The sequence below is a fragment of the Acinetobacter sp. YH12152 genome (assembly GCF_013418285.1).
In the GTDB taxonomy this organism is placed as follows: Bacteria; Pseudomonadota; Gammaproteobacteria; order Pseudomonadales; family Moraxellaceae; genus Acinetobacter; species Acinetobacter amyesii.
Map to the genome: position 1 here is coordinate 1 of NZ_VPCH01000023.1, position 55,037 is coordinate 55,037.

Below are 55,037 nucleotides of genomic sequence, written 5' to 3' on the forward strand. Positions count from 1 at the left end.
CCAACGCTGAGCATATAACTTTGCCAAGGCTATAAGTGGGTATGTCTTTGAATCTAATAATGAAGTAATGTAACGTCTGATTTTTCCTGCCTGCTCAACTTCAATCAAACGTGCCTCCCAATAATCCCCTAACGTTGGGTTAAGCTTCTTGGCTCTAGGTGATATTGGCATCCTGATATGAAAATCATGTGGGGAATTCCGTTTAATAATTTCATAACGTAAATTATCTTTTGCTCGCATCAGCCAATGACTTGATTCTGCACGTGTTTGCCACCCTATTAGAAAATCAGCAGAGAAATAAGCTCGATCAAATAATGTAATACTTTGTGCTGGTGGAGATAATTGATTTGCTAATGTGAGTTCACCCTGATCCATACTGCCTATTTGGGCATCTATGATTTCATGGGTATTGGTATTGACTAGGCACGTGGCTCTCACTTGTGGGTAAGGTGCTACAGCAGTTTTACCTTTAGATGAGCCAAAATGATTAAAGTTCTCTTCGGTCAGCGGCATAGACCAAACCACCCCATCAACAGCACATATGCTAAGTCCTTGAAAGTTTGAATATTGTTGCTGTGTTTCATCAAACCATGCTTGGCTGAGCAGAGAGAATAAGGTACTTAAAGGCTCTTGTCCTAAACGTTGTCGTGCTTGGACTGCTGCACTAGGAACACAATATTCTGTTGTACCAAACACGAGGTTTAATTGCTCTACAACATAGCTGATGGGTTGATTTCGAAACAAGGCAAGCCCAATAACAAGCCAAACCACATGCTCAGCAGGTAATTTTCTCCTTCTGATTGATGCCTTACCTGTTTGATGCAGGCTTGTTTCAATCCAATTTAAATCAATAAGTTCACAAAAATGGTTGAGTGATGGGAGAGAATGTTCAAGAGTGGATTCTAAATGTTCAGATAAAGACATAAAAAAATGAGCGTATTCACATACACTCATTTTTACTACATTTTACTAAAATTTGCTTAACTGACTGGCATTACTCAATGTTGAGGGCTTTTTATTAGGCATTCATGTTTGAATGACCCGTTGAGCGAGGTCTTAGTTAAAGCGCATTTCTAAAACCAATTGATTGATCAAGTCGGGTGCTTCCAATTCACGTATTTGAGAGACATTAGTTCCTGCCCAAAATGCACCATATTCATGTACGCCATGCTTGCTGGCTGCTGCATGTAATTGTTTGCCTAAATCATAGCTATATGGGTAAGCCGGAACGGTTGGGCGAGTCGGCGTATCAATATCTGTGTGCCAGTTATTGATAATGCCACGTGCAGGCCGGCCTGAAATACTTGATGTAATCTGCGTGATGGGCGCATCAAATAGTGCTTTGCGATAAGCCTCATTTGCATTTGATGTTTTGCATTGCACAAAAGCAGTGCCCAGTTGAACAGCATCTGCACCCAACTCCATAATTTGATAGGCCTGATGTCCATTCATAATGCCACCAGCTGCAACAACGGGGCATTGAATATGGCGTTTCAAGAGCTGAACTAAGTCACGAGTTTTAACGCTGCTATCGAAGTTTTCATTGAAAATGCCACGGTGACCACCAGCTTCAATACCTTGAGCAATCACGATATCAATACCCGCAGCTTCAATCAGTTTAGCTTCTGCTAAATTGGTTGCAGAAACTAGAGTCAAAATACCCGCTTGTTTTAAGGCCTGAATTTGATGTGGGTGCGGAATGCCAAAATGAAAACTCACCGCTTTGGGGCGCGTTTCCAGTAAGAGGTTTAGAAAATGGTCATTATCTTTAAAGCTTGGATAAATACAGTTCAGTGCTTCTGGAGCTTCTGCATTATATTGAGCAAAGCGTGATTTAAATTGCATGATCCATTTGGCAGCAACTTGTTCATCGAGTTCTACTGTGTCATGACAAAAAAAATTGACCTGAAAAGGTTGTTCAGTGAGTTCTTGAGTTTGTAATATTTGTTGACGTGCATTCTCAACACTGCTTGCACCTAAACCCAGTGAACCAAGTCCACCTTGATTTGACACTTCTGCAGCAAGTTCAGGTGTAGAAACACCTGCCATTGGGGCAAGAAATATAGGGTGTTTGATGCCAAGGTTTTCTAATAAAGTCATGTGCATACTCCAATCACTCTAAATACTTTGCCCAAGCGAGTGAAATTAAGCAAATAATATTCGTTATTTCTTATCAAAATGGTCTTATTCTTAAACGAAAGTTGTACTTGAAATTAAGCGACACCTCGTGTCGTAGTAATGATGTATGACCCGACTTTTGAGGTGGATCCTTTTAAAATAATGCTGTGTTCACTTTAAATTTTATAATTCTCCCATGTCTGAACGTATCCGTGAAAAACTGCAAATTTTAGCCGATGCTGCCAAATATGATGTCTCATGTTCTTCGAGTGGTAGTAAGCGCCAAAATAAAGACAAAGGTCTGGGTAATACTGGAAACGGTATTTGCCATAGCTATACTGAAGATGGTCGCTGCGTTTCGTTATTAAAAATTCTATTTTCCAATGTCTGTATTTTTGACTGCGCATATTGTGTGTCCCGTCGAAGTAACGACGTAAAGCGCGCAGCATTTACGGTACAGGAAGTGGTCGATTTGACCATGAATTTTTATCGACGGAACTATATTGAAGGGTTATTTTTAAGTTCGGGGATTTTTAAATCGGCGGATTACACCATGGAACGTATGTTGCAGGTGGTAAAAAAACTGCGTTTAGAAGAAAATTTTAATGGTTATATTCATCTGAAGACCATTCCGGGGGCATCTCAGGAAATCATTACCGAAGCAGGTTTATATGTCGACCGTATGAGCATTAATTTGGAAATGCCGACAGAAGATGGTTTAAAAAAATTTGCACCTGAAAAAAGTCATGTTGAAGTCCAAAAAGACTTAGGTATCGTGCGAGATCGTTTGATTCAATTCAAAGATGAACGAAAAATAATACGCACAGTTCCTAAATTTGTACCCGCAGGACAAACGACGCAAATGGTGGTGGGCGCACATCAAGAGTCTGACCGTGATGTCATACTGATGGCAGACCGTCATTACAAAGAGTTTAAGCTCAAGCGTGTGTATTACTCGGGTTATATTCCAATTAATGAAGAGGAGCGTGCGCTGCCAGCTGTGGGGTCTGCGCCACCTTTATTACGAGAAAATCGGCTGTATCAAAGTGATTGGTTGATGCGTTTTTATGGGTTTGAAGCGACGGAATTGGTCGATGAAGAGCATCCAAATTTAGAATTGGATATTGACCCTAAATTAGCGTGGGCACTGCGTCATCCCGAGCAATTTCCCGTGGATATCAATCGTGCAGAATATCAGATGATCTTGCGAGTGCCGGGTATTGGTGTGCGTTCTGCTCAAAAAATTGTTCAAGCACGACGATTTGGGAAAATCCATATCGACCAATTAAAACGTATGGGTATTTCCTACAATAGAGCACAACATTTTATACGTTGTGAAGATTCTCCCAAATTTATTCGAGATCAACAGCCACATCAAATACGTCAGCAGATCTTGCAAAGTGGTCAGTCGAAATATACGCAGCAAGTTTCTCCACAATTGAACTTAGGATTTTAGGATACAGTCGTGAGTATTTATGTCTTTGATGGCACGATGACAGGATTGCTAAGCTGTATTTTTCGGGCCTTTCAATTTAAGCAATTTGATGTACAGATTTGTACGGATGGGCAAGTACAGGCGGGTCTTTTCGCCGAAGTCATTGATGTGGCTAGTCACGATGAACAAGCACAGCGGGTATGGCAGGGTTTAAAACTCAAAGCATCTGATCGTGCGTTGAAACAGTTTTATTATGCATTTTTATCCGAGCAGCAGCAGGCTTTTCAGCATTGCTTTAATTTTGCAGTGTATGTGTTTCAGCAGCAGCGAGATGTATCAAAGAATTATGGTCATGCAGACGTATTGGGTCTGAGTCAATGGGCGAAGCAAGTGGGACGTGAAAAACATCGTATGGAAGCTTTTGTGCGTTTTAAAAAATGTCAGGATGGTTTGTTTATCAGTTTAGTCTCACCTGACTTTAATGTATTGCCTTTGATCGAGCGGCATTTTAAGGCACGCTATCAAGATCAACGTTGGTTGATTTACGATGAAAAACGCAGCTACGGCATTTACTATGATCTACAGCAGGTGCATCAAGCGGATATGGATGCCACAACCATAGATGGGCAAATACAGTCAGGCCATAGTCAATCTTTCAATATCGAACTGGATGATGAGGAAGTTTTATATGATCAGCTTTGGAAAGATTATTTTAGCAGTGTCAATATTGAAGCCCGACGTAATATGAAATTACATGTGCAGTATGTGCCACGTCGTTATTGGCGTTATCTGAATGAAAAAGCGATTTAGGTGCGAATCATCTGGCAATTTTCGGGCATAATGATTGCGCTTTTGATTGTTTAAGTGAGACTTTGATGAAATTATTTCTTGTTACAACTGTTCTGACGGCAATGACGCTCACGGCGTGTTCTGCAAATGAACAAGAAAAGAAAACATTCAATCCGCAAAGTTATCAAGTTGCCGATACAGCGGGATTACAACAACGCTTTGAACAATTAAATCAGACTCTAGCAGCTGATTTTAGCCAACTAAAAAAAGTAGAAAGTATGGCTTTTTCAGATCAATCCGCTTTAGATGTTCAGAACTTAAAAACTTTAAATCAGCATTTTGTTGCCAATACCGCTTTAAAAAGCTCCAAAATTGCCTATTGCGAAGTAATGAATCATTATTTTTCTGAAATGTATCATCTCGGACATGTGAACTTAGCCTTGGTGAAAGACGTTAAACTGCCAAATGCCGCAAACGAAGATTTGAGTCAGGTATTTGCGAATACAGACCAATTTTATGATTTTATTATCAACCGCTATACCACATACAAGCATGCACAAGAAACCATGCAATATGGTTGTAATCTAAAAGCAGCTCTGACAGATTAAAAAAAGCCCCTCAATGAGGGGCTTTTATTTACTTAAATTAGCAACCTGTTAGTTTTTCAGGTTGTGGACGTTCGCCGGGGAAGAAGATTGGGCGTAATTTGACGCCGATACCGTTCCCAATGAAGGCAAATACTAACCATAACCAACCGTGTAAACTACCTGAAGCAATACCGCTGAAATACGCACCAATGTTACAGCCGTATGCTAAACGTGCGCCGTAACCCAACATCAAACCACCGATAACCGCCGCTAGCAGTGAGCGTTTTGGGATATTAAAGTTCGGTGCAAATTTGCCTGCTAGGCTCGCTGCGAGTAATGCACCGAGCATGATGCCGAAATTCATCATCGACGTGATATCAAACCATAATGATTCGGTGAGTGCTTTGGCATTCGCAGGTTGCTGCCAATATGCCCAAGATGCAACATCGATCCCCATGATACTTGCTGATTTTGCTGCCCAAACGGCTAAGGCAGAGGTCACGCCCCAAGGACGGCCTGCAAGTGCGAGTGTGGCAAAGTTTAGTAAAGTCAGGATAATTCCGCCCCAAACCAATGGCCATGGACCACGTAGAAAGCGTTTCCAGCCGTGTTGGTTAGCTTGCGGCTCAACTTCAAGCTGACCATGGCGTTTCTTTTCAAAGTAAACTGTTGCTGCTGCAATGATTGCAAAAACTACAAAGTTTAATGCCAGTGCAGGAACTACACCAAAGCTTTTGACTAAAGAAATCGGCTCAAAGTGGGGAAGGTCAAACCACCATTGAATATGTGAAGTTGCAATCAGTGAACCTGTACAGAAAAAGATCAACGTTACAATCATACGTGCGCTACCAGCGCCCACAGTGTACAGTGTACCTGATGCACAGCCTCCGCCGACTTGCATACCAATACCAAAAATAAAGGCACCGATCATCACGGACATTGAAACAGGATTAACGTTACCTTTGACTGGGTTGCCAAATAATTCACCCGCACCTAAAGCAGGGAAGAAGAGCAGTACAGCCAAAGCCAACATGATCATTTGTGCACGCAAGCCACGACCACGACGCTCTTTAATAAAGACACGCCAACTTGAGGTAAAACCAAAAGATGCGTGATAAAGGGTCATACCCAAAGCACCGCCAATTAAAAATAGCAATGCTTGGTTAACGCCTACAACCAGATAAGCACCAAGGGTGCCTAAAATTAATAAAACAAAAGCCACCCAAATCGATACATTGGATCGATTGGCTGGCGTAGCAATAACAGACATGGAGAAAAAAGCTTAAAAAATGTATCTCTATTTTACGGTTTTTATATATTGTAAAAATGAATATTGTTTGGAATTCACACAATCATTGCTGTGTATAATTGATTTAATATATATAAAAAACTGATAAATCGAGCGTTAAACTGGATTTACATTAAATAAAGAACCAATCCAGCTAGAAAATAGCATGGCTGCAATGCCCCACAGAGCAACACGTAGACTGCCTTTCAACATAGAAGTGCCTGCTGCATAACTAGCTAAGGCACCGAGGAGTGCTAGGGAAATCACGCCAACGGCCATAACAGTTTTTTCAATATGCATGTCAGCACTGATCAAGATCGCAACCATCGGAAATAGCGCACCAATTGAAAATGCTAAAGCCGATGAGAGTGCTGCTTGAACGGGTTTTGCTGCGGTATTGTCATGGATTCCAATTTCATCTCGTGCATGGGCCTCTAGTGCATCATGGGCAGTTAATTGGACTGCAACTTCATGTGCTAGGTTCGGCTCTAACCCACGATTTACATAAATTTGAGTCAGCTCTTTAAGCTCCATATCTGGGTTACGTTGTAATTCTTTATGCTCCATGTGAAGATCTGCTTTTTCGACGTCTTCTTGAGATTTCACAGAGATATATTCGCCCGCCGCCATAGAGGTTGCACCAGAGATGAGTCCTGCAATGCAGGTAATGAGTAAGGTATGGCTAGAAGCACCACTTGCAGCCATGCCCATAATTAAACTAGTAACGGAGATAATGCCATCATTTGCACCGAGTACAGATGCACGTAGCCAACCCGTACGTTCCATAAAATGTTTTTCGGCATGATGTGAGTAAGACATTATTTTCTCTAAGTTTGTTATTTATATGACCTCATAAGATTGACCTGACATCAGTTAAATTTCAAGTTAAAAATAGATTGAAACAGTAAGTTGAATAAAATACAGATATAAAAAAGCACCCGAAGGTGCTTTTTTATAAAATGCTTATTGCTGCGCTTTTTCTTTCACGTCAGCTGCACCTTGTTCAACAGCACCTGCTGTTGCAGCAGTTGCGTCTTTAGCTGCTTCTTTGGCATTGTGTGCAGCAGCTTCAGCATTTTCTGCAGCATTTTCGGCTGCTGTCGCAGTTGCAGTTGCAGCATTATCAACAGCAGTAGCTGTCGCAGTTGCTGCTTCTGAAGTTGCATCAGCGATGTCATGGCCTGCTTGGTCAGCAGCGTTTTCTAAGTGTTCACCAGTTGTTGCACCTGTTTCTGGCGCTTTGTCTTTATTACAGCCAACAAGTGCAACAGTTGCAGCCAAACCTAAAGCAACAAGTAATTTATTCATTTTGATCTTTCCTTTTTTTGTTATGCCCGTAGCATGGGCTGAATTTATATTAGCTGAAAAAATATTCAAAAATCGATCAAAAATTGTTGATTTAGTGTAATTTTATCCAGCATATTTTGTAGTTTAAAAGCCTTTATATCTACTTATAGCGTTAAGGGTTTTGTCTAAATAATTCTTCAATTGAAGTCACAAGTAGATAGATAAATTCACTGTCTTCATGGCGCCATAAATATATTTCTTCCCCCAATTGTGTATCGTCTACCGTACGCATCAATAAATAATCGCCATCACCGTTATGTGCAATGGCAATGCTGTTTTCAGGGAAGTCTTCAATTTTACTTATAGTTTGATGTTCTGCGGCTAGATGATTCATCGTACGTTTTATTCTTTTCACATCGCTGGTGTCTTGGAAGGGAAAAAGCCACCAAGCTTCGATGTCATCACCATCTTTAAATTCATCCGCACTAGAAAAGCTAATGCCGAATTCGCCACTATTTTCAATTTGCATTTTGGCTTTATATTTTTCTGGAAACTTAAATCCTAATTGTTCTTCAGTTGCAGTAATAAATTTTAAGTCTAATGGAAAGGGCATGATGTTGTTCTTAAATTATTTTGGTGTTTTATGAATAAGCTTGGCGTAAATTTTAGTCAATATTTTTTACACTAGTTATTTTTATCCTAGATGTTTTAGTTATGGACATATGGGGCATAAAAAAGCCTGCAATCAATGCAGGCTTTTTTGAGAAATTAATCTATTAAGATTAAAGACCAGCAGATGCTTTAAGCGCTTCCACTTTGTCAGTTTTTTCCCATGTAAATGCGGTATCAGAACCTTCACGACCAAAGTGACCATACGCAGCAGTTTGTTGGTACATCGGTTGGATCAAGTTCAACATACGAGTAATACCGTATGGACGTAAGTCAAAGTGTTCACGTACAAGTGCAATAATCAAATCTTCAGATACTTTTGCAGTATTGAATGTGTTGATCGAGATAGATGTTGGTTCTGCAACACCAATCGCATAAGACACTTGAATTTCACATTTGTCAGCTAGACCAGCAGCCACAATGTTTTTAGCAACATAACGGCCTGCATAAGCAGCAGAACGGTCCACTTTTGATGGATCTTTACCAGAGAACGCACCACCACCGTGACGAGCCATACCACCGTAAGTATCTACAATGATTTTACGGCCTGTTAAACCACAGTCACCTACAGGGCCGCCAATGACGAACATACCTGTTGGGTTGATGTGGAATTTAGTGTCTGCATGGAACATTTCAGCAGGAATCACTTTTTTCACGATTTCTTCAATTACCGCTTCTTTCAATTGAGCTTGGGTAATTTTTGGATCGTGCTGAGTTGAAAGTACAACTGCGTCTAAGCGAACTGGCATGCCATTTTCATAAGCAAATGTTACTTGGCTTTTTGCATCAGGACGTAACCAAGCAAGTTTGCCTTGTTTACGTAGTTCAGCTTGTTTTTCCATTAAGCGATGCGCATATGAAATCGGTGCTGGCATAAGCACATCAGTTTCACGGCTTGCATAACCAAACATTAAACCTTGGTCGCCCGCACCTTGATCTTCTGGTTTTTGACGGTCTACACCTTGAGCAATTTCAGGTGATTGTTTACCGATCATGTTGATCACGGCACAAGTTGAACCATCAAAGCCAAGATCTGAATGATGGTATCCGATACCATTTACGGTATTACGAACAATCGCTTCAAAGTCAACATTTGCAGTTGTTGTGATTTCACCGGCAAGTACAACCGCACCCGTTTTTACAAGCGTTTCACAAGCAACCCGTGCATATGGGTCTTCTTTTAAGATTGCATCCAAAATAGCATCACTGATTTGGTCAGCCATTTTATCCGGATGGCCTTCGCTTACAGATTCCGAGGTAAATACAGCGTACTCGCGCATAAGTCCTATCACAGTTAAATTTAAAGACGCAATATGTTACATCGAGAAAGCGTTTAGGACTAGCTCAACATGACCAAATTGGATGAAATTAATTCATTTCAATGACTTTTTAATTGATATATGCATCTAAAAAATTGATATGAGCTATGGATTTCTCAATTTAATTTTTTATGATGAGATAAAACAGAGATATTGGGCTTTGGCACAAGCAACAATGTGATTAGGCGTTCAATTGCCTAAATTGTTTTTTTAAGTGAATCAATTATAAGAAAAAATCAAATCAGTATCCTGTGATTTATCAATGATGAATGTCATGAACTGTCAGAATATGACTGTTCATGACAATTAATCGTTTAATTTGAAAATAAAACACAATAAATGCGGGCTTTTGAGACTTGGTATGCAAATTGCCTATTTGTCATTACGTTGAATGGGGGAAACGTAATGAAACAGTCTGGTTTTACACTCATTGAAATTATGATCGTGGTGGTAATCATCGGCATTTTGGCTGCAATTGCTACTGTATCTTACAATGGCTATGTTGCTCGGGCGCAAGTGGCTGAAGTATTAACAATGATTTCACCCTATAAATTAAAACTGATTGAAAATTATTCAGCGGAACAAAGCTGTGTAGATTTGAATACAGCGCTAAATGAAAGTATCAGTACCAAGTATATTGCGAGTAGTGAAATTACTGATGTGGCAGGAACGTGTTCAGTGGTTTTTACGTTTAAATCAACAGATGTCAATTTTGCTCTTCGCTCAAAGCAGATCTATTTTAGTATTCCAGATGGTTTAAATGGTGCTTGGAATTGTCAATCGGATGATATTTCGCAGCGAAATTTACCTGCTACATGTCGTGGGATCTAAAGTATTGAATGTGAAACCGTGAGTATATTGGATAAGTGCTGATTTTACAGGGATGATTACGACGTTTGAGTTACCCAAACCTTAGTGGGTTTAATTATTGAAAGTATTTCATATTTCAAATGGTCATTTATCTGGACAAGCTTTGGCCGCTATTTTTATTCACGATTTCCATTCGATGTATTGGACTTTTATCAATTACGAAGCGTTTGCTTTCGCCACTAAACTCTAAATATGCATTGCGCTGTCATTGATTCGCCATATAAAAGCGTCACTGTATACAAAATAAACGACATGCATAGGCTTGAAATTGAGCAATAAGCGCCCAAAATACAGGTGGTGCAGGAATAATTAGCGAAAATTTGCCCCTGAGGCTTTACCCATTCCGCTTTTTTTAAGACAATATGCGCATCTTTGAATTCTTATTCATCTTACTCTTTTAAACCATTTGTTTGGACTCTGACCTATGACAACCCCGCTTAACGAACGTCGTATTGCAAACGCAATTCGTGTATTGGCAATGGATGCTGTGCAAAAAGCAAATTCAGGACATCCAGGTGCTCCAATGGGGATGGCAGATATTGCTGATGTGGTATGGCGTGAATTCCTCAACCACAACCCTGCAAACCCACAATGGGCAAACCGTGACCGTTTCGTATTGTCAAACGGCCATGGTTCTATGTTGCAATATGCGTTATTGCACTTAACAGGTTATGACCTGTCTATTGAAGATTTGAAATCTTTCCGTCAATTGCATTCTAAAACTCCAGGTCACCCAGAATTGGGCTATGCACCGGGTATCGAAACAACCACGGGTCCATTGGGTCAAGGTATTGCAAACGCTGTAGGTTTTGCACTTGCTGAAAAAACTTTAGCGGCTCAATTCAATAAAGAAGACATCACAGTTGTAGATCACAACACTTACTGTTTCTTAGGTGATGGCTGTTTAATGGAAGGTGTTTCTCACGAAGCATGTTCATTGGCTGGTACTTTGGGTCTAGGTAAATTAGTTGTTTACTACGATGACAACGGCATCTCGATTGACGGTGAAGTAGAAGGCTGGTTCTCTGACGACACAGAACAGCGTTTCCTTGCATACGGCTGGCAAGTACTGAAAGTTGACGGCCATGATGCAGACGCAATCCGTGCGGCAACTGTTGAAGCAAAAGCTGAAACTGCGAAACCAACCTTAATTATCTGTAAAACCATTATTGGTTTAGGTTCACCAAACAAACAAGGTAAAGAAGATTGCCACGGTGCGCCGCTTGGTAATGATGAAATCGCTTTAACTCGTGAAGCTTTGGGCTGGGCAGAAGGTCCATTTGAAATTCCTGCTGATGTTTATGCAGCTTGGGATGCAAAAGCCAAAGGTACTGCTTCTGAATCTGCTTGGAACGACACATTTGCTGCGTATGCTGCTAAATATCCAGCAGAAGCAGCTGAACTAAAACGTCGTCTTTCTGGTGACCTTCCTGCTGACTTCGCAGCAAAAGCGGATGCTTATATTGCTGAAGTAAATGCTAAAGCTGAAACAATCGCTACTCGTAAAGCGAGCCAAAATGCCATTCAAGCATTTGCACCACAGCTTCCAGAAATTCTAGGTGGTTCTGCTGACCTTGCAGGCTCTAACCTGACTTTATGGAAAGGCGCAGAAGGCGTTGAATCTAACCCAGCGGGTAACTACGTTCATTACGGCGTACGTGAATTCGGTATGACTGCAATTGCGAACGGTGTAGCGCTGCATGGCGGTTTCGTTCCTTATGTAGCAACATTCCTGATGTTCATGGAATATGCACGTAATGCAGTACGCATGTCTGCATTGATGAAACAGCGTGTGATTCATGTGTATACACATGACTCAATTGGTCTAGGTGAAGATGGTCCTACACACCAACCTGTAGAGCAAATTGCATCTTTACGTGGTACACCAAATCTAAACACTTGGCGTCCATGTGACACTGTTGAAGCGTCTATTTCTTGGAAATCTGCATTGTTACGTAGCGAAGGCCCTACAGCGTTAATCTTCTCTCGTCAAAACTTGCCATTCCAAACTCGTACAGCAGATCAAATTGCTGACGTAGCGAAAGGCGGTTATGTACTTGCAAAAGAAAAAGGTGAGTTGAAAGCAATCATCATTGCAACAGGTTCAGAAGTTTCATTGGCAATGGATGCTTACGCACAGTTAGAAGGCGTACGTGTGGTTTCTATGCCATGTGCTGAAGAATTCGTAAAACAAGACGCTGCTTACCGTGAAGCGGTTCTTCCAGCTGCGATCCGCGCTCGTGTTGCGGTTGAAGCTGCGCATGTGGATTACTGGTGGAAATTTGTAGGTCTTGACGGCCGTGTAATCGGTATGACGACTTACGGTGAATCTGCTCCAGCAAAAGACTTGTACAAACACTTCGGTATCACAGCTGATGCTGTTGTTGCTGCAGTGAAAGAAATTACCGCTTAATCTGTAAAGATTAACCGTAAAAAAGACGCCCCAGAGAAGGGGCGTTTTTTATTGCAGAGATTAAATTTATTTTTAATTGTGAAATAACGATTTGTAACGAATGAATTAAAGCATTGGTTTAAAATTAATTCATTCATGCAGTATTCAGCCACGGGTGCAATGTTGCCCCAAGTGAGGAAACGATGAGCCTTTACGATCAGATAAATGATGAAATTGTACTGATGGATGCTGGTGAACAGAAATGGATAGGCACGGACTTAGAGCTTGAAGCCATGGTTGCAGTAGAATTGATGCTGCAAGATTTGCAAGAAGACAAAGTGATTAAGATTCGCCGTAAGAACCATGAAAAGCATACAGGCTTGAAGCAGGTTGACCGCATTTTGGTTGAGAAGCTATAAGCTAAATGGTTAAAAAGTCCGATTGTTCGGGCTTTTTATTTGCCTATCGTATTTATAAAACGGATAAGAAAAAGTCCATCCAAGACTTATCAAGACTAAAAAAGAGCGCATTAAATAAAGTGTTTTCAACACATGAAGCTTTATTTCAGTTATAAAAATCCAGTGATCATTTAAAAAAGACATTGAACGTGCAAATACAAATTAAAAATTTAACAGAAATATCAAAAAACCAATGGCAGCCGCTCTGGGAGCTGTATTTAGAATTTTATAAAAGTCAGGTGGCAGATGAGGTGACTGAGCGTACATGGCACAGGTTACATGCTGCTGACTGCGAACATATGTATGGCTTTGCAGCTGTGATTGATCATCAAGTGGTTGGGATCGTGCATGTCATTGAACATGAGAGCTGCTGGACATTACAGCCTTATGCCTATTTGCAGGATTTATATACCCATGAAGATTATCGCGGGCAGGGCATCGGCAAGGCGCTGATCGCGAAAGTGAAAGAGTATTGTGATCAGCGGCAGTGTGACCGTGTGTATTGGCTTACGCATCAGGACAATGAAACTGCGCAAAAGCTGTATGATCAAATCGCGAGAAAAACCGGATTTATCCAATACCGCTGTCATTAACTCAATGTAAAAGGCCATTCCAAATCAACAGTAGCTTTTGCGTGAAGAGCTGCTGGGTCTGAGCATTTAAGCTGAAACTTTAAAGTTTTTAGCTGAGTCTGCTTCTTGCTGAATGATCCATTCGCCACCTACGCGGAACGATGATGCTGAGGCATAGGTATCTTCCATAAATTGGAAAAAGCTGATTAAACCGTTTTGAACTTTGGCTTTAATTGAAAAAGGCGAGGTGAAAGTATTTTTTGCATAGACTGAGGTGTAGGTGAATTGACCAAATACAGCTACAGTTTCATCTTCAGCGATCATATCGGTGATTTGAAAGTCGTCGATGTTCCAGTAGGTGCCGACGTTGGCAAAGGTATAAATATAGATGGCTCTGCCTGTGCCAGACCCAGCCCACGGCTCAATTTGTTTAAGTTCTGGGTTGCTGAAGTTTAAGGAAACATACGCCGCGTCTTCTGCAACCAGCAGCTGAGTTGCATTTTCGACGAGTTCTTTTGAAGTATTCGTAAGAAATGCCAAAACGACATCTTTGGGAGTTTTAGTGTTTAAGGCTTTTTCAATAGCCAGCGATTGTTCTGTCATTTTTGGGTACTCAGATTTTTATGATGTCTAAAAATCTTAAGTGGATTTGTTTAGAAAACCTACGACTCAGATAGGTTGATGTTTCCTAAATTTAGGATAAATCGTCGGGGAGTAGCTTGAAAAGAATAATTATTTGAAATATATGGAAAATTTAATAATTGAGAGTGGTTGTAGATGCTGCTACAGATTTTACAAAACTATCGTTCTAAACATGCAACAAAACGTTTTATCTTTAAAGCTGTAATACGGCTAAAAATCTATAGACTTAATGGTATTCGAAAGTGAGATAAAAACATGAACTTTAAAGCATTAACAATCGGTTTGGCGGTAGCATCAGTTACAACAATTTCTATGGCAAAACCTGTTGCCTATCAAATTGATCCTACTCATACCGCAACAGTATTTACTTGGAATCATTTTGGTTTCTCAACGCCTTCTGCAAACTTTAGTGACATTCAAGGGACAATCAATGTCGATAATGCAAAACCTGCAAATTCGTCTGTGAATGTGACGATTCCATTATCGAGCTTAAATACCAATGTCAAAGCATTAGATGATCATTTAAAAACAGCTGATTTCTTTGATGCTGAAAAATATCCAAATATCACGTTTAAAAGTACAAAAGTTCAAGCGATCAGCAAAACTAAATACAAAATCACGGGTGATTTAACAGTTAAAAATGTGACTAAACCAGTGGTATTGGATGCTGTATTGAACAAGCAAGCCGTTCACCCAATGACTAAGGCGGAAACGATTGGTTTTAATGCAACGACTTCTTTTGATCGTTCAGCATTTGGTGTCGGTGCATATGTACCAAATGTAGGCGACAAAATTACGGTAAATATTACGACTGAAGCGGCTGTGTCTACAGCAAAGGCAGCAGCGAAATAAGATTTAGCTTCCTCAGCTAAGTTAGGAAAGCACCCATTTGGGTGCTTTTTTATGTCTCGTAGATGAGTATTTGATGAGTGGTCAATCGCGATTGAGCAGCAATAGGCAGCCAAAACTGATGAAAATTCCACCGGTAATGGCGTCAATTTTTTTACTAAATTTTTGATAGTAATGGGTCATTTTAGGTGCTGAGAATAAGACCGCAACCAATGCAAACCAAATCAAACTTTCAATAAAGACTAAAGCCAATAAAGAGCTTTGATCAAAAATGCTGACCTTTGCACTGATCCCAATGGAAAATACACTAGTGAAATAAACCAATGCTTTAGGATTAGCCATATTGGTCAAGAAACCTTGGAATAACAGCGTCAAAGGCGATTTTTTCTGTACAGCTTGCTCGGTTGGTTTCGTTATTGTGCCGAGGTCTTTACTCCATGCAGATTTTAATAACTGAGAGCCTAAATATAAAAGATATAAGCCACCCAAAATCATGAGGCATTGTTGTAACCAAGCCATTTTTTGAAATAGAAAATGTAAGCCAATTATTGCACAAATTGACCAAACTAAAATACTAAGTGAAATACCTAATGCGGCAAATAATGCATGTGATCTGGATTGTCGAATAGCACTTTGAGTGACAAAAAAGAAGTCTGGGCCTGGGCTGATGAGAGCAAAAAAGTGGATGAGCGCAATGCTGAGTAAGGGAGTCATTCTAATGGCTTATACGTTTTGAAGTGCAACCGTTATAAGCCATTTAGCTTTAAATTAATAGCTGTTTTAAAGCTCAAGCTGTTGTAAGAATTGTTGCAAAATAAGGGGAGCAACACGTTCTAAATGAGGTGCATGTTGTTGGCTTTCCATGCGTAAATTTGGGATGTTAATTTGTGCTTTATGCAGTTCACATGTATGCCCAATTAGCCATTTTTCCATGGCCTGTGTTTCTGCTTCAATATGAAACTGTAGGGCTAAAATATTGGGCCCATAGCTAAACGCTTGATTTGGGTAAATTGCTGAGCTGGCGAGTAACTGTGCATTTGTAGGTAAATCAAAGGTATCACCATGCCAATGCAGTACAGGCACTTGATCTAATGGCGCTAAAATATTGTTAGTAATGGCATCAAGCTCCAAGGCACTCCAACCGATTTCTTTGCTATGACCTGCATAGACTTTCGCTCCCAATGCATGCGCAATGAGCTGAGCACCTAAGCAAATGCCTAAAGTCGGTAAATTACTCTCTAAACGTACTTTAAGTAAGTCTAGTTCTTTTTGTAGGAAAGGGTAGTCATTAGTTTCATAAACTCCGATCGGGCCGCCCAAAATGATGGTAAGCCCTGTATGTTGCATAGCTTTACTCAGGTCATCGACACCAGCTTCGAAGTATCTCACCCGATAACCCAATTGGTAAAATACATCTTCCAATGAACCCAAATCTTCAAATGCAAGGTGTTGAATGACGTAAATGGTTTCGTTTAATGCAGTACTCATAGGGATTTTTCAGGATTAAAATTTCAAAATAGAATGTAGCTTGAATTGTCGGAGATTAAAAAGGAAAACTGTAAATTTTTCACAATTGCGAAAAGAGATAAATATAGAAGTTGGCTGAAGCATATTGTTTTTTCTTTGAATGATTAGGTTCGTTCGTTGAACTTAGCATTTAAAACCTTTGTACTGTGAAGTAGGGGATTCCCGAAAGGCTTTATTGGCAAAATTTATGAGAAAAAGTGCATGATATTTTGATAAAGCTTTGGTTTAGTATAAAAAAAAGATGAAAAACCAATGGAAAAGCGTTTAGAGATGCGTATGATGAAATCTTCGACAAACAACAGTTCATTTTTCTTTTAATATCATCACATAATTAGATAACTGATTTTAAAAGTAAAAATATATAAGCCAGGGAACTTGTATGCAGTCAAAACATAATCGAGATGCCAATCTCTTGCATGCGATACATAAAATTTTATTAAAGGAATGGGACCCGTTAGGGATTCGCCGTATTCCTGCTTTACGTGATGAATATGATGATTATTTGCCCAATATTTTTAAATTAATTCAAGAGGATTCAAGTGAATCAGAAATTTTTGAATATTTATGGTGGGTTGAGCAAAAGGTCTTAGAGAAAAAAGGGCGGAAGGAACATACCCTAAAAATTGCGAAAATGTTGAAGGCAATTGAGCGCTAGTTTGCGGTCGTGTACGCATAAAAAAACCGATTCGTTGTCCGTATCGGTTTTTTATTTTAAATCTCTTAGAAGTCTCTTAGGAACGGTTTAGAATTTCTTTTCTAAGGTAAACATAAAGCTTGGAATTGATTCATTGATACGAGATTGGTATAGCGCGCCAGAACTTTGTTCTTTTAACACTTCTTTATAATCTGAGCTGAGAATATTACGTGCATTGACCGATGCAGACCAATTTTGATCAAAACGTTTAGTAAAACTCACATCCATGTTGACACGTTCATTGCTGGTGCGATTGTACGGTTCGTTGCTCAGTGCACGTGTATATTCAGGGGTGTAATTGAGGTTCACACTTGTTGCAATACGCCACGGTTGATAGTTATAAGATAAGCCAGCACTTGCGGTATAAGGTGCAACATCGCTTGCCAAACGATCAGAGCCGTCAGTTTCTTCAATTTTTGCACGTATAGTTGAAAGCTGAGCATTCAACATAAATGAATGACCATTCTCCGTTTGCTTCAGTGCATAACGTCCAGCAATTTCCACACCATAAGTAGTTGCACTGTCTTGGTTATATGGACGTTCGACAAAACGGCAATCGGTATTTCCTGCTTCACAACGACCACCTGTAGTATTTTCTGACAGGATCGATTTTTCGATATAGTCATTAATTTCTCGATAATAGGCAGTGATATTTATACCGCCAGCAGGAGTGTTATAGCCTAAGGTTGTTTCGTAAGCATTAATGGTTTCAGGCCGTAAGTCTGGATTACCACCACGATCAGGGTTGTTTAGTGTCCCAGCATCACTATCTGTAGAAACTGAAACCGTCGGCATCAATTGATTGCTACGTGGATTTTTAAAAGCCTGACTCAAGTTGGTTTGGAGTGACCATTGGTCATTAAAGTCAAAACGGTGTGCTAATACAGGACTTAAATGCTGATCTTGATAATCCACTAAACCTGAACGATCAATCCACTCTTGGCGTACACCTAAAGTTAAGGTTTGGCGCGGCGTATATTTCCAACTTCCTTCAACATAGGCAGCATACAATTGTTCATCTAAGGTCTTTGCAATATTGCTTTCAAGTTCATTGCTACGTAGATCAGTACCAAATTTTATTTGGCGTTTTGAGTCGAACTTGCGGACACCGTCATAGCCTAAGCCATATTCATTAATTTGTTCATCAATATACGATTGAGAATCTCTATACTCTGTTAATTCTGTTTCATTTTGCTGCTCGATTGATAAGCGAATTTTGTCGGAATTGCCTTGGTCTTTACGCTCATATCGTGTGTTGAGTCGAATGCTGTCATTTTTATCTTTTTGGACTTGGGAGCCACTTGTGCCTTCGCTTTCATTGTTGCGATAAAACATTTCAGCGACCAATTTTTGTTGATCATCAAGTTGATATTCAACACGTGGGGTGAGCATTTGCGACGTACGATTGGTGATGCGTTTTTGAGTTTTCGTCCCTGTTGCATCTTGTGTGCGGGTGAGCGTATCTGAATCATTCCACATTTGGCTCCCAGATAAACTATAGATCCAAGGGTCTGAACGACCATCCATTTGAAAGTTTAAATTGGTGCGTTCTTCTTCACGTGTATTTGATTTGGTTAGACCATAACCAGCACGTACAGAACCACTTAAACGTGTGCCATTCAATGGTTCTTTTAAAATAATATTGATGACTGCAGATGAAGCAACCGAGCCTTGAGCGACGCTCGGTTGTTTGGTGATTTCAAGGCGTTCGATCATTTCAGGCGTAATACTATCAACAACTGACATGCCACCACGAGGACCACCTTGTACAGGTTCACCATTGATTAAGAACACGGGTGCACCACCACCACGGAAACGCATGCCGCCAGCACCTGCACCACCACGTGGACCACCGCCGGCACCGGGGAGTTGAAACCCTGCAGCACGACGCAGTGCATCATTGATGGACTGATCGCCAAATTTCAACATTTCATCACGGCTTATGATGGTTTTTGCGACAGCACTGATATCTGGGTCTTTGGGCTTAGTGCTTGCTGTTGGAACTTCAAATGTTAAAGCTTCCATTTGCTGAACTGCTGCAGATTCTTGGGGATTTTGAACAGTATCTGCGGCCCAAATTGATGTTGAGATCGTAAGTAATGCGTAACTTAAGCTGGTCAGTTTGAGTGTGGTGTGCGCGCCGTGCATTATTTGGTTGTCCAAATGTAATTTTGGCAAAGAATAACGGAAAATTATGGAGAAAAATTGAGGAGAATAACCAAGATGAGCATTTCATCTGATTATTTTTTAACAGGTAGGCGAAAGGTCATATTGCAATAAGGAAAGCCTTATTCGTTGGGGGGAAAATTAAGGCCTATTAACGTCGCTACAATATAATAAATAACTGAGGTGACGCAGTAGCATCAGAAGCGTACTTTGCTTCAAATAATAAAGATACGCGGTAATGTCATGCGCAATTGTTTGAGACAGGACGACTTCTAATCAAAAATGTTTTTGCGATACGTTGAATAATTTGACGGTAGTGAACGAGTTTTGTCTGTGAGGTGCATTGCACCGCAAGATGGTTTCCTTGCGAAGCTTCGCATCTCATTTTGCCGAATGAGAAACAACGTTTCGTAAGAGTACTTCCAGCCGAAAGCTAATCCCTGTATTTAATCCCTAAATGTAAGACTTCGTCAGATTTAAATATTATTTTAAAAATGTGAAATGGCTTTCATGTGCATAACATGAGTAAATACATATAAAAATAAGCCTTTGAAGAAAGATTTAGACATAAAAAAACCCTCATCTTTCGATGAGGGTTTTTCGTATTCTGGAGCGGGAAAGGAGACTCGAACTCCCGACCCCAACCTTGGCAAGGTTATGCTCTACCAACTGAGCTATTCCCGCAATGAGGTGAATTATAGAGAATTTCACGCAACTGTCAACTCTCTATGCTTCTGTTTGCTTAATTAATCAGCGCGACGCCAAATAGTACCTTGACGTGTATCTTCCAGAACTACGCCCTGATCCAGTAAAGATTGACGAATGTCATCTGCTTTGGCAAATTCTTTGGCTTTTTTCGCATCTTTACGTTGTTGAATTAAATCTTCAATCTGTTCTTCTGATAAGCCTAATGCTTCCTGACCGATATCAGATTTCAGGAAATCATCCACATTGTGTTGCACCAAACCTAAAATATTGGTCAAGTGACGCAATGTCGAATAATACACAGCCGCTTGTTCAGCATTTTCATCTTTCACGGCACGGTTCAATTCTTTGTTGACTTCAAACAATACCGCAATTGCTTCTGCGGTGTTGAAATCATCACGCATAGCGGCATTAAAGCGCTCAACTAAAGCATCATCCAAAGTTTCTACGGTTTTTTCACCATAGACTTGCTGATAAGCTTTAAATGAATGATAGAAACGGGAAAGGGTATTTTTCGCTTCTTTTAAAGCAGTGTCAGAGAAGTTTACTGGGCTACGGTAATGTGATGACACAATAAAGAAGCGAATCACTTCAGGGTGGAATTTATCCATCACATCACGAATAGTGAAGAAGTTACCTAAAGACTTCGACATTTTTTCGCCATCGACATTAATAAAGCCGACATGCATCCAGTAATTAACATACTGTTCGCCAGTAGATGCCTCAGATTGCGCAATTTCATTTTCATGATGCGGGAAAGTTAAGTCTGAACCGCCACCATGAATATCAAAATGGTTGCCTAAGCAGCAGGTCGACATCGCTGAACATTCAATATGCCAGCCCGGACGGCCATTACCCCAAGGTGAAGCCCAAGAAGGTTCATTTTCTTTGGCATGTTTCCAAAGCACGAAGTCAAAAGGATGTTTCTTTTCTACTTCTACATCAACGCGTTCAGAAGCACCAGCCTGCATATCGTCAAGTTTACGACCCGAAAGACGACCATATTTGGCAAACTTTTCAACTTCAAAATAAACATCGCCATTTGCAGATGGGTAGGCTGTACCTTTGTTAACCAAGCTACCAATCATATTCTGCATTTGATCGATATAGTCTGTTGCACGTGGTGCTTCATCAGGTGCTGCACAACCTAAATTGGCAGCATCTTCGTTCATGGCCTTGATAAAGCGATCGGTTAAAGCAGTAATGCTTTCGCCATTTTCATAGGCACGGGCAATGATCTTATCGTCAATATCGGTAATATTGCGAACGTATTTAACGTTCCAGCCCTGACTGCGCAGGAAACGGATAATGTAGTCGAATGCAACCATAACTCGAGCATGACCAATATGACAGTAGTCATACACGGTCATTCCACAGACATACATGTCGATATGTCCTTCTTTACGAGGTACGAATTCTACTTTTTTACGTTGCTCTGAGTTATATAGAACAAAAGGTTGCATAGCTCTTCAAATTGTTTCTACCAAAAGATGGCTCATCTTAACCTAAGCATTTTTTTTCATAAAGTTAAAACCCCAAAAAGCAGATATTTTTTAATGATTGATGTCTTTGCGTTGCTAAAAATAGCGTAGAAGGCTCATTGGGTTCGGGCTGAATCTAATTCGAATACTGAATTTGATTTATCTGTCCGTAAGATAAAAATGAAGAAATGCATCTTTTCTGCATAATTCATGAATTCTTATACATTTGGAAACGTGCTATTTGCATAGATATGATAAAATTGTGAAAATTTTTTATTTTGAAAGTGAGAGCGCACCTCTCACGGCTTAAGGTATAACAACTTTGAATCCACCAAATATGCCGAATCAAGTCGATTTTCAGAAAGTCGCATTAGAAACTTTGCGTATTGAAGAGCATGCTTTACAAGTATTAGCGACGCAAATAGATGATCGTTTTAGCCAAGCCTGCGAAATCATTTTACAGTGCAAAGGGCGTTTAGTGATTACTGGTATGGGCAAATCGGGGCATATCGGTCGTAAAATGGCCGCTACGTTTGCCTCGACAGGTACGCCATCTTTCTTCATGCATCCGGGTGAAGCTGGGCATGGTGATTTGGGCATGTTGGTTAAAGGAGATGTGCTCATTGCAATTTCAAACTCAGGTAAGAGTGATGAAATTATGATGCTCATGCCATTAATCAAACATTTGGGCATTCCTCTAATTACCATGAGTGGCGACAATAAAGGCCCAATGCCACAAAATGCCGATGTCGCATTGACCTTGGGTAATATTCAAGAAGCTTGCCCCTTGGGTCTAGCGCCGACATCAAGTACCACTGCAACATTAGCCTTAGGTGATGCCCTTGCAGTTGCATTATTGGATGCACGTGGCTTTACCTCAGATGATTTTGCACGCTCTCATCCTGCTGGAGCGTTGGGTAAGCGTTTGTTATTGCATGTAAAACATCTCATGCATACAGGTGAAGACTTACCCAAAGTGTCGCCAGAGACACCCATGAATAAAGTTCTGTATGAAATTTCAAATAAACGTTTGGGACTCACCACGATTGTCGATGAAAACGATACATTATTGGGTATCTTTACCGACGGTGACTTACGTCGTTTGATTGATAAACAGCAAGGCTTTGATGTGAATATGAAAGTCTCAGAAGTGATGATTAAAAATCCTTTGACCATTTCACAAGAAGAACGCGCGGTACATGCTTTAGAACGTATGAACGAAAAGAAAATTACACAATTTGTAGTTGTTGATGATGCCAATAAAGTGATTGGGATTATCAGCATGCATGACCTAATTCAGGCTGGGGTAAATTAAGAAAATGGCATCGTATGTATTGCTAGAACAAGCGCGTCACATAGAAGCACTGGTACTGGATGTAGATGGAATTTTAAGTGATGGATTTGTAACGTTGACCAATAGTGGCGATGAAATCAAATCTTTTGATATTCGTGATGGCTTAGGCATGAAGTTGGTGCAAAAAGCGGGTATCAAAGTCATCATTATTACTGGCCGTAAAAGTAATATTGTTGAAAAACGCATGTCTGACTTAGGTGTGGACTTGGTTTTTCAAGGTCGTGAAGATAAAGGCGTTGCCTTGACTGAAGCCTGCGCACAGTTTGGTATTGATCCTTCAGATTGCCTATATATGGGCGATGACTGGCCCGATCTTTCAGCCTTCGCTATTGCGGGGATGAAAGTGACCGTACCAAATGGACATTTAGAAGTACGTCGCCGTGCAGATCTTGTTACGCAGGCGATGGGTGGACGTGGTGCTGTTCGTGAAATCTGCGATATGCTTTTAGTTTCTAAAGGTGTATACCAGGAACTACTTGAAAAATATGCAAGTGCACCTTATTAATAAATTGATGCAGTCACTGGATTGAATCTCCGCTTATGGATACTAAAGTTTTATACGTGACAGCTGTGGTCATTGCTGCAGTAAGCGGTGGTTTTTACTATTTCGGTGGAAAGGGTAATAAGCTTCAGGCGGACTCTTCGAAAAGTATGACTTACTCAGCTGAAAACATTAACCTGACGCAGACTGATGAGCAGGGAAAATTGCATATTCGTGCGCAAGTCGATCGACTTGAGCAGGATTTGCAAAAGCAAACTTCTCATTTGGTGAATCTGAAAGCATCGACCTATCAGGATGGTGCTGTCGATGCCACGTTCTTTGCCAAACAAGCCAATGGTATGGATGATAACCAAAAAATCGTACTGAGTGACAATGTGGTTGCAACAAAATTGATGCGTGAAGGGCAAATGGAGTTTCGTACTGAGGAACTAACTGCTTTTCCAAAACAGCGTGAAATAGAAACGGACAAGACTGTAACGGTGATTTCACCACAAGCCGAATTTGTCAGCCAAGGTTTAAAAGCAAATTTAAACGACGGTCAATACGAATTTTTTAATATTCGAGGAAAGTATGAACCATAATTTTAATCGAAAAACTGCAAAAACTTTCCTAAAACGTACAGCGCTACTCGGTTCACTGGCGTTATGTTCAGTTGCAGCTTTTGCTTTGCCTTCAGACCGTAATCAACCAATTTCACTGGTTGCTGATCGTGCAACATTTAATGAAAAGACCGGGATTACGACGTATACCGGTAATGTCATCATTGAACAGGGTTCGATGAAGCTTCAGGCAAACTCAATCGTTGCGAACTTAAACAGCAAAAAAGAGATCAGTACGATTACAGCAACGGGTGGGCCAGCACATTTCCAACAAAAAACTGACCCTGCCAAAGGCTATGCGAAAGGCCAAGCACAGAAAATCGTCTACAATGCTGAAACAGGTATTATCACCATGACGGGTGGTGCTTTGTTGCAACAAGATGGTGCAAGTATTCGTGGTAATAGCTTGAAATACAGTATGAATAAAGGCGATATCGTTGCTGAAGGTACGCCAAATAAATCTGGATCTTCTTCAGGTCGTGTACAAATCGTGATTCCGCCGTCAAGCACTAAGTCCTTCCCAGGAGCACGTGATTAATGGAGCAGACCTCGCAAGTTCAAACTTTATGTATTAAGCATTTAGCCAAAAACTACAGTAAGCGTTGGGTGGTAAAGGATGTGTCCTTTAGCATGCAAAGTGGTCAAATTGTGGGTTTACTTGGTCCAAATGGTGCAGGTAAAACCACAAGCTTCTATATGGTCGTTGGTCTAGTGCGTATGGATAAAGGTGAGATTCATTTAGATGATCTTGATTTGTCTGACTTAGCAATGCATGAGCGCGCACGTAAAGGTATTGGTTATCTACCTCAAGAAGCATCTATTTTTAGAAAATTAACCATTTCTGAAAATATCATGTCGATTTTAGAAACCCGTAAAGATCTAAATAAGCAACAACGTCAGCAACGTTTAACGGAATTGCTTGCCGACTTTAAAATCACACACATCAAAGATTCTCTTGGTATGAGTGTGTCGGGTGGTGAGCGTCGTCGTGCGGAAATCGCGCGTGCGTTAGCGGCAGACCCTAAATTTATGTTGCTAGATGAACCTTTTGCAGGGGTCGACCCTATTTCAGTGGGTGATATTAAAGACATTATCCGAACATTGAAAGATCGTGGTATTGGCGTATTAATTACAGATCATAATGTGCGTGAAACCCTTGCGATTTGTGAGCATGCTTATATCGTGAGCGAAGGTTCAGTGATTGCAGAAGGTACTCCAGAAGAAGTCCTTGCAGATGAAACGGTACGTAAAGTTTATCTTGGTGATGATTTTATCGTTTAATTGAATAATATAAGAAATTTCCCGTTGAATGGCGCTAGTTTCATTCAGCGGGTTTATGTTATTGTCTGAAATGACAAAAACTGAGCGATTAATCTAAAAAATTAACAAGAATTCAGTATACTTTAAACTAAAAATACGACCTGCAAAAATCATGCGATTACGAAAGATGAATGGTCCAGAAGTTGGGCGTCCGCGTAAAAATAAGTGCAATTTCTTTTGTATATTATTATTACCCTTTTCCATTGGTTCAGTGTATGCAGCAGATACTAGCACTGCACAAAGTACCATTCAAAAGACATTAGATAAGATTTTTTTACCTAATAAGCCTAAACCTTCTGCCGAAAAAATTAACATCACCGAACTCAGTAAATATAATTTAGATACCTCACGTGTCCAAGAAATGCCAGCCGTTGCTTATGGTCGAACACAACAAGGCAGCTATAATCCAAACACAGTAGCGAAGAATCTAAGTTTTATTGATGCGATACATATCGCCGTCCAAAGACGTCCAGAAATCACACAAAGTATTGCTACAGTCGCATCGCAAAACGCTAATATTGACCTAGCGAATGCTGCATATTATCCCCAAATTTCAGGTGGATTGAGCACTGCAGATCTGACTAAAGGCGAGCGTGGACGTCAGTTGGTATCTTTAAATGCGACGCAGATGTTATATGACTTTGGTAAAACCAAAAGTGCTGTCGGTATCGAAGAAGCAAAAATGTTACAAGAGCAGGCTAATGTACTTGTAAATTTAGATGAAGTTTCTTTTGATGTTGCAAATGCCATTATCAACATTAAACGATATCAAGAAGTGGCTAAAATTGCGCAGCAGCAAATTGCCGGTGTGAGTCGGATTGCTGAGATTGCTAATTTACGTGCAACCGCAGGGATCAGTAGTCAAGCAGACCCTATTCAAGCCAAGTCAAATTTAGAAGCTGCGGAATCAAATTTAATTGTGCAAGAAACTCAACTTCGACAGTACCAACAGCGACTTCGTACCTTGTTAGGTTTTGATGTAAGTCAGATCAATTGGGTGATACCCGATCGGATCTTAACTGCAGCGGCTTTATATGAGGATCCGGACTTCAAGATGATTCCGAGCATGATGAAAGCACAGGCTGGAGTTCAAGTTGCCAAACTGCAAAAGCAACAGTCAAAATTAAGTGCTTATCCAACCCTCAATGTCAAAGGCAGTCTGAGTCAGGCGGTGAATGGCCGTAATCCAAATAATGATGAAGATGATGGTTTATATAATTCAATCATGTTGGAAGCCACCAGTAATTTTTACCAAGGTGGTGCAATTGCAGCGCAAACACGTGCCGCAAGCTATGCAGAAGAAGCAGCAAAAGCACAAGTAAATACAGTGTATTTGGATGTGATTGATCAAGTCCGAATGATTCGTGAACAAATCGAAAATAAAAAGCGTCAAATGTCGATATTGGTGCAGCGCCGTGAAACAACGGTAAGAACCAAAGAGCTGTATCAAGAACAATATAAATTAGGCACTCGAACGGTTGTCGATCTACTGAATGCAGAGCAAGCCATACATAGTGCCGCACAAGAAATTGTGACATCGCAATATGATATCTACTCAGCACTTGCACAGTACATCCAAGTGACAGGGCGTTCACGAAATATCTATGAACTTAATAATATATCTATTCAGGGGTTTGAAGTTCAGCCATGAGTAATACAATAAATTATCAACCGTGGCTACAAGCGGTTCTGAATATTGCAAAGCATTATCGAATTGAACCCTCTGAAGAACGTATACGGTTGCAGTTGGATTGGGATCAACACAAAAATGCCGATGAACTGGTCGCAGTTATGGCACGCCAAATTGGATTAAGTGTTCGTAAAAACAAATACGACATAAATCTGCTCAATCCATGGCGCTTACCTGTATTGGTTGAGTTTATCAGTGGTGAAGTGGGTGTGGTAGAACGCATCGACGTAGACGGTAATGCCAGTGTCCAATTGAGCGGAGATGAAGGTTTATCTCAAGTCTTCTCTATTGAACGATTGAGCCATGGCGTTCGCAATATATATATTCTACGTCCAGAGTCATCTGTACCCGATGCACGTGTCGATGAATACATCAAGCCGTTTGAAAAAAATTGGTTCTGGTCGATCGTTTTAAAAGACTGGAAACGCTACATCGACATTATGTTTGCTTCATTAATGGCGAATATTTTGGCTCTAGCCACTATTTTGTTCTCAATGAACGTGTACGACCGTGTCATTCCATCTCAATCTGTGCCGACCTTATGGGTACTCGCGGGTGGGGTGTTAATTGCGGCGATATTTGAGTTTGCACTACGTGTTTCACGAATTTATTTGTCGGATATTATTGGTAAACGTGCCGATTTAAAAATATCTGATCGTGTGTTTGGTCATGCATTAAGAATTAAAAATAGCGAACGCTCAAAATCAACGGGTACTTTTATTTCACAGATTCGTGAATTAGAAGGCGTGCGTGAGATGGTCACCTCGACGACTGTTACTGCGATTGCCGACTTACCGTTTTTCTTCTTGTTCCTGTTCATCTTCTGGTTAATTGGCGGCAATCTATTTTGGGTTATGCTGTTGGTGGTTCCTTTGATGATTATTCCAGGGATTTTGGCGCAAAAACCATTGGCTAAACTTGCACAAATGGGTATGCGCGAGTCTTCGATTCGTAATGCCTTATTGGTTGAATCTGTGCAAGGCATGGAAGATATCAAATTACTTCGTGCGGAATCACGCTTCCAAAACCAATGGAACCACATGAATGAAGTGTCTGCTGATGTCAGCATGCGTCAACGTAAAATCGTGGGCTTAATGTCGGCATGGACACAAAAAATTCAGGGTCTAACATTTGCAATCGTTGTACTTGTCGGCTGTTTTGCTGTGATGAAAGGTGAAATGACCACAGGTGCTTTGGTGGCTTGTTCGATTTTGTCTTCACGAATGTTGGCACCGATTTCTGCACTGGCAGGGGTATTAGGTCGTTTACAACAGGCTAAAGTGGCAAAAGCCGGTCTGGATGAGCTCATGAAGAAACCTGTCGATCAACCGGATTATTCTCATCTTATTCATCGACCATCAATTAATGGTCATTATGAACTCAATGGTGTGTCATTTAAGTATGGTGAAGATGACCCACGTCCAAGTCTTTTAATTCCAAAACTGGAAATTAAGGCTGGAGAAAAAATCGCAATTTTGGGCCGTAACGGTGCTGGTAAGTCGACGCTACTCCAATTGTTATCGGGTATGCAAACGCCAGTACAAGGCAAAGTTAAATTAGATGGGATTGAGCTGTCTTTAATTGACCCCGCAGATGTACGCCGTGATATGGGGCTATTGAACCAAAATGCACAGTTATTTTATGGTACGATTCGTGAAAACTTGACCTTGGGTGCTCCGTTGGCTACGGATGAACAATTGATTGAAGTACTGAAAATTACGGGTGCAATTCACTTTGTTCAAGAGAAAAAAGAAGGGCTAGACCATATCATTTTAGAAGGTGGTGTAGGCTTCTCTGGCGGTCAACGCCAAGCTTTGTTGCTTGCACGCTTATTGATTCGTCAACCCAATATTCTATTGCTTGATGAACCTACAGCAGCCATTGATGACGTATCTGAGAAGCAGTTGATCGATCATTTAAAAGGTTATTTACAAAACCGAACTATGGTGGTGGCAACACATCGCCGTGCGGTACTTGAGTTGGTTGACCGCATTATTGTGGTGAATGAAGGTAAAATTGTCATGGATGGGCCTCGTGATCAAATTCTGAATCAGAATGCTCAGAAAAAAGTAGCTGGGGCTTAAATCATGAGTGAAAATAAACAAGAAATACAACGCTCGACCAAAGTCAGCTTTAAAGAGCCACCATTACCGAAATCGAGTTTAATCATTTGGATTATTACGATTGGTCTGGCAATCCTTTTAGTTTGGGCTTGGTTGTTTAAATTAGAAGAAGTCTCTACAGGGACAGGTAAAGTGATTCCATCTTCGAAAGAACAAATTGTTCAGTCGCTTGAGGGAGGGATTTTAACCAAGTTGAATGTGAAGGAAGGTCAAATTGTTGAACAAGGTCAAGTCCTTGCGCAACTTGATCCAACACGCTTCGCATCAAATGTTGGTGAAACCGAGTCTTTACTTGTGGCATCACGTGCGACAGCAGCACGTTTACGTGCAGAAGTGAATGGTACACCATTAACCTTTCCTGAAGATGTTCAAAAGATTCCAACTTTAGTGAAGGAAGAAACCGCTTTATATCATTCACGTCGTGCAAACTTGGAAGAATCTGTTGCCGGCTTAAAACAAGCTTTGGTATTGGTTCAACAAGAATTGGCCATGACTGAACCTTTAGTTGCTAAGGGTGCAGCAAGTGAAGTTGAAGTACTTCGTTTAAAGCGTTCAGCGAATGACTTACAAAATCAGTTAAATGATGTCCGTAACCAATATTTGGTGAAATCACGGGAAGAATTGTCGAAAGCCAATACTGATATTGAATCGCAGCAACAAGTGGTGAAAGGCAAATCGGATACACTCAGCCGTACCGTTTTTAAATCTCCAGTTCGTGGTGTGGTCAAAGAGATTGATGTGATGACATTGGGCGGTGTGATTCCGCAAAATGGTAAATTGATGACCATTGTACCTTTGGATGAACAGCTTTTGGTAGAAGCACGTATTTCACCACGAGATATTGCTTTTATTCGTCCGGGTCAAGAAGCCTTAGTGAAAATTACGGCATATGACTATTCGATCTATGGTGGTCTAAAAGGTAAAGTGACCGTCATTTCACCAGATACGTTACGTGATGAAGTGAAACAAGATCAGTTCTATTATCGTGTTTATATCCGTACAGATAGTGATAAATTAAGCAATAAAGAAGGTAAAAGTTTTAGTATCACTCCGGGTATGGTGGCGACAGTTGATATCCGTACCGGCTCGAAAACTGTACTTGAATATTTAATCAAGCCATTCAATAAAGCCAAAGAAGCACTTCGCGAACGTTAATAACGCAGTGCCAATCAAGCCTCCAGTTTTGGAGGCTTTTTTGTGGATGTAAGTCTTTCAAAAAACGCTATAATATCCGCTGATAGAGGATCTAAAGACGTTATGCCATTTACACTCGCCGCACAGTTTGAATATGAAGAAGACATTAAAAAAAGTTGTTTTCAAGCCATCGCAGTTCCTGTGGAAAATGAACAAGCCGTTAAAGAATTTCTCGAAGCCAATAAGGATATCTCAACAACACATCAGTGTTGGGCATGGAAAATTGGACATACCGTACGTTTTAATGATGATGGTGAGCCTTCAGGCACAGCAGGTCGGCCCATTCTAGCAACCATAGAAGGGAATGACCTAACCAACGTGTTGGTCTTGGTTAATCGTTGGTATGGTGGAATTAAGCTCGGGACTGGGGGCTTGGTACGCGCCTATGGTGGCTGTGCCGGTCAATGTCTGTTGCAGGCTGAAAAAATTGAACTCATTGAGAAGAAAAAAGTGCAATTTAGTTGTCAGTTTAATGAGTGGGCAATTTTCCAATATGAACTCAATCAGCAGCAAATTGAATTTCAGGAAGAATACACAGCGCAAGGTGTAAATGTACTTGCATCATTGCAAATTCATCAAATCCAACCGCTACAGTTAAAGATTCAAGATGTAACTCGCGGACGTGAACAACTGCATATCGTAGAGGCTGCTGAAGATGAATGAAATAGATCCATTATTGAAATATCGAGAGCAACATAAGCATCGTCTAAATTATATGCCTTGGTTGTATTGGTCACTCAAACCGAAAAATCGTGGTTGGGCCGAAGCTTGGCAACAGGAATATCAAGACTATCTCAAATCGATGGAAACCGTTGAAATTGGTGAAAACTGTTTTATATCGCCATTGGCTCATATTTTTGCCGAACCAGGACGTAAGATTGTCATTGGAGATAACAGCTTTATTGCAGCAGATTGTACTTTGCATGGCCCAATTGAAATTGGTAATGAAGTGGCGATCAATCATCACTGTATTATAGATGGTGGGCGAGTGGGCATCAAAATTCACGATCAGGTTCGTATGGCGGCATATTGCCATTTATACGCTTTTGATCATGGAATGGATGTCAATCAACCGATCTATCAACAAGCTGTACGTTCACAAGGGATTGAGATAGAGCGTGATGTTTGGCTAGGTGCGCATGTTGGAATCAAGGATGGCATTCACATTGCTGAGCAGGCTGTGGTCGGCATGAACAGTATGGTGACGAAAAATGTCGAAGCGCGTGCAATCATTGCGGGAAATCCTGCAAAACTCATTCGATATCGTGAATAAATAATCGCCAAATAGGTCATAAATCGTTTTTATGCTTACACAAATGCATGCACAGTGAAACAGAGTTGTGATAAGTTAAAAATAACAAACAACATTTTATAGCCAAGCAATAATAAAACGAGGGCTAATCATGAAACGAGTTATCGCCTGTATCGACTCTTCTCCATGCATTAATGCACTAGCTGATGCTGCTGCTTGGGTTGCTAAACAAACTCACCGTGAGTTGGTTTTACTGCAAATACTTGATTACTATCCGGCAAGTTATCACTTAGGTGAAATCAGTGGAGTGATTGGGTTTGAAAGTAATGCTATGCTCTTGAAAGAACTCGCGGAGTTAGAACAAAAACAAAGTGATTTAGCGTTAGATTATAGTAATAACTTGCTCAAACACATTTCTGAAATGATCCAAGATAAGCATGGTATTCAAACCACCCATATTCAGGAAAAGGGCGACTTCTTAGAGCAAAGTTTTAATGTGTTGCAAGATGACGATATTGTTTTAATTGGTCGCGTGGGTGAACGTTCAGCAGAGCGCAATAAGCCGCTTGGTAGTAATGTTGAAAACTTTATACGTGGTGCAAGTTGTACAGTTATGACTGTAGGGCCAACGTTTAAACCACCGACTCGTTTTATTTTTGCCTATGAATATTCGCCTAAATGCGTTGAGTTAATGAAGCGTGTGGCACAAAGTGATCTACTCAAACTCTTACAATGTCATTTGGTTTATGTTGGAGATCACCCACAAATCTTGGATGATCCAAAAAATTATTTAACCAATGCCGGTCTCGATGTGGTGACAGAATACCGTTATGGCGATGTTTCGGAAAATATTCTGGACTATCAACAAGAGCATGGCATTCAGTTAATCGTACTTGGCGCTTTTAGCCACAGTAAAATCCATCAGTTCTTCTTGGGCAGTATCACCACCAGTATTTTCAGAAATTCGAGTGTTCCATTGTTGGTTGTAAAATAAGTTGAGCAAACGAACAGAGTTGATTTAAAAACAATCAGAGTTATCCTCATAAATTGTGGATAACTCTGTGTGCAGTGTTTATAAGTAATTGTTTTGAAAATAAAATACTGTATTGATTATTTTTTATACCTTTACTCAAGATGTCTAAAAAACACCTCGATTAAGATTATTTAACGATTGCAATTGCAAAACCATCATGACCTTTACAACCTACAGTTTGAAGTGCCGTGCAGGATAAAATTTTCGGATGATTTTGCATAGCTTTGAACATATCACGAATACCTTCAATGCTTGGTTTATGGTTTTCAGCATTCAGAATCTCACCTGCACGAATCACATTGTCTAAAACAATCACTGTACCTGAATGAGATAAATTTAAGCTTAATTCTAAATATTCAGGGTAGCTCTGTTTGTCTGCATCGACAAAAATAAAGTCAAAAGGTTCGGTATCTTCAGGAAGGGCACGTAAAATATCTGCCGCACGACCACATTTCAGTTCTATCGTTTGTGCAAGCTTTGCATTATCAATATTTTCTTGACCGAGGGCAGCATGTGTATCACGACCTTCAATGGTCAGAATGTAACCATCTTCAGGTAAGGCACGTGCTAACCACATGGTGCTATAGGCTGCAAAAGTTCCAAGTTCTAAAACGCGTTTACACTTGTTCATTTGGATTAACATTTGAAGCAGCATGCCTTGATTAGCCGCTACAGCAAGATGATCAGGAAAGCCACGTTCATCCGTATGTTGAAGTGTTTGGGTCAATATTGGATCTTCAGGAATTAAATGTGAATCGATGTAAGCATCAATGTCTGTCCACATTTGTTGCATGTTGTCGCACCTCGTGATTGATGCAAGCATTTTAAACCTTTCCACCAACATCGCAATTTATTGTTCTATATTTGAATATTTTATGTACAAAAAAGACCTCCGAAGAGGTCTTGATATGACGATGTAATGTTTTAGTAATTACACATTGATGAGCGACTTGAGTGATCAGGCCCCCAAGTACGGTAGCCTTGAGTATCAATATGAATTTGTCCGCTGGCATATAAACCTAATCCCATATTGAGACTCTGCCCGTGTTGTGACCAAAATTGGCATAAACGGAACTTGGTATTTTCAATATAACTGTAGTCTTCGGGCTGCGGGTACGCAGGTCCAATACGGAAATCAATCGCAGAGTTGTATAAGTGACGAGATGAACTTGCACCACCGGCACACTGGTTCAAAGGCAAATCACGATAAACCGATGTCACTTCAAAGTCCGTTAAGATATTGGCAGCTACTAAATATTTAAAGACACGTAAGGTTGCAATTTGGTTTTGCCATAATTCACGGTTAGGTACCATATATTCTGAGCGACCACATTTTTGCCAGTCACGTGCAGTACGCATCAACTCAAATGAAGGAATGATATTGCCTACACCATTTTTCTCTAAAAAGACTTCATAGTCTCGAACGCGACGTAAATTATCGACAGACGCGACCCACGAATTGTAGGCATAAGGCACCACTTTAGGCGGGGCTTGTCTGATGGTCGTCACTTTTTCTTGAGGTATGTAAATACGTTTACCGTCGGGAGTTGTAATAGTGTGACCTTGTTTTTGTGGTGTAGTTGTACAACCAATGAAAACAAGAGGGAATATTGCAACGGACAATAATCCCTTGAGTAAATGCTTCATTATAGAAATCAATTATTTATAAACTCGTTCTATTTTAATCCAATTTGATTGAGAAAATTTGAATAATTTGCAATGAAATGTGTGCTTTAAGTATAAAAAAAGATCAGCATGTGCTGATCTTTTCATGAAAGCGTAAAATTACTTTTCAAGATATTGTAATTTATCAGCTTTACCGTTCCATTCTTCACGGTCGGCAGGTTGATCACCAATTTGAGTGATGTTCGGCCATTTTTGAGAAAGTTCAGTATTAAGTTCGATAAATACTTCTTGACCTTCAGGTAACTCATCTTCAGAGAAAATCGCGTTAGCTGGACACTCAGGTTCACATAGCGCACAGTCGATACATTCATCTGGATTAATAACAAGGAAGTTTGGACCTTCATAGAAACAGTCAACAGGGCAAACTTCTACGCAGTCTTGATATTTACATTTAATACAGTTTTCAGTGACAACAAAGGTCATGGCGACAGCTACCTAAAAAATATGGTTCTAATAAACTAATGGTGTATTTTAGGCAAAAAATAGGGTAACTAACAATTCCTTTTATTGATAATTATTATATGCAGTGCTGTTAAAATCACTAAAAACTGAACAATTTATGTAAATTTCACAATGAATGAGAATCATACTCAAAAACTAATTAAATTACATCTGTTTATCGAACAATATTTTTATGTGCATTTTAAGCATGAAACATTTTAGAACATTAATTTTTTATCAATTTATTGCTGAATAGCCGCAGTAATAGATAGCAAACATTCACTAATTTACGCGTTTGAATGGTGTCAATGCAAAGAACACCTTCATTGGTGTTCTTTGCATATCTCATCTATCGCTTCTGCTCAATTTAGATCTTAAGTAAATCCTTTAAAGCGTAAAGCTGTTGTAATGCTTCACGTGGACTTAAGTTATCGATATCAATATCTGCTAAGGCATCAAGTACGGGCGATGTTTTTTCAACTTCAACTACGCGTTCAATGACTTCAGGCTCTGCGAGTGCCGAGAATAGATCGGTTTGTACAGCAGTATTGAGTTGCTGTTTTTGCTGAGTTTCTAAAATACGAAGTCGATTTTGCGCTTCTTTGATCACTGCTGCGGGAATACCCGCAAGCTTTGCCACCTGTAGACCATGACTTTGACTCGCCGGGCCTTGTTGGACTTTATGTAGTAGGATCAAGTTGCCATTTAGCTCACGGGCAGTGACATGATAGTTATCGATATTAGCGTCTTTGCCTAATTCAGTGAGCTCAAAATAATGCGTTGCAAATAGGCATAAACATTTAATGCGACGCGTGAGATCGAGCACACATGCCCACGCCAAAGATAAGCCATCATAGGTACTCGTACCACGTCCGACTTCATCCATCAGTACCAGTGATTGATTGGTCGCATGATGTAGAATCTGTGAGGTTTCAGTCATTTCCACCATGAAGGTTGATTTACCAGTAGACAAGTCGTCTGCAGATCCTATACGGGTAAATATCCGATCGATCGGCCCTAAAATGGCAGATTGGGCAGGGACAAAGCTACCACAGTAGGCCAATAAGCTGATTAAGGCAGTTTGGCGCATAAAGGTCGATTTACCGCCCATATTTGGCCCTGTGATAATCGCCATGCGGTGATTAAAGTCCAAACTGGTATCATTTGGGGTAAATGCCGATTTGCTCAGAGATTCCACAACAGGGTGACGTCCAGCTTTGATTTTAATACCAACTTCAGGGCTATATTCAGGACGTGACCAATTGCGTAATCGAGCTTGATGGGCAAAATTGGCCAATAAATCAATTTGCGCTATAGCGGCACTCATCATTTGTAAGTTGCCAATATCTGCACGTAACTCATCAAGTAATAGCTCAAAGAGCATTTTTTCGCGCGCTAATGCACGTGACTCACTCGAAAGCACCTTATCTTCAAAAGATTTCAACTCAGGGGTAATGTAGCGTTCCGCATTTTTTAGGGTTTGGCGGCGAATATAATGATCAGGTGCTTGCTCAGCCTGCGCTCGAGTGAGTTCAATATAGTAGCCACTGACACGGTTATAGCCAATTTTTAAGGTTGAAATTCCGGTTTGTTCACGCTCTTTGATTTCGAGATCAATGAGGAATTGTCCTGCATGGTCACGAATTTTACGCAGTTCATCAAGTTCAGTGTCGAAACCCTCGGCAATCACATTACCATCACGTAAAAGCACTGGCGGGTTTTCTACGATGGCAGACATGAGACGCTCATGTAAGCCGTGAAAATCACCCATTTCATCATTTAACTGAGCGATCAGCTTAGATTGGTGTGACTGAATGATCGGTTCAAGTGCATGTCGAAGATAGGGAATTTGTGCACAAGTTTGACGTAACTGAACTAGGTCTCGTGGTCGAGCACTGCCGAGAGCTACACGAGATAGCACACGTTCAATATCACCAATTTCTTTGAGAACTAAGCGTATCGGAGACTCATGATAGCCTTGCAGCATCGCTTGTGATGCATCTAAACGTGCATCCAATAAAGCGGTATCTCGTAAAGGCTGCATTAAGGTACGACTTAATAGACGGCCACCCATCGCAGTTTGGCAATCATTGATCAGTTGGAACAGGGAAGTGCCATGTTCAAATAAAGGATCAATCAGTTCTAAGTTACGACGAGTGACGGGGTCGAGCGCCACGAAATCACTACTTTGTTCAAGTTGAATGCTGCGGATATGTGGTAAAGCAGTTTTTTGAGTGACTTTTGCATAGTGAATCAAAGCCGCAGCGGCAGCTTTCGCCAAAGGTAAATGGTCAATACCAAAACCTGAAAGTGTGGCTACTGCAAATTGGTCACACAGCGTTTTTTGCGCGTTATTTAAATTGAAGTCGACATTTGGACGCTTGGTAACAGGGCAGTCTAATTGACGTTTAATTTGCTCGACAATATTCGGGTCAATGAGATCTTCATCAATCAAAATTTCGCTCGGCATTAAACGAGAAAGTTCGATTGCCAATTGTTCCAGCTGATAGTCCATTTGCTGAACTTTGAAAATACCTGCACTGAGGTCCAGTAAAGCAATCCCGATCTGATTTTGTTGTAAGCAGATTGCGACTAAATTTGAACTTTGATGAGAGGCAATCAGTGCATCGTCCGTTAATGTCCCCGGGGTAATGATACGGACAATACCGCGCTCAACTGGCCCTTTGCCTGTCACCTCACCAATTTGCTCGCAGATCACCACTGTTTCACCTTTTTTTACAAGGCGGGCTAGATAGCCTTCAGCCGCATGGTAGGGGACGCCAGCCATAGGAATAGGCTCACCATTGGCTTTACCACGATGTGTCAGTGTAATTCCTAAGAGTTTTGCTGCTTTATGCGCATCTTCAAAAAAGAGCTCATAAAAATCACCCATCCGATAAAACATCAGTGAATGCGGATTTTGCATTTTGACTGACATGTACTGTTGCATCATCGGGGTCAGGGTTGAAAGGTCAACTTTGGAATTATCAGCTTGCATGAAACGAAATACCTTAAAATAAAAATTTGTGCGCTGCTAAACGAAAAACACTGTTTTGATGAAAATTGGATTTAGAAAAAGTCCTTATATTTATTTTGTCTCTTCATTCAAAACCACAGGTGTACGTTAACAAATCGTGTTGCTGATTCTAGCAAAAAAAGTGGTAGGAAAATGCCAGAAAAGGTTTGTCTGCATGTAAAAAAAGCAGTCAAAATATTATTTATAAACGCTAAAAAGTCTGTGTGTAAATTCAACAATGGATACATTTACAAAGCGATAAACTGACTCAAACATCAAGCTGCGCTTCAGCCTGAGCTAATCGATATTGGTTGCGACAGCTACCTTTTGCAAGGTAAAGTGCACGATCGGCAGCCTATATAAATTTCTGAATTTGATAAGATTTGGATGGAATGATCGTTTCCGTACCGATGCTAATCTTCACAAATTTAGACATATGGCTGGCTGGATGTGGAAGTTCGAGTGATTAAATTCTGCGTAATAAATCGGCTGCCAAAGGTTCAATTTTCAGCTTCAGTTAACACCCTAAAGAGGAGTAAAAACTCTTCGCTGCCATAGTGTGCAGCTAACTCACCATTTCGATTAGTGATTTGAGACAAAACCTCTGCAATTTGGGTCAGGCAGATGTCACCCGCCTGATGACCTAAATGATCATTTTAATTTTCAAAAATTCGATATCGATCACTATGATGCTTAAAGGCTGTTGATGGCGTAGGGCATAATGCCATAGCTGTTCTAAAGCTCCTTATAACGGACAACGGTTTGCTAGCCCAGTCAGTGGTCATGTTCTACCAACCCGCAACCATGGCAATATAAAAACGCATACCAACAAAGGCATAGATGATGACCAAGGCATACTTCATGGCTGCATGTAATAGCGCATCATTGTGATCATTACCAATCACAGTAAAGATGATAAATATGATTGCAACAGCGCACATCGAGCCTAGACAAGTATAAACATTAAAATAAGGGGTTAATGCGGAAAAAAAGAAAAATCCCATGCAATCAGAATGATAAACACTACCCAAATATACAAAGGAATCTACAAAACTGCGTTATGGAATCACTTGATAAATCCCCGAACATAACAGGGCATACAGGAGAAAAATAATGATCCCGCGAAAACGAAATTCTTTCGCCGCTTCATCACGGTAGAGCGGCTGATAAATGGATTCTAAATTTGGCGTAAAATAAACTTTATTTAATCTATTTTTGATTAAACTCTCTATTTCATCCCGATGAAGTAACTTTGAGCCTTTTAATTTCATAATTCGATATGCTCATAAAAAATTTAGGATATGTGCACAACTTTTTTGTCTATATTTAACCCGTATTTATCTCTAATATAAGATTTGTATAAAATTTAACAAGTGATTTTGAGTTTTAAAATGATTAAAAAATAAAGGCTTATATAATAATTATGTGAATAATGGCATATTCAAGTAAATGCAGAAATGAAAAAAACCGATCCTGAGATCGGTTTTAAAATATGTAGATCGAATTAAATGTTGTATTGCATTATGGTTTATAGAGGCCAAGTTCAATCAAATGCAGTCGTAGTATACGGCGCAGTTCAAGTACAGCTTCTGGGGTTTCTTGAATCGAATGACCACCTTTAATGATCTTTTCTGAAACAGCACCCTCTAAATGCGCACTGGTGTATGGCACGACATCATCCGAGATTACATTTTTATCTTGGCTATTGGTGTTATTTCCCATAATTGAATGAAACTTCAAACCTTTACGTGGCTGAATATCTTCAGTGAGCGCAATAAATTTGGATTGGTGGCTTAAGTCACTTGGTCCATTTTGGATTAAGCCGTGGTCGATTTCACGGAATAAATCTTTCAGGTCTTCTTCCTGAGTTAACACATCACCCATGGCTGATAAGAAAGCGCCCGGAAGTTTAATGATTTTTCGAGCAGCTTTGGTAAACCAACGATCTGCGTATTCAGTACCACGATGCGGTGCAGCCAAGAAAATCGCACGGCTGAAATTTGGAATATCGTCAATTACCATACGCTGCTTCACGACTGGAATATTGCGGTACTGATTTAATTGACGTGAGTTCATCATTTTCAAAGCAGATTGTGTGGTATCGGCTTGGCTAACCAGTAGTCGTGCAATAATTCCGCCCATACTATGACCAACTAAAACCGCATCTTTTTTAGCTGCAGCATTGGCGTCGACTTTATTAAAAGTTTGAGTCAATATGGAATAAATTTGGAAGCGGCTTTCAATAATCGGCATGTTGGTTGAGTAGAACACTTGCCACACTTGATAGTGCTCACGTAGCACTGAATCGCCCATAATATCGTTGGTGAGACGAATCCATGCTTCAGGGCTACTAGCAAGACCATGTACCAAAACGATGACTTTTTTGTCAGGATTATATGGTTCAAGCATGTATAAATGTGGCATCGTGAGTTTTTCATCACGGTCAATCAGGGATAAATACGCTGCCTTGCCCAAGTTGTTTTGTGCTAACCAAAGACCATAAGGTGCAGAAAAATTGGCTGCAAGGGCATAGTTTTTATTGGCAATATTGACCTGTTCATATTTGTACGGGTCGTAAGCCTTAATTTGAAACTCATGCTGATTTAAAATTTGATCAACTGAAGTTGTGGTGCTTACAGGTTCCGCTGTTAAGGTTGCAGCTAAATAGCGCGCTTGATGGATATTAGGGTTTGAACCAGACGGATATTTAAAATCTATTGGGTTGATAATGTATTTGGCTTTGCCTGTTTCAACTGTATGTTCTTCGGGTAAAACCACAAGGAATTCGGAACCAAAACCATCTCGGCGGGTAATTGAACGTAAACCTGAGAAGTTGAGGTTATAGGTTGACATCAATTGTTCAATTTTACGATTTTTGAGTTCTGGGTAATGGCTGAAGTCAATATGATAGGTGGTTTGTCCGACTTTGATCTGTTGGGTGACTTCTTGCGGTTTATAACGTAGTGCATAGCTGCTAACCAGTTTAGCAATCCCTTGATTATAGAAATCTCGGATTTGAACTTGGCGGTTATCAAAAATACGGTCAGCAGGCGCACGTTTGGTTTTAAACATATAGGCATAGCTATAGCGAATACTTTTATCCAGTAGCGTCAGCTGTTGATCTAAACATTTGTTATAAGTGTCTTGTTCAATTTTTTGTTTTTCTTCTGATTTGTGGCTACTCAGTAAACCTAATTTACAGGCAGAAGAAGACTCATATTCAATGGCTTTTGCTAAATATAATTCACTTGCCGTAGACAGTAACTGTTCGTCTTGAATTTGTGGGATTTGTTGTAGTTCATCAACACAGGCTTTCGGGTCTTCTATACACGCTTTGGCTTCACGACCTGTCATCGACAAGACATTTAAACTGGCTTCGCTGAGTTTGTTTCGAGAAATAATACTTTCACGTTCATTGGCAATAGAAACGTTGAGTTTTTGGTTTTTGACACTGACGACCTGACATCCACTCAGGACGCTGGTACTCATGATTCCAAGGAGCAGTATTGTTTTAGTATTTAGCTGCATAAAGGGGTCGCACATTGGGTTAAATATTTTCAAATCATACGATAATTGTCAGGATTTTCAATTCGCCATAAATGAAAAAAGACCGTTAAAACGGTCTTTTTTCAAAAGTATTTTCTAAATCGTTACAATTAAGACGCAGCTTTAGGCGGATTTAAAACTTGCCAAACATTCCAACGGCCTTGCTTTTCAATTTCTTGAATTAAGCGGTCAGCGACTTCGCCTTCTTGTGGGTATTTCACTTTGTAGTTCTTTAAGACCTGAATCGCGTTCTTTTTTTGTTCCATCGCAATATAGTTATTTGCTGCAGAAAGATAGGCTTCTTGAACACCTGCTTTCATCGCTTTGTCTAAGTATGGAATCGCTTCACGTTGACCACCACCTTCAGATAAACCAAAACCGAACCAGAAGTTTGCTTCAGCATCATCTTGGTTGATTTTTAAAATACGTTGTGCGTAAGTTAATGATTTAGTTGTGTACACAGAACCTAAGTCGAGGTTACGTGCCATCACACTGGCTTTAAATGCACGAACTAAAATATCAAAAGAAGCATTGTCTTTAGACGCAAGCGTATCTAATTTTTGCGTCACTTCTTTAAGTTTAAGCTCAAACCCTTTGCGTTCTTGGCGTTGAACAAAACGTGGTGGATAGTGACGTGCTTTACCTTCAACAAGCTGTAAGAAATCATCAATTTCAGTAATGTCGATTTCATTGTCACCTGCTAAAGCAGCAAATTTCATCGAACGTTCTTTGCTGTCAACAGTGGGGATAATCAGGCGGTTTTCTTCAAGAGTTAATTGCTTAGATGGGTCGGTTGGGCTAGTTACCACCATCTTAGTCACAGGCTGTGCTGCAGCTTTTTGTAAATTTAATTCAAAAGGAGGTGGTGCATCGTAGTTAAATGGGTTGAGTGCGTAGAAAGGTGGAGTCAGTTCAGGCTCTACAAAAATCATGGCATCTTTAGGAGCATTATTTTTAGTTGGGGCGCTTCCACAAGCGGCAAGGGTTAAAGCAATACAAGCAACTGCCAAGGGCTTAAGCGTCATATGATTCATCCATTAATTTATTTTATACAAAAAAGCATGTTGGTCAGTCTAAAAAAACTCTGAACAACATGCAAGTTAAAGGCAACTTATTATGATTGCTTTTGGTTAAGCTTTAGATTGATTACTTTGAGCTTCGCATTCGCGGCGCACATCTTCAATGATTTTAAGTTCTTCCTGACTAAAAGGTTGTTCATTAAGCTGTTGCTTTTTGAACGTTGGGTCAAGGAGAGACAAACGCTGACACAAATTATTCATACGTTTTTCATTGTGCTGAATACGATCTAACAACACACGCATACCTTCTAACATTGGGTCAGTTTGGTCTTGTGTTGCAGCATACGGTTGGAAACCAATACTTTCTGCATAATCGCGACGACGGCTTTCAGCTTCATCTTTTGGCTTATCTTTCGTGATAAAGCGTGCTGGATTACCTACAGCGGTAGTATCCGCAGGAACTTCTTTGGTCACCACGGCATTTGAGCCGACTTTGGCATTTTTACCTACCGTAAATGGGCCTAAGATCTTTGCACCAGCGCCAACCACTACGCCATCTTCCAAGGTGGGGTGACGTTTGCCTTTATTCCAAGTTGTGCCCCCTAAGGTCACACCATGGTAAAGGGTGACATCATCACCAATTTCAGCTGTTTCACCAATCACCACACCCATACCATGGTCAATGAAGAAACGACGACCGATTTTCGCACCCGGATGAATCTCAATGCCTGTGGCAAAGCGGCTAAAAGAAGACAATAGACGAGCTGAGCCTTTACACTCTTTTTTCCAAAGTTCATGTGCCATACGATGCATGATTAAGGCATGAATTCCTGGATAAGTCGTTAAGACTTCGAGCGTATTTCGTGCAGCAGGATCGCGCGCGAATACAGCCTGTATATCTTCTTTGAGCTGCTTAAGCATTAGATTGATCCTCATTGTCTGTAGATTTTTTCCATGTTCCGTTATTTAAAGCCTGTACTCGGCTAAAGATGCCACGTAATAAGTGGTATTCCATACGATCTAATTGTATACGTCCAAATAGGCGACGCAAGCGTAAAGGTAATAATCTTGGATTTTTTGGATCCATAAATTCAATCTCTGCCAGCATTTTTTCAATATGCGGGTAGAACTGTTCCATCATTTCATGGGTCACCAAAGGTTCATCCCATTCCATATCGATGTCATCGGTAACATGCATATTGGCATCAGGATTTGCAGTTAACTCAGTATGTGCAAGGGCGGCCATGCGCATTTCATAGCAAATGACTTGAATCGCTTGGGCAACGTTTAAGACGCCATATTCAGTATTCACTGGAATAGTGACATGGTAGTTGGCCATTGCCAATTCTTCATTGGTCAAACCACGGTCTTCACGGCCAAACACCACGGCAATTTCTTGCTGTTGTTCGCAGACCGCTTTGAGAGACATTTCGGCAGCAGGGCGAGCGTCAAGTAATGGCCATGGGATGGTACGACTACGCGCACTAGTACCAAAGATAATATGACAATCTTTAATGGCTTCTTCTAATGATTCAACGATTTCAATTTGATCAATTAAATCGACAGCACCGGCAGCCAAAGCATTAATGTCAGGATGCGGGTAAGTCTTCGGTGCAACTAAGACCAGCTTTGAAAGTCCCATGGTTTTCATGGCACGTAATGCACTACCAATATTTGCGGGTAATGTTGTATTCACCATGACAATACGCACATGGGAGAGATGTGCTGAAACCGCAGCATTGTCAGTTTGATTCATGATATTTCCAATATGTTTATTTAAAAAAGCAGTTCAAACAGCGTTTAAACTTTAAGAAAATTGATTGGCTTCTGCTTGGTATAAATCCATGGCATCATCCATGCTCATCCCATCTGGCGGTGGCGGAACCTGCGCAGGAATAGAGGCTTGTTCATAACTTACCGCTTTGGCAGCTTTGGATTTGACATGATATTCGACATGCAAAGATTCTTTACCGAAGTAGTCACGCAGCTTAGACAGTAATTCATCTAGTGGGGCAACTTTCCAGTTTAAGCCCAAATGAATGTCGGCCGTCGCATATGGATAGTCAATATATAACTGCACAGGTATATGCGTACACATATCGACATTGCAAAAAGGCAGTAAAATATTTTGGATGTCGCGTGATAGCGTTTTACTAAAATGTTCAGGTGTTAATTTAATTTGAATGGCATTGGCACGTTTTTGACGGATTTCATTCAAACTGAAGGCTTTAGTTAAGCGACCCATTGGCCGATCAAAACCTTCACGTTCGTAAATTTCACCTTCAATGACCACCACTTTTTCGTTTTGAATCACGTCTTTGAAGCGGTTAAAACGTTCGTGATTCGCAGACACTTCAATACGTGCTGTACCATCATCGAGTGTCACCATCATACGGTTCGGGAAGTTGGCTACATCGACGACTAGGCCTGCAAATACTGTAGTGACACCGCGACGTGTAGGCGTAAGTTCATTAATACGCTGTGAAATAAAGGCTTTTAACTCTGATCGATACACATCGATCGGATGACCTGTTAGATAAAGCCCAAGAGTATCTTTTTCACCTTTAAGACGAACTTCATCTGACCACGGTTTAACAGGTTTAGAAGGTTTACGCTGAACTTCTTCAACTTCACCAAATAAATCCATCATCCCTGTTTCGCGGTTAGTGCGGGCTTGGTCAGCCGCTTGTACAGCTTCTGGCAATTGCGCCATCAAGTCAGCGCGTTCTAATCCTAAACAATCCAGTGCGCCACCACGAATCAATGCTTCAAGCGTGCGCTTATTGATTTTTTTTAGGTCAATACGATGGCAGAAGTCAAACAGATCTTTATATGGGCCATCTTGGATACGTGAGTCAATCACAGACTGCATGGCAGCTTCACCGACACCCTTGATCGCACCTAAACCATAGACGATGGTTTTTGGATCGCTGGCATGGAAATTATATAAAGACATATTGACCGAAGGTGGTAAGACTTCAAGACCATTAATACGACAGTCATCGATTAAGAACACCACGTTGTCCGTGTTCTGCATTTCCGAGGTCATCACTGCTGACATAAATTCAGCAGGGAAATGTGCTTTTAACCAAGCAGTTTGATATGCAACAAGGGCATAGGCAGCGGCATGGGATTTGTTAAAACCATAGCCTGCGAATTTTTCCATATAGTCGAAGATATGGTTGGCCGTATCTGCATCAATACCTTTGGTTGCAGCACCCTCAGTAAAGATCTGACGGTGCTTAATCATTTCTTCGACTTTCTTTTTACCCATAGCACGACGAAGTAAATCCGCGCCACCCAAGCTATAGCCAGCACAGAACTGCGCTGCCTGCATTACCTGTTCCTGATACACCATAATACCGTATGTCGGTTCAAGGACACTTTCTAGTAATGGATGTAAGTATTCAAACTCGCCACCATGCATACGGTAAATAAAGTCAGGAATCAGATCCATCGGGCCTGGACGGTATAAAGACACGAAAGCAATAATTTCTTCGAACTTACTTGGACGTGCCTCTTTCAGCATTTTTTTCATGCCGACGGATTCAAACTGGAAGACCGCTGTGGTATTCGCATCTGCGAACACAGCATAGGCAGGTTTGTCATCCAAAGGAATCAGGGAAATATCGACAGGTGTAGTGATATCTGGACGGGTATTAATGTGCTTAATGGCATCTTCAATTACCGTTAAGTTACGTAAGCCCAAGAAGTCGAATTTAACTAGACCTGCAGCTTCCACATCGTCTTTATCGAATTGGGCGACACGGTTAGTTCCATCTGCATCACATAGGACAGCCGAATAGTCAGTTAACTTAGTTGGTGCAATAACCACACCACCGGCATGTTTACCTGTGTTACGGGTAATGCCTTCAAGTTTGAGTGCCATTTCCCAAATTTCGGCTGCATCGTCGTTATCTGGGTTAGATGGGTTAGTGACAATGTCTTTTAGCTGTGGTTCGGCCTCAATGGATTCTTCCAAACTTAAACCTAAAGGCTTGGTCGGAATCATTTTAGAAATACGGTCAGCTAAACCATAAGATTTACCCAAGACACGGGCTACGTCACGAATCGCACCTTTTGCCGCCATGGTACCGAAAGTTGCAATCTGAGAGACCGCATCTCGACCATAAGTGCGTGCAACATAGTCAATAACACGGTCACGACCTGCAATACAGAAATCGACGTCAAAGTCGGGCATTGATACACGTTCAGGGTTTAAGAAACGTTCGAACAGTAGGTCATAACGCAGTGGATCTAGGTCGGTAATTTTTAAACTATAGGCAACCAAGGAACCTGCACCCGAACCACGGCCTGGACCAACAGGGACGCCATTACCTTTAGACCATTGAATAAAGTCCATGACAATCAGGAAGTAACCTGGGAATTGCATGGTCAGGATGATCCCAACTTCATAAGCCAAACGTTCATCATAAGGCTTACGAATTTCTGGCCAGTCGTCACCACGTTGTTCGACAGGATATAAATGCGCTAAACGTTCTTCTAAACCTTCTTTTGATAAATGTTCAAAATAGGTGTCAATTGTATGACCTTCAGGAATTGGATAATCGGGAAGGTCGTGGAAGCCTAAACGTAATGACACATTACAGCGTCGCGCAATGTGATAGGTATTTTCTATAGCCGTTGGAATGTCTGCAAACAGCTCCGTCATTTCCTCGGCAGTTTTAAAATACTGTTCAGGACTGTAATTTTTAGGGCGACGATTGTCACCGAGGACATAGCCATCGGCAATACAAACGCGTGCTTCATGTGCCTCGAAATCTTCTTTACGTATAAAATGCACATCGTTATGAGCAACCACACCAATGTTAAATTTCTTCGCAAGTTTTACTGCTTCGTGAATAAAGTCTTCTTCACCCGAGCGCTCAGTTCGTGTAATCGCTAGATAAACACGATTGCCAAATTTTTCGACCCATTCAGCTAACAGGGGTTCAGCTTTTTGCGGGTTAGAAGAGCAAAGCATTTTGCCGACATCACTTTGCATACCCAGTAAAACAATCAAATCTTGGTGTTGATTTAAAATCCAATCTTTTTTTACGCAAGGAATATCAAGCTGTTGACCTGAAATATAACCTTCAGAAACCAACTCTGTTAGACTGCGCCAACCTTTATTGGTCATCGCTAGAAGAGTAGCTTTGTGTTCAGCATCATTCAAACGAATGGTTGAACCAAATATGGGTTTAATGCCTTTATCTAAGCACTTTTTATAGAATTTTACAGCAGCATGTAGATTTGAAAGGTCAGTAATGGCCAGAGCGGGCATTTCATCTGCAGCTGCAGCTTTTACAAGATCAGGTATACGTACAATAGATTCAGTAATGGAAAATTCTGTAAAAATACCAAGATGTACAAAGTGCATAGATGAGTCCCTGCGAAAACAGCTGCTGATTTTAGCATGCTCTGAGATCAAACTTGCGTTTATTGCATGGCTTTATGCAGATTTATAAACTCACTGTTTAATCAATAAACGCTGTATGACAAACACCATTTAGCAAGCAATACCTTGATTAACTGAAAAAGCTATTAATTTGCTATTTTTAAAGTTGAAGGCTAGATTGCCAATATAGGGTAAATCATAGTTATGCGGCTCTTTCAGTACGGATTTTGCATGAGTGGTGAGAGTAAAATCACATAAGCCACTTCATTTGGATTGGCCAATTTTGCACTTTTGGTAAAGTCTTTTACAAATTGTTGATAGTCATTTTGGCTTATCAGATGTTTTGACCCAATTTGAATTTTAACGCGTATTTGAGTGGATTTATCCCATTCCATCCAAACATTCCCTTTGGTTTGTCCAAGTTGGGCGAAGCTGCTTTTATTTTTATAGAATGAATCATTTTTAACTTGAGAATTGTCCTCAGCATAAATTTCAAATTTTAGAAATTTACCTTTTGATGTGACATGAAATTCAGTATTGCCGGCACATTCTGAATATTCATATTTAAGCTTTACTGGATTTTTGCTGATTAATGCATTTGCTTTTGATGCAGGCAAGGGTCAGGCTAAGTCAACATCATTTACCTTAATACTAGTGACATAGTCATAATCAGCAATGGATGCAGATGCTGCTGAAGTGATGAATATCCACGTTGTGAAAAAAGTTAAGCGTAAAATTTGTGTTAGCAGTATTGTTTGCATGGGGAATATAAAATCCTGTTCTTTTGATATTTTGTACTCAATCAAGTTTTTGTAAACGTAATATTGAAGGTTATATTTTAAATTTTATGGTGTTGCTAATTTGCCGTCAAAATAATTTAAAACTAAAAAAAATTTTGGTTTAATTTTAGCTTAAAAAAAACCAAATCTTAAACATTAAAAAGCCCTCCGAAGAGAGCTTAAATATATGAATTATGCAGGCTTAGCGCAGTTTTGATAACCAGTCTCCCAGACTTTGAACAATTTGCACCAAAATCAACAAGACAATCACGGTCATGATGACCACGCTACTATCAAAACGTTGATAACCATAAGAAATGGCAAGATCACCGATACCGCCTGCACCTACTGCACCCGCCATGGCTGTTGCACCAATTAAGCTAATGGTTGCAGTCGTTAAGTTTAAAATTAAAGAGCTACGAGACTCTGGTAGGACAAATTTAGTAATGATTTGCAGCGGAGATGCACCCATCGCTTGAGCAGACTCAATGATGCCGTCATTCACTTCAAGCAACGAAGTTTCAATCAGACGACCAATGTAAGGACCAACATAGATTGTGAGGGGAACAATTGCAGCCCAAGTACCAATTGAAGTACCCACAATGACTTTGGTCAAAGGGATGACCGCAATCAAGAGGATAATAAATGGCAATGAACGCAGCGCATTCACAATCGGGTTCAAACCATGGTAGATGACACGATTAGGCAAAATGCCTTGTGGACGTGAGACATATAAAATCACGGCCTGGATAAAACCCCAAATACAGCCGAAGAGCATGGCGAAGAACACCATGTGAAAAGTTTCTTGTAGGGCAGTGACGAACTGATCCATAGACAAAGAACTTTTCCAAAAGGGTGCTGTAATTTGAGTCAGCCATTGAACAATTAAATCTCTCATTGCTGAACTCCTGCTTGAGTGACTTCAACCCCATGGTGTTCTAAGAACGCCACTGATTGTTGAATCAATGCTGCATCACCTAATAGCTGAACGAACATTTGACCAATTACCGCACCATTAATTTCAGTCATATTGGCAAACAAAATATTCAGGCTAATATCAAACTGTTTAATTACCGCTTGAATGACGGTTTCCTGTGCCGAACTGCCCAGAAATTTTAAACAATAAATACTGTTATGGTTTTGATTTTCTAGATTATTTAAAATATTAACAGGAAGCTGTTGCTGCAATACAGTTTGAATAAAGTTTTTGGTTGTATTGTGTTTTGGCTGACTAAAAATCTCTAAGGTTGAGCCGTGTTCGATGATTTTCCCTTGTTCCATCACCGCAACATAATCACAAACAGATTCAATCACATCCATTTCATGGGTGACCATGACAATAGTAATGCCTTGTTCTTGATTGATTTTCTTTAATAACGCCAATACCGAGTTAGTGGTTTGCGGATCGAGAGCAGATGTTGCTTCATCACACAGTAAAATTTTAGGATGATTGGCAAGCGCACGGGCAATCCCGACACGTTGTTTTTGACCACCAGAGAGCTCATCTGGATAGGCATTTTTCTTATGTTTTAGGTCAATAAATTCGAGCAACTCTTCTAAACGTTTTTGGCGTTCAGCTTTAGACACACCTAAAAGTTTAAGCGGCATTTCAATATTTTCTGCAACTGTTTTGGTTTGCAGTAAATTGAAGTGCTGGAAGATCATGCCAATATTGGTTCTTTCTTGACGCAGCTCTGCCGAATTTAAAGCAGTAAAGTCTTTATCATGAATAATAATTTGCCCTTCACTCGGACGTTCTAGCAAATTAATTAAACGGATTAAGGTACTTTTGCCTGCACCACTGTAGCCAATTAAACCGAAAATACAGCCATCTGGAATGTCCAGATTAATCTGATCCAGTGCTGTAACGGTTTGGCCTTTTAGCTCAAAATGCTTGGAGATATTTTTAAATTGGATCATAGCGTCAAAAAAGGGTTCAGAAATGAAAAAACAGGCAAAGTAAACTTTGCCTGTTTATTTGAAGAAATTATATTACTATTTTGCTTCAGTGAGGTAGCTAGTTGGTTTGTTTACATCAATTTTAGTACCACCAAAATGTTCATCGATGTAAGCTTTAACAGCTGGAGTGTGATAAAGCGCGCCTACTTTTTGTAGTACTGGGTCATTTTGACGGTCAGCAGCAACAGCAAGAATGTTCACGTTCATTTTTGTACTTTGATCGATTGGCTCATAGTAAACCGCATCTTTCAGTACGTTTAAACCACCTTCCATTGCAAGGGTATTACCCAAAACAATCGCATCAACTTCGTCTTTAACACGAACCGCAGTCGCCATTTGAATTGGTTTAATTACGATTTTCTTCGCATTTTCAGTTACGTCAGCAGGTGTGCCTTTTACATCGTCAAAATCTGCTTTAAGTTTGATTAAGCCAGCAGATTGAAGTAGTAACAATGCACGTGATTCGTTTGCGCCATCATTTGGAATCGCAATGGTTGCACCTGTTTTAAACTCTTCAAGTTTTTTAACTTTGCTTGAATAGATACCCATGGGTTCTAAATAAGTTGTCGAAAGCGGTGCAATTTTATCTTTATTGTTGTCATTAAACGCAACCATATAGGCATATGATTGGAATGCGTTAACATCAATTTCTTTATTCGCTACAGCAGTGTTCATAGACACATAGTCAGTGAAGTTTTTCACTTCAAGTTTAATGCCAGCTTCTTTGGTTTCAGGAAGCGAAGCAATGTAGCGCCAAATATCAGCATCCGAACCAGTCGAAGCCATAGTGACGGTTTGCACTTCTGCAGTGTCTTTTTGTTGTGCTGCGTCAGTTGCAGGAGCTTCTTGTTTACCACAGCCTGAAAGGCCAACAGATAAACCGAGAACTAATCCTAGGAGCTTTTTCATATATTCACCCGAGTAAATTTATAAAATTAATAAATTCACAAATCATATTATGGAGAGATTTACTTAAGTCTTTTATCAGACAGGCTGATAGATGCTTAATAATTTAAAATGCTACACAGACTTATACAATTAGATCTGAGTCTATTTCCAAATGGGAAAAGATAGCCATTGCAAGCTGCTGTAAACAAAAGATTTAATAAAGCAAATCTCTATATTTCGCTAGGCATCATATCAATTTTTTATTATTCAATATAGTGATTTAAAAAGTTATGCTTAGCACCAAAAATGTAAATGGAATATGTTTAATTAAATAATTTAATAAGTAAAAACAATATATTATTTATAATTAAACTATTTAAGTACGTCATTTGTATATGTTTAGGTCTATATAACAAATTTTAAAATGTATTGCTGAAAAAATGATAAAAATGAAATAAGTCCTGTCATACACAAAATTGGTAACATTCATATGTGAAAATAACGGAGAGTTTCAATCTAAGCTGAGTTGAAATATTTATTGGTATATTTGAAGTTCAACTCTGATTCATGGTTTTTCAAAATTTTAGATCTAAATCTGAGGAAGATTGAATCCGCAATATTGTTTAATATAAGCTGCTTAATAATTGATCATAATAAATTGCTATGTGAGGCACGCTATGTCAAATCAGTTTGATTTCGTCTCAGTTGTAAAAAAGCCTACGGTTCATTATGGCGGTAGATCTGTGAACCATGTATTAAAAATGGAAGATGGTAGTCAAAAAACCATCGGTGTATTTTTGCCATCAGAGCAACCCATGACGTTTGAGGCGCATGTGAAAGAACGTGTTGAAATCACATCGGGGCAGTGTGTTGTGCAAATTGGAGAGCAGGGCGAGTTTGTTCAATATACGTCTGGCGAAAGCTTTATTGTTCCACAAGATTCTATTTTCAAAGTGCAATGTACCGATGTTGTTGATTATGTATGCCATTTTGATTAAGTATGCTTAGACAGGTTTGCAGTTGCTTCAGCTTTACACCTTATGATTTTTTTATTTCTAAGTTATAGCAATTGATATTTTTATTGCTTAAACCCCGCACTTAGCGAGGTTTCTTATATGATTACATGAATGATTTTGCTGTCTTATAGGAAATCCTGTAGTAACTAAAATTAAGGTTTTTAACATCTTCTATAGCCACTGTTTGGCAGAGTTAATGTACTTTAGTTTTGCCGTGAATAATTATTCAATTAGCAAAAGGGGATGTGCAAGTAATCACTACGCTGTATTTCATACAGGATATGTTTATTTAAAGGATGCTCTAGTGGTACAAGTGGATGATTAAATTCACGGACTTTTTGCATACCAATGCGTTGCATGACATGTTCTGATGGTGTGTTTAAGCTTGCTGTAAAGGAAATAACTTTATCTAATCTTAAGTTTCGAAAAGCATGTTTAAGTACAGCTTTTGCACCTTCGGTGGCATAACCTTGATGCCAATATTGCGGTAGTAGTCGCCAGCCGATTTCAGGTGCATCGGCTATTTCAAACTCAGGTGGGTGTACGTGTAAGCCGATAAAGCCAATAAATTCGCCTGTGGCTTTAAGCTCGACGGCATATAAACCCCAACCACGTGTTTCTATTGCATCGCGTAGGCGTTGCATAAATGCAGTGGCTTCGGACGCATCAAGTTTGTTAGGGAAATAGCGCATGACGTCGTCGTCTGCACACATTTGGATGAATGGAGCAGTATCGGAGTCTTGCCATTGGCAGAGGATAAGGCGAGGGGTTTGGATAAAAATATGCATATTAAATATTAATTTGTATGGGTGTTTTCTTACTGAGACTAATGTAAATAATTTATAGTGTACATGATGATGGAATTGATATAAGTGAATAGTATTTGGGGGAGATGTCATTTGATTTGATGAACTAATCTTAATAGGCTTTTACATATATTTAGTTGATAAGGAGTAAATATGGAGTTGCAATACAAATTTTCAGAGGATGAATTTCTCGTATTATGCCAAGAAAATCTTGGGCGGGAAAAAACAACAGTTTTTGAAGATTTATATGAAGCTCTTATTCACTTTTTTAGTACTCCGGATTCAATCTCAATAACTGAAATAAAGCAGAATTACACATTTGGATACTATGATGATCACTTATCACTGAAAGAGTATATAGATAAAGGGAAAATGATAATCCCTTATCTTCAATTTGAGCTAATCAGTGATAAGGACATAGATCTGGATGTTACGGAAGTTAAACTACCTTCATTTATTATATTGTGTGATTTCCTTTATGGAGGAGGAATAACTAGGAAGTACAATATTAAAAATACAAAAATGAAAACCAAAAACAAAACATCAATACAGCTTCTTTCCGTTGAATTTCCACAAGCATTATTAACTAAGCTTTATTCACGAATGACACCACCAAAAAGTTTATTACCATCAAAATTAGGCTTTTATGAGTGGCGGCAGACTTTCTATAACAAAATGACAGGAGAAAGTTTCTTTTGCTCATGTTTTAAGGATGCTCTTGCCCAAAATCAGATTGGGTTGGCTGTACGCCACACTCACCTTAAAAATGCGTTAGAACATAAATCTGTTAAAGTTTCGATTTGCCATATCTGCACCAATACCAATTCAGATTTAATCTATTGCCACAAAATGTATGGCTCGGCTTTTAAAGCTAAATATGGCGCTTACATTGCTAAATACGCATTTCAGGAAGGTATCAGTGAAAGGGATGCGGAAAACCATATTAGAGAGTTAAAAGGTGTTGCACGTATAGGTGAAAGGTGGGTTAATGAAACCTTATTATTTAACTATATCAATCTGCTATTTCCTCAATACACGGTTCAAAGAGAAGCATCACCAAGTTGGTTGAATAGACAAAGGTTTGATGTCTATATCCCTGAGCTAAATTTAGCGATTGAGTACCAAGGGCAACAACACTATCTTGCTGTCAACTTATTTGGTGGAGAAGAAGGTTTAAAAAGAACAAAGCAAAGGGATAAGGAAAAGCTTCAACTCAGTAAAGCAAATGGAGTGGATATTATCTATTTTAGCTACAAAGATAATTTAACTGAAAAATTAGTACAAAATAGACTTAAAAACTATCTTAAAGAACCTCTATAAACGTGTATTTTTAATCATGGATATAGATGATAAAAGCCGTTATTTGAGCTATTTATTTATAAAAAACCCCGCACTTAGCGGGGTTTTTATTTAATCAAATGAATGATTAAGCATTTTCACGGTAAGCGTCCGCTGAACCCCATGCCTATTTTTTAATTCGATTTAGGTTTCCAGCGGTGTGGTAGCAATTCTTCAATCTGAGTCACTTTATGTGTCGGCAACCTTTTCAGCACATCACTTAAATAGGC

52 protein-coding genes and 1 tRNA gene are annotated in these 55,037 nt (G+C 40.0%); 22 read left to right on the top strand and 31 right to left on the bottom strand.

Features of this window, described 5'->3' with window-relative positions:
- Together FTU83_RS09020 and FTU83_RS09025 are read right to left on the bottom strand one after the other, a co-directional pair.
- On the bottom strand, positions 1-924 hold a 924-nt coding region (locus FTU83_RS09020), incomplete at its 3' end, for an IS4 family transposase (protein WP_180124317.1).
- 132 nt (positions 925-1,056) lie between these two features.
- Positions 1,057-2,100, bottom strand: coding sequence for a nitronate monooxygenase family protein (locus FTU83_RS09025; RefSeq protein ID WP_180106202.1), 1,044 nt, complete (start codon positions 2,098-2,100; stop codon positions 1,057-1,059).
- 214 nt (positions 2,101-2,314) lie between these two features.
- On the opposite strand from FTU83_RS09025, the gene FTU83_RS09030 reads away from it, so the two are divergent.
- The 3 genes from FTU83_RS09030 to FTU83_RS09040 all read left to right on the top strand — a co-directional run bounded on the left by FTU83_RS09030 (position 2,315) and on the right by FTU83_RS09040 (position 4,950).
- On the top strand, positions 2,315-3,574 hold the full coding sequence (locus FTU83_RS09030; RefSeq protein WP_180106200.1) for a putative DNA modification/repair radical SAM protein: 1,260 nt from the start codon (positions 2,315-2,317) through the stop codon (positions 3,572-3,574).
- Between the two features lie 9 nt (positions 3,575-3,583).
- Entirely contained in the window at positions 3,584-4,363 is a 780-nt protein-coding gene (locus FTU83_RS09035) for a TIGR03915 family putative DNA repair protein (protein ID WP_180106198.1), read from the top strand.
- A 65-nt stretch (positions 4,364-4,428) separates the two neighbouring features.
- Positions 4,429-4,950 carry a hypothetical protein gene (locus FTU83_RS09040; protein ID WP_180106196.1) on the top strand — a complete coding sequence of 174 codons (522 nt, stop codon included), beginning with the start codon at positions 4,429-4,431 and terminating at the stop codon, positions 4,948-4,950.
- A gap of 37 nt (positions 4,951-4,987) precedes the next feature.
- Here the strand turns inward: FTU83_RS09040 and FTU83_RS09045 are convergent, their stop codons facing one another.
- From FTU83_RS09045 to metK, 5 genes are all read right to left on the bottom strand, one after another.
- Positions 4,988-6,199 carry a YeeE/YedE family protein gene (locus FTU83_RS09045; RefSeq protein WP_180059063.1) on the bottom strand — a complete coding sequence of 404 codons (1,212 nt, stop codon included), beginning with the start codon at positions 6,197-6,199 and terminating at the stop codon, positions 4,988-4,990.
- 135 nt (positions 6,200-6,334) lie between these two features.
- The gene (locus FTU83_RS09050; protein WP_180064238.1) at positions 6,335-7,036 is read right to left on the bottom strand and encodes a VIT family protein; all 702 of its coding nucleotides are present in this window, start codon (positions 7,034-7,036) and stop codon (positions 6,335-6,337) included.
- 144 nt (positions 7,037-7,180) lie between these two features.
- Entirely contained in the window at positions 7,181-7,525 is a 345-nt protein-coding gene (locus FTU83_RS09055; protein ID WP_180106194.1) for a hypothetical protein, read from the bottom strand.
- A 151-nt stretch (positions 7,526-7,676) separates the two neighbouring features.
- Positions 7,677-8,117: an SMI1/KNR4 family protein gene (locus FTU83_RS09060; protein ID WP_180064239.1), complete on the bottom strand. Its 441-nt coding sequence runs from the start codon at positions 8,115-8,117 to the stop codon at positions 7,677-7,679.
- 169 nt (positions 8,118-8,286) lie between these two features.
- Positions 8,287-9,453: a methionine adenosyltransferase gene (gene metK / locus FTU83_RS09065; RefSeq protein WP_078188779.1), complete on the bottom strand. Its 1,167-nt coding sequence runs from the start codon at positions 9,451-9,453 to the stop codon at positions 8,287-8,289.
- A 444-nt stretch (positions 9,454-9,897) separates the two neighbouring features.
- Between metK and FTU83_RS09070 the strand changes: the two genes are divergently transcribed.
- The 4 genes from FTU83_RS09070 (at position 9,898) to FTU83_RS09085 (ending at position 13,805) form a co-directional block, all read left to right on the top strand.
- The gene (locus tag FTU83_RS09070; RefSeq protein ID WP_180106204.1) at positions 9,898-10,323 is read left to right on the top strand and encodes a pilin; all 426 of its coding nucleotides are present in this window, start codon (positions 9,898-9,900) and stop codon (positions 10,321-10,323) included.
- A 463-nt stretch (positions 10,324-10,786) separates the two neighbouring features.
- Positions 10,787-12,775, top strand: coding sequence for a transketolase (tkt, locus tag FTU83_RS09075; protein WP_180106192.1), 1,989 nt, complete (start codon positions 10,787-10,789; stop codon positions 12,773-12,775).
- Between the two features lie 182 nt (positions 12,776-12,957).
- The gene (locus tag FTU83_RS09080) at positions 12,958-13,173 is read left to right on the top strand and encodes a hypothetical protein (protein ID WP_078188774.1); all 216 of its coding nucleotides are present in this window, start codon (positions 12,958-12,960) and stop codon (positions 13,171-13,173) included.
- A 182-nt stretch (positions 13,174-13,355) separates the two neighbouring features.
- Positions 13,356-13,805 carry a GNAT family N-acetyltransferase gene (locus FTU83_RS09085; RefSeq protein ID WP_180106190.1) on the top strand — a complete coding sequence of 150 codons (450 nt, stop codon included), beginning with the start codon at positions 13,356-13,358 and terminating at the stop codon, positions 13,803-13,805.
- Positions 13,806-13,871: 66 nt separating this feature from the next.
- Here the strand turns inward: FTU83_RS09085 and FTU83_RS17420 are convergent, their stop codons facing one another.
- Positions 13,872-14,387: a nuclear transport factor 2 family protein gene (locus FTU83_RS17420; RefSeq protein WP_257222572.1), complete on the bottom strand. Its 516-nt coding sequence runs from the start codon at positions 14,385-14,387 to the stop codon at positions 13,872-13,874.
- A 294-nt stretch (positions 14,388-14,681) separates the two neighbouring features.
- Here FTU83_RS17420 and FTU83_RS09095 point away from each other — a divergent pair, with 294 nt between their 5' ends.
- Positions 14,682-15,278, top strand: a complete 597-nt coding sequence (locus FTU83_RS09095) for a YceI family protein (protein ID WP_078188771.1) — start codon at positions 14,682-14,684, stop codon at positions 15,276-15,278.
- 81 nt (positions 15,279-15,359) lie between these two features.
- On the opposite strand, the gene FTU83_RS09100 is transcribed toward FTU83_RS09095, so the two are convergent.
- Both FTU83_RS09100 and FTU83_RS09105 read right to left on the bottom strand, forming a co-directional pair.
- The gene (locus FTU83_RS09100) at positions 15,360-15,989 is read right to left on the bottom strand and encodes a LysE family transporter (RefSeq protein ID WP_180106188.1); all 630 of its coding nucleotides are present in this window, start codon (positions 15,987-15,989) and stop codon (positions 15,360-15,362) included.
- Between the two features lie 66 nt (positions 15,990-16,055).
- Positions 16,056-16,763: a glutamine amidotransferase gene (locus FTU83_RS09105; RefSeq protein ID WP_180106186.1), complete on the bottom strand. Its 708-nt coding sequence runs from the start codon at positions 16,761-16,763 to the stop codon at positions 16,056-16,058.
- 418 nt (positions 16,764-17,181) lie between these two features.
- On the opposite strand from FTU83_RS09105, the gene FTU83_RS09110 reads away from it, so the two are divergent.
- Complete coding sequence (locus FTU83_RS09110; protein ID WP_180106184.1) at positions 17,182-17,457, top strand: hypothetical protein; 276 nt, start codon at positions 17,182-17,184, stop codon at positions 17,455-17,457.
- An 87-nt stretch (positions 17,458-17,544) separates the two neighbouring features.
- Here the strand turns inward: FTU83_RS09110 and FTU83_RS09115 are convergent, their stop codons facing one another.
- The 3 genes from FTU83_RS09115 to cysS all read right to left on the bottom strand — a co-directional run bounded on the left by FTU83_RS09115 (position 17,545) and on the right by cysS (position 21,830).
- A complete protein-coding gene (locus FTU83_RS09115; RefSeq protein ID WP_180106182.1) occupies positions 17,545-19,644 on the bottom strand; it encodes a TonB-dependent siderophore receptor in 2,100 nt (699 codons plus the stop codon).
- A 626-nt stretch (positions 19,645-20,270) separates the two neighbouring features.
- Positions 20,271-20,346: transfer RNA gene (locus FTU83_RS09120), tRNA-Gly, on the bottom strand.
- Between the two features lie 62 nt (positions 20,347-20,408).
- Positions 20,409-21,830 carry a cysteine--tRNA ligase gene (gene cysS / locus FTU83_RS09125; RefSeq protein ID WP_180106180.1) on the bottom strand — a complete coding sequence of 474 codons (1,422 nt, stop codon included), beginning with the start codon at positions 21,828-21,830 and terminating at the stop codon, positions 20,409-20,411.
- A gap of 355 nt (positions 21,831-22,185) precedes the next feature.
- Between cysS and FTU83_RS09130 the strand changes: the two genes are divergently transcribed.
- From FTU83_RS09130 to FTU83_RS09180, 11 genes are all read left to right on the top strand, one after another.
- Positions 22,186-23,163, top strand: coding sequence for an SIS domain-containing protein (locus FTU83_RS09130; protein WP_168377848.1), 978 nt, complete (start codon positions 22,186-22,188; stop codon positions 23,161-23,163).
- 4 nt (positions 23,164-23,167) lie between these two features.
- The gene (locus FTU83_RS09135; protein ID WP_078188762.1) at positions 23,168-23,707 is read left to right on the top strand and encodes an HAD family hydrolase; all 540 of its coding nucleotides are present in this window, start codon (positions 23,168-23,170) and stop codon (positions 23,705-23,707) included.
- A 35-nt stretch (positions 23,708-23,742) separates the two neighbouring features.
- The gene (gene lptC, locus FTU83_RS09140; RefSeq protein ID WP_180007749.1) at positions 23,743-24,285 is read left to right on the top strand and encodes an LPS export ABC transporter periplasmic protein LptC; all 543 of its coding nucleotides are present in this window, start codon (positions 23,743-23,745) and stop codon (positions 24,283-24,285) included.
- Positions 24,275-24,841 carry a lipopolysaccharide transport periplasmic protein LptA gene (gene lptA, locus FTU83_RS09145; RefSeq protein ID WP_111883783.1) on the top strand — a complete coding sequence of 189 codons (567 nt, stop codon included), beginning with the start codon at positions 24,275-24,277 and terminating at the stop codon, positions 24,839-24,841. Before lptC ends, lptA begins: the two co-directional genes overlap by 11 nt.
- On the top strand, positions 24,841-25,584 hold the full coding sequence (gene lptB / locus FTU83_RS09150; RefSeq protein WP_180040050.1) for an LPS export ABC transporter ATP-binding protein: 744 nt from the start codon (positions 24,841-24,843) through the stop codon (positions 25,582-25,584). The genes lptA and lptB overlap by 1 nt, the downstream gene beginning before the upstream one ends.
- A gap of 166 nt (positions 25,585-25,750) precedes the next feature.
- On the top strand, positions 25,751-27,274 hold the full coding sequence (locus FTU83_RS09155; RefSeq protein ID WP_180040100.1) for a TolC family protein: 1,524 nt from the start codon (positions 25,751-25,753) through the stop codon (positions 27,272-27,274).
- Positions 27,271-29,397, top strand: coding sequence for a type I secretion system permease/ATPase (locus FTU83_RS09160; protein ID WP_078193563.1), 2,127 nt, complete (start codon positions 27,271-27,273; stop codon positions 29,395-29,397). Before FTU83_RS09155 ends, FTU83_RS09160 begins: the two co-directional genes overlap by 4 nt.
- Positions 29,398-29,400: 3 nt before the next feature.
- Positions 29,401-30,591: an HlyD family type I secretion periplasmic adaptor subunit gene (locus FTU83_RS09165; protein ID WP_180106177.1), complete on the top strand. Its 1,191-nt coding sequence runs from the start codon at positions 29,401-29,403 to the stop codon at positions 30,589-30,591.
- Positions 30,592-30,693: 102 nt separating this feature from the next.
- On the top strand, positions 30,694-31,293 hold the full coding sequence (locus FTU83_RS09170; protein ID WP_180106175.1) for a YigZ family protein: 600 nt from the start codon (positions 30,694-30,696) through the stop codon (positions 31,291-31,293).
- A complete protein-coding gene (locus tag FTU83_RS09175) occupies positions 31,286-31,903 on the top strand; it encodes a DapH/DapD/GlmU-related protein (RefSeq protein WP_180106173.1) in 618 nt (205 codons plus the stop codon). The genes FTU83_RS09170 and FTU83_RS09175 overlap by 8 nt, the downstream gene beginning before the upstream one ends.
- A gap of 130 nt (positions 31,904-32,033) precedes the next feature.
- On the top strand, positions 32,034-32,876 hold the full coding sequence (locus FTU83_RS09180) for a universal stress protein (protein ID WP_078188753.1): 843 nt from the start codon (positions 32,034-32,036) through the stop codon (positions 32,874-32,876).
- A 166-nt stretch (positions 32,877-33,042) separates the two neighbouring features.
- Here FTU83_RS09180 and FTU83_RS09185 read toward each other — a convergent pair whose 3' ends face one another.
- From FTU83_RS09185 to FTU83_RS09250, 16 genes are all read right to left on the bottom strand, one after another.
- Complete coding sequence (locus tag FTU83_RS09185; protein WP_078193558.1) at positions 33,043-33,708, bottom strand: O-methyltransferase; 666 nt, start codon at positions 33,706-33,708, stop codon at positions 33,043-33,045.
- 131 nt (positions 33,709-33,839) lie between these two features.
- Positions 33,840-34,562 carry a D-Ala-D-Ala carboxypeptidase family metallohydrolase gene (locus FTU83_RS09190; RefSeq protein ID WP_078188751.1) on the bottom strand — a complete coding sequence of 241 codons (723 nt, stop codon included), beginning with the start codon at positions 34,560-34,562 and terminating at the stop codon, positions 33,840-33,842.
- A 138-nt stretch (positions 34,563-34,700) separates the two neighbouring features.
- Positions 34,701-35,024, bottom strand: coding sequence for a ferredoxin FdxA (fdxA, locus tag FTU83_RS09195; protein WP_004651686.1), 324 nt, complete (start codon positions 35,022-35,024; stop codon positions 34,701-34,703).
- Positions 35,025-35,409: 385 nt separating this feature from the next.
- A complete protein-coding gene (gene mutS, locus FTU83_RS09200) occupies positions 35,410-38,040 on the bottom strand; it encodes a DNA mismatch repair protein MutS (RefSeq protein ID WP_180003853.1) in 2,631 nt (876 codons plus the stop codon).
- Positions 38,041-38,558: 518 nt separating this feature from the next.
- The gene (locus FTU83_RS17425) at positions 38,559-38,657 is read right to left on the bottom strand and encodes a hypothetical protein (protein WP_257222568.1); all 99 of its coding nucleotides are present in this window, start codon (positions 38,655-38,657) and stop codon (positions 38,559-38,561) included.
- 189 nt (positions 38,658-38,846) lie between these two features.
- A complete protein-coding gene (locus FTU83_RS17430; protein WP_257222567.1) occupies positions 38,847-38,999 on the bottom strand; it encodes a hypothetical protein in 153 nt (50 codons plus the stop codon).
- A gap of 117 nt (positions 39,000-39,116) precedes the next feature.
- A complete protein-coding gene (locus FTU83_RS17435) occupies positions 39,117-39,329 on the bottom strand; it encodes a hypothetical protein (protein ID WP_257222565.1) in 213 nt (70 codons plus the stop codon).
- A gap of 250 nt (positions 39,330-39,579) precedes the next feature.
- Positions 39,580-41,547 (bottom strand): esterase/lipase family protein, encoded by a 1,968-nt coding sequence (locus FTU83_RS09210; RefSeq protein WP_373683043.1) that lies wholly within the window; start codon positions 41,545-41,547, stop codon positions 39,580-39,582.
- Between the two features lie 167 nt (positions 41,548-41,714).
- The gene (locus FTU83_RS09215) at positions 41,715-42,629 is read right to left on the bottom strand and encodes an ABUW_2363 family tetratricopeptide repeat lipoprotein (protein ID WP_180003856.1); all 915 of its coding nucleotides are present in this window, start codon (positions 42,627-42,629) and stop codon (positions 41,715-41,717) included.
- A gap of 105 nt (positions 42,630-42,734) precedes the next feature.
- Positions 42,735-43,544: a serine O-acetyltransferase gene (gene cysE / locus FTU83_RS09220; protein WP_180003858.1), complete on the bottom strand. Its 810-nt coding sequence runs from the start codon at positions 43,542-43,544 to the stop codon at positions 42,735-42,737.
- On the bottom strand, positions 43,537-44,379 hold the full coding sequence (locus tag FTU83_RS09225; RefSeq protein WP_180003859.1) for an RNA methyltransferase: 843 nt from the start codon (positions 44,377-44,379) through the stop codon (positions 43,537-43,539). Before FTU83_RS09225 ends, cysE begins: the two co-directional genes overlap by 8 nt.
- Before the next feature lie 51 nt (positions 44,380-44,430).
- On the bottom strand, positions 44,431-48,003 hold the full coding sequence (gene dnaE / locus FTU83_RS09230; RefSeq protein ID WP_180003861.1) for a DNA polymerase III subunit alpha: 3,573 nt from the start codon (positions 48,001-48,003) through the stop codon (positions 44,431-44,433).
- A gap of 233 nt (positions 48,004-48,236) precedes the next feature.
- Positions 48,237-48,638, bottom strand: coding sequence for a hypothetical protein (locus tag FTU83_RS17440; protein WP_257222563.1), 402 nt, complete (start codon positions 48,636-48,638; stop codon positions 48,237-48,239).
- A gap of 364 nt (positions 48,639-49,002) precedes the next feature.
- Positions 49,003-49,698, bottom strand: a complete 696-nt coding sequence (locus FTU83_RS09240; protein WP_078188742.1) for a methionine ABC transporter permease — start codon at positions 49,696-49,698, stop codon at positions 49,003-49,005.
- Complete coding sequence (locus FTU83_RS09245; protein ID WP_180003863.1) at positions 49,695-50,720, bottom strand: methionine ABC transporter ATP-binding protein; 1,026 nt, start codon at positions 50,718-50,720, stop codon at positions 49,695-49,697. Before FTU83_RS09245 ends, FTU83_RS09240 begins: the two co-directional genes overlap by 4 nt.
- 75 nt (positions 50,721-50,795) lie before the next feature.
- The gene (locus FTU83_RS09250; protein WP_168377622.1) at positions 50,796-51,668 is read right to left on the bottom strand and encodes a MetQ/NlpA family ABC transporter substrate-binding protein; all 873 of its coding nucleotides are present in this window, start codon (positions 51,666-51,668) and stop codon (positions 50,796-50,798) included.
- 656 nt (positions 51,669-52,324) lie between these two features.
- On the opposite strand from FTU83_RS09250, the gene FTU83_RS09255 reads away from it, so the two are divergent.
- Positions 52,325-52,645, top strand: a complete 321-nt coding sequence (locus FTU83_RS09255) for a pyrimidine/purine nucleoside phosphorylase (protein ID WP_180003865.1) — start codon at positions 52,325-52,327, stop codon at positions 52,643-52,645.
- A gap of 248 nt (positions 52,646-52,893) precedes the next feature.
- Here FTU83_RS09255 and FTU83_RS09260 read toward each other — a convergent pair whose 3' ends face one another.
- Positions 52,894-53,451 carry a GNAT family N-acetyltransferase gene (locus FTU83_RS09260; RefSeq protein WP_180010139.1) on the bottom strand — a complete coding sequence of 186 codons (558 nt, stop codon included), beginning with the start codon at positions 53,449-53,451 and terminating at the stop codon, positions 52,894-52,896.
- A 171-nt stretch (positions 53,452-53,622) separates the two neighbouring features.
- On the opposite strand from FTU83_RS09260, the gene FTU83_RS09265 reads away from it, so the two are divergent.
- On the top strand, positions 53,623-54,789 hold the full coding sequence (locus FTU83_RS09265) for a hypothetical protein (protein ID WP_180010138.1): 1,167 nt from the start codon (positions 53,623-53,625) through the stop codon (positions 54,787-54,789).
- Positions 54,790-54,941: 152 nt separating this feature from the next.
- Here FTU83_RS09265 and FTU83_RS09270 read toward each other — a convergent pair.
- A partial coding sequence (locus FTU83_RS09270; RefSeq protein ID WP_179992416.1) for a transposase domain-containing protein occupies positions 54,942-55,037 on the bottom strand: 96 nt, incomplete at its 5' end.

Bases quoted from the DNA above. Each gene is read 5' to 3' on its own strand.
- FTU83_RS09185 (WP_078193558.1), bottom strand. From the start codon at position 33,708: ATGCAACAAATGTGGACAGACATTGATGCTTACATCGATTCACATTTA.
- lptC (WP_180007749.1), top strand. From the start codon at position 23,743: ATGGATACTAAAGTTTTATACGTGACAGCTGTGGTCATTGCTGCAGTA.
- FTU83_RS09260 (WP_180010139.1), bottom strand. From the start codon at position 53,451: ATGCATATTTTTATCCAAACCCCTCGCCTTATCCTCTGCCAATGGCAA.
- FTU83_RS09095 (WP_078188771.1), top strand. From the start codon at position 14,682: ATGAACTTTAAAGCATTAACAATCGGTTTGGCGGTAGCATCAGTTACA.
- FTU83_RS17435 (WP_257222565.1), bottom strand. From the start codon at position 39,329: ATGAAATTAAAAGGCTCAAAGTTACTTCATCGGGATGAAATAGAGAGT.
- FTU83_RS09055 (WP_180106194.1), bottom strand. From the start codon at position 7,525: ATGAATAAATTACTTGTTGCTTTAGGTTTGGCTGCAACTGTTGCACTT.
- FTU83_RS09105 (WP_180106186.1), bottom strand. From the start codon at position 16,763: ATGAGTACTGCATTAAACGAAACCATTTACGTCATTCAACACCTTGCA.
- FTU83_RS09050 (WP_180064238.1), bottom strand. From the start codon at position 7,036: ATGTCTTACTCACATCATGCCGAAAAACATTTTATGGAACGTACGGGT.
- lptA (WP_111883783.1), top strand. From the start codon at position 24,275: ATGAACCATAATTTTAATCGAAAAACTGCAAAAACTTTCCTAAAACGT.
- FTU83_RS09070 (WP_180106204.1), top strand. From the start codon at position 9,898: ATGAAACAGTCTGGTTTTACACTCATTGAAATTATGATCGTGGTGGTA.
- FTU83_RS09170 (WP_180106175.1), top strand. From the start codon at position 30,694: ATGCCATTTACACTCGCCGCACAGTTTGAATATGAAGAAGACATTAAA.
- FTU83_RS09155 (WP_180040100.1), top strand. From the start codon at position 25,751: ATGAATGGTCCAGAAGTTGGGCGTCCGCGTAAAAATAAGTGCAATTTC.
- metK (WP_078188779.1), bottom strand. From the start codon at position 9,453: ATGCGCGAGTACGCTGTATTTACCTCGGAATCTGTAAGCGAAGGCCAT.
- FTU83_RS09215 (WP_180003856.1), bottom strand. From the start codon at position 42,629: ATGACGCTTAAGCCCTTGGCAGTTGCTTGTATTGCTTTAACCCTTGCC.
- FTU83_RS17420 (WP_257222572.1), bottom strand. From the start codon at position 14,387: ATGACAGAACAATCGCTGGCTATTGAAAAAGCCTTAAACACTAAAACT.
- fdxA (WP_004651686.1), bottom strand. From the start codon at position 35,024: ATGACCTTTGTTGTCACTGAAAACTGTATTAAATGTAAATATCAAGAC.
- FTU83_RS09250 (WP_168377622.1), bottom strand. From the start codon at position 51,668: ATGAAAAAGCTCCTAGGATTAGTTCTCGGTTTATCTGTTGGCCTTTCA.
- FTU83_RS09245 (WP_180003863.1), bottom strand. From the start codon at position 50,720: ATGATCCAATTTAAAAATATCTCCAAGCATTTTGAGCTAAAAGGCCAA.
- FTU83_RS09135 (WP_078188762.1), top strand. From the start codon at position 23,168: ATGGCATCGTATGTATTGCTAGAACAAGCGCGTCACATAGAAGCACTG.
- FTU83_RS09040 (WP_180106196.1), top strand. From the start codon at position 4,429: ATGAAATTATTTCTTGTTACAACTGTTCTGACGGCAATGACGCTCACG.
- FTU83_RS09175 (WP_180106173.1), top strand. From the start codon at position 31,286: ATGAATGAAATAGATCCATTATTGAAATATCGAGAGCAACATAAGCAT.
- FTU83_RS09110 (WP_180106184.1), top strand. From the start codon at position 17,182: ATGCAGTCAAAACATAATCGAGATGCCAATCTCTTGCATGCGATACAT.
- FTU83_RS09025 (WP_180106202.1), bottom strand. From the start codon at position 2,100: ATGACTTTATTAGAAAACCTTGGCATCAAACACCCTATATTTCTTGCC.
- FTU83_RS09255 (WP_180003865.1), top strand. From the start codon at position 52,325: ATGTCAAATCAGTTTGATTTCGTCTCAGTTGTAAAAAAGCCTACGGTT.
- FTU83_RS09240 (WP_078188742.1), bottom strand. From the start codon at position 49,698: ATGAGAGATTTAATTGTTCAATGGCTGACTCAAATTACAGCACCCTTT.
- FTU83_RS09265 (WP_180010138.1), top strand. From the start codon at position 53,623: ATGGAGTTGCAATACAAATTTTCAGAGGATGAATTTCTCGTATTATGC.
- FTU83_RS09160 (WP_078193563.1), top strand. From the start codon at position 27,271: ATGAGTAATACAATAAATTATCAACCGTGGCTACAAGCGGTTCTGAAT.
- FTU83_RS09045 (WP_180059063.1), bottom strand. From the start codon at position 6,199: ATGTCTGTTATTGCTACGCCAGCCAATCGATCCAATGTATCGATTTGG.
- FTU83_RS09115 (WP_180106182.1), bottom strand. From the start codon at position 19,644: ATGCACGGCGCGCACACCACACTCAAACTGACCAGCTTAAGTTACGCA.
- dnaE (WP_180003861.1), bottom strand. From the start codon at position 48,003: ATGCACTTTGTACATCTTGGTATTTTTACAGAATTTTCCATTACTGAA.
- FTU83_RS09225 (WP_180003859.1), bottom strand. From the start codon at position 44,379: ATGAATCAAACTGACAATGCTGCGGTTTCAGCACATCTCTCCCATGTG.
- FTU83_RS09080 (WP_078188774.1), top strand. From the start codon at position 12,958: ATGAGCCTTTACGATCAGATAAATGATGAAATTGTACTGATGGATGCT.
- mutS (WP_180003853.1), bottom strand. From the start codon at position 38,040: ATGCAAGCTGATAATTCCAAAGTTGACCTTTCAACCCTGACCCCGATG.
- FTU83_RS09130 (WP_168377848.1), top strand. From the start codon at position 22,186: ATGCCGAATCAAGTCGATTTTCAGAAAGTCGCATTAGAAACTTTGCGT.
- FTU83_RS09100 (WP_180106188.1), bottom strand. From the start codon at position 15,989: ATGACTCCCTTACTCAGCATTGCGCTCATCCACTTTTTTGCTCTCATC.
- FTU83_RS09030 (WP_180106200.1), top strand. From the start codon at position 2,315: ATGTCTGAACGTATCCGTGAAAAACTGCAAATTTTAGCCGATGCTGCC.
- cysE (WP_180003858.1), bottom strand. From the start codon at position 43,544: ATGCTTAAGCAGCTCAAAGAAGATATACAGGCTGTATTCGCGCGCGAT.
- FTU83_RS09165 (WP_180106177.1), top strand. From the start codon at position 29,401: ATGAGTGAAAATAAACAAGAAATACAACGCTCGACCAAAGTCAGCTTT.
- FTU83_RS17430 (WP_257222567.1), bottom strand. From the start codon at position 38,999: ATGTGCGCTGTTGCAATCATATTTATCATCTTTACTGTGATTGGTAAT.
- FTU83_RS09060 (WP_180064239.1), bottom strand. From the start codon at position 8,117: ATGCCCTTTCCATTAGACTTAAAATTTATTACTGCAACTGAAGAACAA.
- FTU83_RS09210 (WP_373683043.1), bottom strand. From the start codon at position 41,547: ATGAGTACCAGCGTCCTGAGTGGATGTCAGGTCGTCAGTGTCAAAAAC.
- FTU83_RS09190 (WP_078188751.1), bottom strand. From the start codon at position 34,562: ATGAAGCATTTACTCAAGGGATTATTGTCCGTTGCAATATTCCCTCTT.
- tkt (WP_180106192.1), top strand. From the start codon at position 10,787: ATGACAACCCCGCTTAACGAACGTCGTATTGCAAACGCAATTCGTGTA.
- cysS (WP_180106180.1), bottom strand. From the start codon at position 21,830: ATGCAACCTTTTGTTCTATATAACTCAGAGCAACGTAAAAAAGTAGAA.
- lptB (WP_180040050.1), top strand. From the start codon at position 24,841: ATGGAGCAGACCTCGCAAGTTCAAACTTTATGTATTAAGCATTTAGCC.
- FTU83_RS09180 (WP_078188753.1), top strand. From the start codon at position 32,034: ATGAAACGAGTTATCGCCTGTATCGACTCTTCTCCATGCATTAATGCA.